61 protein-coding genes and 2 tRNA genes (1 of these 63 cut by a window edge) are annotated in these 55,369 nt (G+C 63.6%); 21 read left to right on the top strand and 42 right to left on the bottom strand.

Features of this window, described 5'->3' with window-relative positions:
• The 7 genes from ACOOGG_RS11590 to ACOOGG_RS11560 form a co-directional block, all read right to left on the bottom strand.
• On the bottom strand, window positions 1–1,100 hold the 5' portion of the coding sequence (locus ACOOGG_RS11590; RefSeq protein ID WP_420435257.1) for a hypothetical protein. 43 nt of this gene lie to the left of the window's left edge; 1,100 of the gene's 1,143 nt are visible here — the first part of the coding sequence; the start codon lies at window positions 1,098–1,100; the stop codon falls past the left edge of the window.
• Window positions 1,097–2,431: a c-type cytochrome gene (locus ACOOGG_RS11585; protein ID WP_420435256.1), complete on the bottom strand. Its 1,335-nt coding sequence runs from the start codon at window positions 2,429–2,431 to the stop codon at window positions 1,097–1,099. Before ACOOGG_RS11585 ends, ACOOGG_RS11590 begins: the two co-directional genes overlap by 4 nt.
• Window positions 2,431–3,294 (bottom strand): ubiquinol-cytochrome c reductase iron-sulfur subunit, encoded by an 864-nt coding sequence (locus tag ACOOGG_RS11580; protein ID WP_420435255.1) that lies wholly within the window; start codon window positions 3,292–3,294, stop codon window positions 2,431–2,433. The genes ACOOGG_RS11585 and ACOOGG_RS11580 overlap by 1 nt, the downstream gene beginning before the upstream one ends.
• Window positions 3,295–3,303: 9 nt before the next feature.
• Window positions 3,304–4,089, bottom strand: coding sequence for a menaquinol-cytochrome c reductase cytochrome b subunit (locus tag ACOOGG_RS11575; protein ID WP_420435254.1), 786 nt, complete (start codon window positions 4,087–4,089; stop codon window positions 3,304–3,306).
• Window positions 4,090–4,131: 42 nt separating this feature from the next.
• Window positions 4,132–4,860 carry a selenite/tellurite reduction operon b-type cytochrome ExtP gene (extP, locus tag ACOOGG_RS11570; protein ID WP_420437591.1) on the bottom strand — a complete coding sequence of 243 codons (729 nt, stop codon included), beginning with the start codon at window positions 4,858–4,860 and terminating at the stop codon, window positions 4,132–4,134.
• 98 nt (window positions 4,861–4,958) lie between these two features.
• Window positions 4,959–5,375 carry an NADH-quinone oxidoreductase subunit I gene (locus ACOOGG_RS11565; protein WP_420435253.1) on the bottom strand — a complete coding sequence of 139 codons (417 nt, stop codon included), beginning with the start codon at window positions 5,373–5,375 and terminating at the stop codon, window positions 4,959–4,961.
• Window positions 5,375–5,959 carry a hypothetical protein gene (locus ACOOGG_RS11560; protein ID WP_420435252.1) on the bottom strand — a complete coding sequence of 195 codons (585 nt, stop codon included), beginning with the start codon at window positions 5,957–5,959 and terminating at the stop codon, window positions 5,375–5,377. Before ACOOGG_RS11560 ends, ACOOGG_RS11565 begins: the two co-directional genes overlap by 1 nt.
• A gap of 156 nt (window positions 5,960–6,115) precedes the next feature.
• Between ACOOGG_RS11560 and ACOOGG_RS11555 the strand changes: the two genes are divergently transcribed.
• Together ACOOGG_RS11555 and ACOOGG_RS11550 are read left to right on the top strand one after the other, a co-directional pair.
• On the top strand, window positions 6,116–6,955 hold the full coding sequence (locus tag ACOOGG_RS11555; protein WP_420435251.1) for a c-type cytochrome: 840 nt from the start codon (window positions 6,116–6,118) through the stop codon (window positions 6,953–6,955).
• On the top strand, window positions 6,889–8,196 hold the full coding sequence (locus ACOOGG_RS11550; RefSeq protein WP_420437589.1) for a geranylgeranyl reductase family protein: 1,308 nt from the start codon (window positions 6,889–6,891) through the stop codon (window positions 8,194–8,196). Before ACOOGG_RS11555 ends, ACOOGG_RS11550 begins: the two co-directional genes overlap by 67 nt.
• 16 nt (window positions 8,197–8,212) lie before the next feature.
• On the opposite strand, the gene hemL is transcribed toward ACOOGG_RS11550, so the two are convergent.
• The 11 genes from hemL to ACOOGG_RS11495 form a co-directional block, all read right to left on the bottom strand.
• Window positions 8,213–9,466, bottom strand: coding sequence for a glutamate-1-semialdehyde 2,1-aminomutase (gene hemL / locus ACOOGG_RS11545; protein WP_420435250.1), 1,254 nt, complete (start codon window positions 9,464–9,466; stop codon window positions 8,213–8,215).
• Between the two features lie 39 nt (window positions 9,467–9,505).
• Window positions 9,506–10,969: a uroporphyrinogen-III C-methyltransferase gene (gene cobA, locus ACOOGG_RS11540; protein ID WP_420435249.1), complete on the bottom strand. Its 1,464-nt coding sequence runs from the start codon at window positions 10,967–10,969 to the stop codon at window positions 9,506–9,508.
• Complete coding sequence (hemC, locus tag ACOOGG_RS11535; protein WP_420435248.1) at window positions 10,966–11,826, bottom strand: hydroxymethylbilane synthase; 861 nt, start codon at window positions 11,824–11,826, stop codon at window positions 10,966–10,968. The genes cobA and hemC overlap by 4 nt, the downstream gene beginning before the upstream one ends.
• A gap of 10 nt (window positions 11,827–11,836) precedes the next feature.
• A complete protein-coding gene (gene hemA / locus ACOOGG_RS11530) occupies window positions 11,837–13,087 on the bottom strand; it encodes a glutamyl-tRNA reductase (protein ID WP_420435247.1) in 1,251 nt (416 codons plus the stop codon).
• 7 nt (window positions 13,088–13,094) lie between these two features.
• On the bottom strand, window positions 13,095–13,724 hold the full coding sequence (locus tag ACOOGG_RS11525; RefSeq protein WP_420435246.1) for a precorrin-2 dehydrogenase/sirohydrochlorin ferrochelatase family protein: 630 nt from the start codon (window positions 13,722–13,724) through the stop codon (window positions 13,095–13,097).
• A 99-nt stretch (window positions 13,725–13,823) separates the two neighbouring features.
• The gene (locus ACOOGG_RS11520; RefSeq protein WP_420435245.1) at window positions 13,824–14,687 is read right to left on the bottom strand and encodes an SAM hydrolase/SAM-dependent halogenase family protein; all 864 of its coding nucleotides are present in this window, start codon (window positions 14,685–14,687) and stop codon (window positions 13,824–13,826) included.
• Between the two features lie 37 nt (window positions 14,688–14,724).
• Window positions 14,725–14,889: a helix-turn-helix domain-containing protein gene (locus ACOOGG_RS11515; RefSeq protein ID WP_420435244.1), complete on the bottom strand. Its 165-nt coding sequence runs from the start codon at window positions 14,887–14,889 to the stop codon at window positions 14,725–14,727.
• A gap of 119 nt (window positions 14,890–15,008) precedes the next feature.
• Window positions 15,009–15,803 (bottom strand): pyrroline-5-carboxylate reductase, encoded by a 795-nt coding sequence (proC, locus tag ACOOGG_RS11510; RefSeq protein WP_420435243.1) that lies wholly within the window; start codon window positions 15,801–15,803, stop codon window positions 15,009–15,011.
• 165 nt (window positions 15,804–15,968) lie between these two features.
• Complete coding sequence (locus ACOOGG_RS11505; protein ID WP_420435242.1) at window positions 15,969–16,424, bottom strand: YbjN domain-containing protein; 456 nt, start codon at window positions 16,422–16,424, stop codon at window positions 15,969–15,971.
• A complete protein-coding gene (locus ACOOGG_RS11500) occupies window positions 16,421–17,635 on the bottom strand; it encodes a glycosyltransferase (protein WP_420435241.1) in 1,215 nt (404 codons plus the stop codon). The genes ACOOGG_RS11505 and ACOOGG_RS11500 overlap by 4 nt, the downstream gene beginning before the upstream one ends.
• Before the next feature lie 65 nt (window positions 17,636–17,700).
• Window positions 17,701–17,937 (bottom strand): MoaD/ThiS family protein, encoded by a 237-nt coding sequence (locus ACOOGG_RS11495; protein WP_420435240.1) that lies wholly within the window; start codon window positions 17,935–17,937, stop codon window positions 17,701–17,703.
• Window positions 17,938–18,007: 70 nt separating this feature from the next.
• On the opposite strand from ACOOGG_RS11495, the gene ACOOGG_RS11490 reads away from it, so the two are divergent.
• Window positions 18,008–18,604, top strand: a complete 597-nt coding sequence (locus ACOOGG_RS11490; RefSeq protein ID WP_420435239.1) for a histidine phosphatase family protein — start codon at window positions 18,008–18,010, stop codon at window positions 18,602–18,604.
• Window positions 18,605–18,609: 5 nt separating this feature from the next.
• Here the strand turns inward: ACOOGG_RS11490 and ACOOGG_RS11485 are convergent, their stop codons facing one another.
• A complete protein-coding gene (locus ACOOGG_RS11485) occupies window positions 18,610–18,789 on the bottom strand; it encodes a hypothetical protein (protein ID WP_420435238.1) in 180 nt (59 codons plus the stop codon).
• Between the two features lie 52 nt (window positions 18,790–18,841).
• On the opposite strand from ACOOGG_RS11485, the gene ACOOGG_RS11480 reads away from it, so the two are divergent.
• Together ACOOGG_RS11480 and ACOOGG_RS11475 are read left to right on the top strand one after the other, a co-directional pair.
• Window positions 18,842–18,917: transfer RNA gene (locus ACOOGG_RS11480), tRNA-Lys, on the top strand.
• A gap of 32 nt (window positions 18,918–18,949) precedes the next feature.
• Window positions 18,950–19,711, top strand: coding sequence for a hypothetical protein (locus tag ACOOGG_RS11475; RefSeq protein ID WP_420435237.1), 762 nt, complete (start codon window positions 18,950–18,952; stop codon window positions 19,709–19,711).
• Between the two features lies 1 nt (window position 19,712).
• Here the strand turns inward: ACOOGG_RS11475 and ACOOGG_RS11470 are convergent, their stop codons facing one another.
• Both ACOOGG_RS11470 and ACOOGG_RS11465 read right to left on the bottom strand, forming a co-directional pair.
• Window positions 19,713–20,987, bottom strand: coding sequence for an ammonium transporter (locus ACOOGG_RS11470; RefSeq protein WP_420435236.1), 1,275 nt, complete (start codon window positions 20,985–20,987; stop codon window positions 19,713–19,715).
• A 100-nt stretch (window positions 20,988–21,087) separates the two neighbouring features.
• Complete coding sequence (locus ACOOGG_RS11465) at window positions 21,088–21,867, bottom strand: aspartate dehydrogenase domain-containing protein (protein WP_420435235.1); 780 nt, start codon at window positions 21,865–21,867, stop codon at window positions 21,088–21,090.
• A gap of 114 nt (window positions 21,868–21,981) precedes the next feature.
• On the opposite strand from ACOOGG_RS11465, the gene ACOOGG_RS11460 reads away from it, so the two are divergent.
• On the top strand, window positions 21,982–22,344 hold the full coding sequence (locus ACOOGG_RS11460; protein WP_420435234.1) for a hypothetical protein: 363 nt from the start codon (window positions 21,982–21,984) through the stop codon (window positions 22,342–22,344).
• Between the two features lie 23 nt (window positions 22,345–22,367).
• Here ACOOGG_RS11460 and dut read toward each other — a convergent pair whose 3' ends face one another.
• A complete protein-coding gene (gene dut, locus ACOOGG_RS11455) occupies window positions 22,368–22,805 on the bottom strand; it encodes a dUTP diphosphatase (protein WP_420435233.1) in 438 nt (145 codons plus the stop codon).
• 100 nt (window positions 22,806–22,905) lie between these two features.
• On the opposite strand from dut, the gene orn reads away from it, so the two are divergent.
• The 7 genes from orn to ACOOGG_RS11420 all read left to right on the top strand — a co-directional run bounded on the left by orn (window position 22,906) and on the right by ACOOGG_RS11420 (window position 27,597).
• Window positions 22,906–23,457: an oligoribonuclease gene (gene orn, locus ACOOGG_RS11450; RefSeq protein WP_420435232.1), complete on the top strand. Its 552-nt coding sequence runs from the start codon at window positions 22,906–22,908 to the stop codon at window positions 23,455–23,457.
• Window positions 23,454–24,530: an MBL fold metallo-hydrolase gene (locus ACOOGG_RS11445; RefSeq protein ID WP_420435231.1), complete on the top strand. Its 1,077-nt coding sequence runs from the start codon at window positions 23,454–23,456 to the stop codon at window positions 24,528–24,530. Before orn ends, ACOOGG_RS11445 begins: the two co-directional genes overlap by 4 nt.
• 362 nt (window positions 24,531–24,892) lie before the next feature.
• The gene (locus ACOOGG_RS11440) at window positions 24,893–25,231 is read left to right on the top strand and encodes a WhiB family transcriptional regulator (protein WP_420435230.1); all 339 of its coding nucleotides are present in this window, start codon (window positions 24,893–24,895) and stop codon (window positions 25,229–25,231) included.
• 16 nt (window positions 25,232–25,247) lie between these two features.
• A complete protein-coding gene (locus tag ACOOGG_RS11435; RefSeq protein ID WP_420435229.1) occupies window positions 25,248–25,745 on the top strand; it encodes a TlpA family protein disulfide reductase in 498 nt (165 codons plus the stop codon).
• 10 nt (window positions 25,746–25,755) lie between these two features.
• On the top strand, window positions 25,756–26,883 hold the full coding sequence (locus ACOOGG_RS11430; RefSeq protein ID WP_420435228.1) for a cytochrome c biogenesis CcdA family protein: 1,128 nt from the start codon (window positions 25,756–25,758) through the stop codon (window positions 26,881–26,883).
• A 1-nt stretch (window position 26,884) separates the two neighbouring features.
• Window positions 26,885–27,277 (top strand): fluoride efflux transporter FluC, encoded by a 393-nt coding sequence (locus tag ACOOGG_RS11425; protein WP_420435227.1) that lies wholly within the window; start codon window positions 26,885–26,887, stop codon window positions 27,275–27,277.
• A complete protein-coding gene (locus ACOOGG_RS11420) occupies window positions 27,274–27,597 on the top strand; it encodes a fluoride efflux transporter FluC (protein WP_420435226.1) in 324 nt (107 codons plus the stop codon). The genes ACOOGG_RS11425 and ACOOGG_RS11420 overlap by 4 nt, the downstream gene beginning before the upstream one ends.
• A 10-nt stretch (window positions 27,598–27,607) precedes the next feature.
• Here the strand turns inward: ACOOGG_RS11420 and serS are convergent, their stop codons facing one another.
• From serS to ACOOGG_RS11370, 10 genes are all read right to left on the bottom strand, one after another.
• Complete coding sequence (serS, locus tag ACOOGG_RS11415) at window positions 27,608–28,882, bottom strand: serine--tRNA ligase (RefSeq protein ID WP_420435225.1); 1,275 nt, start codon at window positions 28,880–28,882, stop codon at window positions 27,608–27,610.
• Window positions 28,879–29,790 (bottom strand): cytochrome c oxidase assembly protein, encoded by a 912-nt coding sequence (locus ACOOGG_RS11410; RefSeq protein WP_420435224.1) that lies wholly within the window; start codon window positions 29,788–29,790, stop codon window positions 28,879–28,881. Before ACOOGG_RS11410 ends, serS begins: the two co-directional genes overlap by 4 nt.
• A 14-nt stretch (window positions 29,791–29,804) precedes the next feature.
• Entirely contained in the window at window positions 29,805–30,137 is a 333-nt protein-coding gene (locus ACOOGG_RS11405; protein WP_420435223.1) for a cytochrome C oxidase subunit IV family protein, read from the bottom strand.
• Window positions 30,138–30,145: 8 nt separating this feature from the next.
• The gene (locus tag ACOOGG_RS11400) at window positions 30,146–30,775 is read right to left on the bottom strand and encodes a cytochrome c oxidase subunit 3 (RefSeq protein WP_420435222.1); all 630 of its coding nucleotides are present in this window, start codon (window positions 30,773–30,775) and stop codon (window positions 30,146–30,148) included.
• Window positions 30,768–32,843 (bottom strand): cytochrome c oxidase subunit I, encoded by a 2,076-nt coding sequence (ctaD, locus tag ACOOGG_RS11395; protein WP_420435221.1) that lies wholly within the window; start codon window positions 32,841–32,843, stop codon window positions 30,768–30,770. The genes ACOOGG_RS11400 and ctaD overlap by 8 nt, the downstream gene beginning before the upstream one ends.
• A 10-nt stretch (window positions 32,844–32,853) precedes the next feature.
• Window positions 32,854–34,119, bottom strand: a complete 1,266-nt coding sequence (coxB, locus tag ACOOGG_RS11390; RefSeq protein WP_420435220.1) for a cytochrome c oxidase subunit II — start codon at window positions 34,117–34,119, stop codon at window positions 32,854–32,856.
• A 31-nt stretch (window positions 34,120–34,150) separates the two neighbouring features.
• On the bottom strand, window positions 34,151–34,987 hold the full coding sequence (locus ACOOGG_RS11385; protein ID WP_420435219.1) for a hypothetical protein: 837 nt from the start codon (window positions 34,985–34,987) through the stop codon (window positions 34,151–34,153).
• A gap of 57 nt (window positions 34,988–35,044) precedes the next feature.
• Window positions 35,045–35,641, bottom strand: coding sequence for a cytochrome c oxidase subunit 3 (locus ACOOGG_RS11380; RefSeq protein WP_420435218.1), 597 nt, complete (start codon window positions 35,639–35,641; stop codon window positions 35,045–35,047).
• A complete protein-coding gene (locus ACOOGG_RS11375; RefSeq protein WP_420435217.1) occupies window positions 35,641–37,284 on the bottom strand; it encodes a cbb3-type cytochrome c oxidase subunit I in 1,644 nt (547 codons plus the stop codon). The genes ACOOGG_RS11380 and ACOOGG_RS11375 overlap by 1 nt, the downstream gene beginning before the upstream one ends.
• A gap of 105 nt (window positions 37,285–37,389) precedes the next feature.
• Complete coding sequence (locus tag ACOOGG_RS11370) at window positions 37,390–38,292, bottom strand: heme o synthase (protein WP_420435216.1); 903 nt, start codon at window positions 38,290–38,292, stop codon at window positions 37,390–37,392.
• Window positions 38,293–38,423: 131 nt separating this feature from the next.
• Here ACOOGG_RS11370 and ACOOGG_RS11365 point away from each other — a divergent pair, with 131 nt between their 5' ends.
• The 3 genes from ACOOGG_RS11365 (at window position 38,424) to ACOOGG_RS11355 (ending at window position 40,184) form a co-directional block, all read left to right on the top strand.
• The gene (locus tag ACOOGG_RS11365) at window positions 38,424–39,335 is read left to right on the top strand and encodes a COX15/CtaA family protein (RefSeq protein WP_420435215.1); all 912 of its coding nucleotides are present in this window, start codon (window positions 38,424–38,426) and stop codon (window positions 39,333–39,335) included.
• Window positions 39,332–39,640 carry an ATP-dependent Clp protease adapter ClpS gene (gene clpS / locus ACOOGG_RS11360; RefSeq protein WP_420435214.1) on the top strand — a complete coding sequence of 103 codons (309 nt, stop codon included), beginning with the start codon at window positions 39,332–39,334 and terminating at the stop codon, window positions 39,638–39,640. The genes ACOOGG_RS11365 and clpS overlap by 4 nt, the downstream gene beginning before the upstream one ends.
• A 61-nt stretch (window positions 39,641–39,701) precedes the next feature.
• Window positions 39,702–40,184 carry a DUF2017 family protein gene (locus ACOOGG_RS11355; protein ID WP_420435213.1) on the top strand — a complete coding sequence of 161 codons (483 nt, stop codon included), beginning with the start codon at window positions 39,702–39,704 and terminating at the stop codon, window positions 40,182–40,184.
• On the opposite strand, the gene ACOOGG_RS11350 is transcribed toward ACOOGG_RS11355, so the two are convergent.
• Both ACOOGG_RS11350 and ACOOGG_RS11345 read right to left on the bottom strand, forming a co-directional pair.
• A complete protein-coding gene (locus ACOOGG_RS11350) occupies window positions 40,185–41,129 on the bottom strand; it encodes an SPFH domain-containing protein (protein WP_420435212.1) in 945 nt (314 codons plus the stop codon).
• A 9-nt stretch (window positions 41,130–41,138) separates the two neighbouring features.
• On the bottom strand, window positions 41,139–41,603 hold the full coding sequence (locus ACOOGG_RS11345) for an NfeD family protein (protein WP_420435211.1): 465 nt from the start codon (window positions 41,601–41,603) through the stop codon (window positions 41,139–41,141).
• Between the two features lie 97 nt (window positions 41,604–41,700).
• Here ACOOGG_RS11345 and ACOOGG_RS11340 point away from each other — a divergent pair.
• Window positions 41,701–41,773 (top strand) — tRNA-Glu (locus ACOOGG_RS11340).
• Window positions 41,774–41,947: 174 nt separating this feature from the next.
• Window positions 41,948–43,099, top strand: a complete 1,152-nt coding sequence (locus tag ACOOGG_RS11335) for a tyrosine-type recombinase/integrase (RefSeq protein ID WP_420435210.1) — start codon at window positions 41,948–41,950, stop codon at window positions 43,097–43,099.
• 426 nt (window positions 43,100–43,525) lie between these two features.
• Here the strand turns inward: ACOOGG_RS11335 and ACOOGG_RS11330 are convergent, their stop codons facing one another.
• From ACOOGG_RS11330 to ACOOGG_RS11320, 3 genes are read right to left on the bottom strand one after another with little or no spacing between them, the layout of a single operon-like run.
• Window positions 43,526–45,391: a S8 family peptidase gene (locus ACOOGG_RS11330; protein ID WP_420435209.1), complete on the bottom strand. Its 1,866-nt coding sequence runs from the start codon at window positions 45,389–45,391 to the stop codon at window positions 43,526–43,528.
• 10 nt (window positions 45,392–45,401) lie between these two features.
• Complete coding sequence (locus tag ACOOGG_RS11325; protein WP_420435208.1) at window positions 45,402–46,043, bottom strand: hypothetical protein; 642 nt, start codon at window positions 46,041–46,043, stop codon at window positions 45,402–45,404.
• The gene (locus ACOOGG_RS11320) at window positions 46,036–47,004 is read right to left on the bottom strand and encodes an AAA family ATPase (protein WP_420435207.1); all 969 of its coding nucleotides are present in this window, start codon (window positions 47,002–47,004) and stop codon (window positions 46,036–46,038) included. The genes ACOOGG_RS11325 and ACOOGG_RS11320 overlap by 8 nt, the downstream gene beginning before the upstream one ends.
• Window positions 47,005–47,940: 936 nt before the next feature.
• Between ACOOGG_RS11320 and ACOOGG_RS11315 the strand changes: the two genes are divergently transcribed.
• On the top strand, window positions 47,941–49,209 hold the full coding sequence (locus ACOOGG_RS11315) for an IS256 family transposase (RefSeq protein WP_420437587.1): 1,269 nt from the start codon (window positions 47,941–47,943) through the stop codon (window positions 49,207–49,209).
• Between the two features lie 267 nt (window positions 49,210–49,476).
• Here the strand turns inward: ACOOGG_RS11315 and ACOOGG_RS11310 are convergent, their stop codons facing one another.
• Both ACOOGG_RS11310 and ACOOGG_RS11305 read right to left on the bottom strand, forming a co-directional pair.
• Window positions 49,477–50,157 carry a hypothetical protein gene (locus tag ACOOGG_RS11310; protein ID WP_420435206.1) on the bottom strand — a complete coding sequence of 227 codons (681 nt, stop codon included), beginning with the start codon at window positions 50,155–50,157 and terminating at the stop codon, window positions 49,477–49,479.
• 185 nt (window positions 50,158–50,342) lie between these two features.
• On the bottom strand, window positions 50,343–51,365 hold the full coding sequence (locus ACOOGG_RS11305) for a phospholipase A2 (protein WP_420435205.1): 1,023 nt from the start codon (window positions 51,363–51,365) through the stop codon (window positions 50,343–50,345).
• 567 nt (window positions 51,366–51,932) lie between these two features.
• On the opposite strand from ACOOGG_RS11305, the gene ACOOGG_RS11300 reads away from it, so the two are divergent.
• Both ACOOGG_RS11300 and ACOOGG_RS11295 read left to right on the top strand, forming a co-directional pair.
• Window positions 51,933–52,511 (top strand): hypothetical protein, encoded by a 579-nt coding sequence (locus ACOOGG_RS11300; protein ID WP_420435204.1) that lies wholly within the window; start codon window positions 51,933–51,935, stop codon window positions 52,509–52,511.
• A gap of 17 nt (window positions 52,512–52,528) precedes the next feature.
• Window positions 52,529–53,227 (top strand): hypothetical protein, encoded by a 699-nt coding sequence (locus ACOOGG_RS11295; protein ID WP_420435203.1) that lies wholly within the window; start codon window positions 52,529–52,531, stop codon window positions 53,225–53,227.
• Between the two features lie 35 nt (window positions 53,228–53,262).
• On the opposite strand, the gene ACOOGG_RS11290 is transcribed toward ACOOGG_RS11295, so the two are convergent.
• From ACOOGG_RS11290 to ACOOGG_RS11280, 3 genes are all read right to left on the bottom strand, one after another.
• A complete protein-coding gene (locus ACOOGG_RS11290; RefSeq protein ID WP_420435202.1) occupies window positions 53,263–53,883 on the bottom strand; it encodes a hypothetical protein in 621 nt (206 codons plus the stop codon).
• Window positions 53,884–54,369: 486 nt separating this feature from the next.
• The gene (locus tag ACOOGG_RS11285; protein WP_420435201.1) at window positions 54,370–54,828 is read right to left on the bottom strand and encodes a hypothetical protein; all 459 of its coding nucleotides are present in this window, start codon (window positions 54,826–54,828) and stop codon (window positions 54,370–54,372) included.
• Window positions 54,829–54,950: 122 nt separating this feature from the next.
• Window positions 54,951–55,369, bottom strand: a 419-nt coding sequence (locus tag ACOOGG_RS11280; RefSeq protein WP_420435200.1) for a hypothetical protein, incomplete at its 5' end; no start/stop codon positions are given.

The following is a 55,369-nucleotide window of genomic DNA, read 5'->3' as shown; positions in this document are numbered from 1 at the left end:
AGGTCGCGGGTGTGGAGCATCAGCAAAGACACCAAGAACAACAGTCCGGAGCCGATGGCCACCAGAATACCGGGCAGGCGGAACCGGCCCAGGTTGCGGCGCAAGAGCACCGAAATGACCGGCTCTTCGGGGTCGACCTCGGCCGGAGGTGGGGCCCGGCCAGCTACCGGCTCCTTGTAGACCGACCGCTGCACCTGTACCACCGTGTAGTTGGTGGGATGGCGGGGCATGGTGCTGGTGATGACCTTGTTGCTGACCCGCTCCCAAACACCGTTGTTGAGCCGTTCCGGCTTGCCCCCCTGCTGGAAGGCGTCCAGCACGACAAAGGTGTTGCTCTGCTCATCGGTCGCGCCGAAGCCCAGGTCGGCTTGGACGAGATAGTCGCTGGCCGCGGTGATGGCCTCACCGGCAGCTTGGGTGGTCTCCAGATTCCAGTCGCCCAACTCCAGCCAGCCTCGCCGCTCAGCCTCATCGGTGAGGTTGGGGGCGATGCCCTTCAGCTCGCTCAGGGTCAGATTCTCGTTGCGGATGCTCTCCTCGTCGGCCAGACGCTGCACTTCAGCCTCGATTTCATCGCCGGTGAGTTTGCGAGGGTCTCCGTCAGCCAGGGCGTCGTGGAAGGCGTTCACCTCGTTGCGGATGGCAATGGCGTCTATGGAGTTGAATTCGGCCCGCTGACTGCTGTCGCCCAGCACGCGGACTACTTGGATGGCCTTGGGAAGACAGTCTTGGTTGCCCAACGTGGGGCAAGTCACCGGGTTGGGCAGATCGTCGAGTATCCCTGGAGGTGGATTGGCCTCGTTATCCGACACCGAGGGGTTGCCGATATGGATGGCCTGGACCTCCCAGGTAGGGCGGGCCCCTTGGAGTCCGATGCCGTACAGGGCCCACAGCAGCGCCATCATCGCCGTCCAGCCGAAGATGGCTGAAATGGCGATAAGACTTCCCAGGCGGAAGCCGGTGTTGGTGGAAATGATGAGCCACACCGATCCCATGAGGATGGCCGAGCCCAGCAGCACCGTCAGCAGGCCGCGGACCTCGTTGTCGAACGAGATGGCAGCCAGCGCGCTCACTGCGGAGATAACCGAGCCCATGCTCACAACCCCCGCTCGTAGGCCACGATGTCGGCAATCTGGTCGGCGGTCAGCATGCCCGGTCGGACGCTGCCGTCTTCCAGCGAGCAGAACCCGTGGATTGGACTGCGATCACCGGAGTCCCGATCGCCCACGCACACACCGAAGGCCGGCATCTGGCCGCCGCCGTCGCCCTGGCCGAAGTTGCCGTAGCCCATTCCCTCCTCGGAGCCGATGGTGACGAATCCAGCGTGGCCCTCGGCGGTGTCGAATTGCCGCAGGGTGGCCCCATTGGTGAGGTTGGGACCGAACGCCCCGCCTCCTGGTATGTACGCAGGAATCAAGCTCCCGAGCTGGGCGACCACATCGGCCTCTTCTGCGGAGCCCCGGGCCAAGACCACCGGACCTGCCCCCGGCTGCTCCTCAGGTCCGGTGAACCGCCACGAATCCCGCGGAGTGTGGCAGCGCGCGCAGCCGTATACCCCGTTGTTGAACAACAGCTCACCCCGATCTGGCGAGTCCAGATTTCGTATGTGCTGCTCGCTGGTCTCGCGAATCAACTCCTCCACCCTGGCCAATTCACGAGCGGCGTTCTCCGCAGCAATCTCGTCAGCACCCGCAGCATTCACTGCCTCATGGGCTTCAGCAAGCTGGTCGGCAATATCACCGTCATTTGCAGCCAATACGTCATCGCGCACTTGAAGGACGAGTCCGTCCAGCACCTCACCCTGCAACTCATCGGGGGAGAGCTGAATGCTCTGGATGTACTGAATAAGCTCGTCTACCTGCTGGGTGGTGAGGGGGCCGCCGCCGGGTGCACCCCACGCCTGCATGGGGGTGGGAGGCCGGCCGTAGTTGAGGATGTGGCGCACCTCGTCTTCCGAGAAACGGTAGAGCGCGGTGGTGAGCGCGGGAACCTCCCACTCGATAGCGGCGATGAAGTTGCCGGCATCGTCGGTTACCGACGTCGAGGTTGTCCCGCCAAGGCCGCCGCCGCCGTGGCAGCTAGCGCACCGTTCTTCGTACTGCTCAAAGCCCCGACTGGTGAACTGCCTCCGGGAGTCATCGACATAGCCTTGCTGGCGACCGGGCTCGCCCAGCCAGTAAAGAGGCAAGGCCACACCGATGATGACCAAGGTGACCAGGCCGCTCACCAAGGCGAGGTCCAGCTTGGAGGTCTCCAACTCCTCATCGCTCAAATAGGGCTTGCGGTTGGGGGCCAGCTCCAGCTCTGAGCCCTTCTCCCCGCGCCCAGCCCACATCACGTTGTAGATCAGGTAGATGGCGAAGCCCACGATGGCGACGACCGCGATGGCCATGCCCAGGTTGCGCTGGGTTGAGGCGGCAAGCAGGTGCATCAGTGCGATGCCCCCCCAAGACAGCTCGGCCCTTCAGGCTCCTGGCCGGTGGTGTTCACCCCGATGGGTGGTCCTTGGATGACGGTGCCCGTACGGATAATGAACTCCCCCTTGGCATTCACCGTCATGGCGAATCGGTCCATACCCCGAGGCGCAGGCCCGCCCCGCTTCTCGCCCACCTGGTTGTACCGAGACCCGTGGCAAGGGCACTCGAACCACTGCGAAGTCAGACAGTTCGGCACCCGACACCCCAGGTGAGGGCACTTCTGGAACAGGGCAACGAGTCCGGCTTCCATACCGGTCAACTCCGGGGCGCTGTAGGTGGCTTGTGCCTTTTGCAAGGCCGCCGCCGGGTACTCGGTCACCCAGGCCCGGCCCTCGGGAAGGTACAGAAAACCGTTCTCGTCTCTGATTCGGGACTTCACTTCGTCCACCAGACCAGCATTCACATCTGCGCCGAACCCGGTAACAAACGGCGGCCATAGGAACGCCACGCAGGCGGCGCCGAAGCCGCTGAGGCCCAAACCCATCATGGCTACGGTGCTGCGGTTCAGGAACTGGCGGCGGTTTACCCCGACGGCATCGGGATCCGGTGGAGTCCACTCCTCCAACGACGCGTCGGCCGCTTCCACCAGCTCAGTTCCGGCGCTCCGGCGAGCCAGCACCGCGGCCCGCTCCACCTCTCGGCCAGAGGGTGCGTCGGAGGAATCTTCGATGTCCACCAGTCCCCGGTCCCGTCGGCGGGTCTCCCGAGTCAGGCGACCTTCGGCCGCCATGGACTCCCGACGCCGGGCCGCGCCTACCAACACGATCGCCGCGGCAACCACGATTATCGGTATGGCAATGGAGAGTGCGACGCCCATAGTCAGTCCCTACAGATCGAAGAAGAGTCCGACTTCCCAGGGGAAGACGAAATTGAAGCCGGGGCCTCGGAAGAACGAGCCGATAAGAACCAGGATCGCCCAGAACATCAGGTGGATGGTCATGAGCGAAATAGCGAACTTGCGATCCTCAGGCTTCTTGCTGGGGTTGCGGTCCACGTATGGCGCCAGGATCAGCAGGAACAGCGCAATGCCGGGGATGGTCACTCCGGCCACCATCGGGTGGAACATGGTGAGCAGCTCTTGGAGGCCGAGGAAGTACCAGGGTGCTTTCGACGGGTTGGGCGTTTCGTTGAAATTGGCCAACTCCAATAGCGGAGCGTTCACGAAGATCGAGAAGATCAGGGTGAAGGCGGTGAAGATCAGGGCGGCCACGAACTCCACCACCAGCAAATGGGGCCAGACATGGACCTTGTCGGTGGGGGTGGCCTTGACATCCTGGATGGAGCCCGACTTGACCACGGTGAGCAGCCGCTGGGTTCCCCCACCCGGACCGGTGGGCTCCGGCTGGGCCGGACCAGCAGGCATCGGAGCAGTGGCTACCGCGGCGGCCGCCGGGGCGGCTCCACCGGAGACGGCCTGGTCGCGGGCCGACTTGGATCGGTCCAGCAAGTGGTCGGGGATCTTTGGACCTCCCGCAGCCTCTTGGGCAGAGGCGTCGGAGGATTCTGCTCCTGAGGATGCGGGCGCGGCCGCGCCGCCGCCGCCCTGCTGGGCTTCGGCGCGCTCGCGGGCCTCTTGGGCTCGCTTCAGGAGGTGTTCGGGGACTTCAGCCATGGGCTTGCAGATCGGGCCAGAAGCGTCTATGCGACGTCTCTTCTATAGCGGCCCGGAGATACCTCCATCCTTTCTAACTCGCCAGAAGTGGACAGCAAGGAATATGACGAGCACAAAGGGCAGCATAAGCACGTGCAGCACATACCATCGCAGCAGCGTGTCGGTGCCGATCTCCACCCCGCCGAGCAGCACGAAGCGCACTTGATCGCCGAATACCGGGGTGAAGCCCATCATGTTGGTGCCTACCGTCACCGCCCACAGGGCCAGCTGATCCCAGGGGAGCAGATACCCGGTGAAAGACAGCAGCAAGGTGAGGGTCAACAGGATGACGCCGATGACCCAATTGAACTCGCGGGGCGGCTTATAGGCGCCGTGGTAGAAGACCCGGGCCATGTGCAAGAACACGGTGATCACCATGAGGTGGGCGGCCCATCGGTGCATGTTGCGCACCAGCAGCCCGAAGGCGACCGACGTCTGGAGGATATAGATGTCGTCCCAGGCCTGGGCCGCGGTGGGCCGGTAGAAGAACATCAAGAAGATGCCGGTCACGGTTAGCAAGATGAACAAGAAGAAGCTGAGGCCGCCCAAACACAGGGTGTAGCTGACCTTCACCGCGTGGCGCTTCACCTTCACCGGGTGGAGGTGGTAAAGCACGCTGTTCATGATCACGTAGCTGCGATTCCGGGGGCTGTCGCTGTAGCCCTTGCGGAAAATGGACCCCGGACGGAAGATGGACGACCAGGCCTGCGACCCCTGAACATCGCTCATCATGCCGCTCATTGCCTGTTTGGCCCGCTCGCTGGCCGGTGGTCTGGGCTGCTTTGCCACTTTTCTCCTGAGTCCTTTTCAGTCCGTTCCGGGCACTAGTTCTAGGTCAACCGCATGCCGTAGCCGTAGCCGTAGCTGGTCATTCGCTGATGCGGGTCGCCATCGCCTCCAGGATCGCCCAGTCGGCCCAAAGTGATCACACCTGTTGGGCACCGGTCCACGCACAAGGCACATCGGGTGCAGGCGTCCTCGTCGATGGTGAAGATCACATGGTCGCTAGGGTCGACGCCGGGCTGCTCGGCGCCCACCGCCAAGTCGACTGCGTCGGGAGCCACCATGTGGATGCACTTCCACGGGCAGATGTCCACGCAGCCCTCGCACATGATGCACTCAGACTGATCGATGTGGATGAACTGCTTGGGCTTGACTTTGCTCTGGAGGTAGTCGTTGTCCACCTCAACCAGCACGTAGTCGTCGCGGAACTCCGGCATGGGGGGATTGGCATCGGCACTGGCCATCAGGTTGTCGCCCCTTCTCTCACGATCGGTCGTCCATACTCAGACTTCTCCACTTCGACCGGAGCGGTCTTGCCCCGGTTCTGCCACACGAACCAGGCGGCCACGTTCCCGGCCAAGGCCAAACCGTAGATCAACACTGCGACAACATCGCGCAATACCAAGTAGGGAAGGTCAAACGGCAGGGCCCAGGCAATAATGCCCTGGTTGCCCACGTAGTAGCCCTCGATAAGGCGGTCTTTGCGCCAGCCGAGCTCGCTGTCGGCGTACACCAACCACTGGTGGGGCACCACGCCATAGATCCAGAACAGCAAAAAGAAGACCGCCGCCGCCGCGAACATAGCCTCGCCCCATGTGTGGTAGGTGCCCACCGGACGGCGGCGGGCGTACTCCAAGAAGGCAACGATACCCAACACGGAGACCACCAAGGAGGCGGTGAGGGCCACGTTGAAGTACGGCGCACCCAATCCCTCGTCGTACTGGTGGACGGCGATGAAAGCCCACAGCGCGAGATAGAGGACGAAGCATCCTCCGAGGGCCATGTAGAACTTGGTGACGGCGATGTCTATGGGCCTCTGAGCGGCCACGTTCCTCCCCTCGTGGGTGCGGTACGCGACCGATAGTAGTAGCCCCACCCCGTATTCCTGCACATCAAACTGGCCGCTACTCATGCCCCGTCGCATCTCCTCAAAGTCACTGTTCGCGCTGGTTAGGCCGTTAGCGTTGGGCGGGCCTAATGTGGCATGGGGCCGGACGTGGTGCCGGCCGGGAATCATACCGGAGGAGCGTTGGTAGAAGTACCCGAGCATCTGCTGCAACGATCGCTGGATCGTCGCAAGGACCTCGGCGCGGCCACCGGCGAAGAACCTGCGGCAGAGGTTCCGCCATCGGAAACCGGCGCCGCTCCTGCGGTGGCCCAGACCCAGGCCCCGGCGGCCGCGGCGGGACCCTCTTTGCCCGAACTTCCCGATTTGGAGCCGGAGCCGGAGCCCGAGCCCCAGCCGGAGCCAGTAAAGCCCTGGGTTCAGGCCGCGTTGAACCGCAAGAAGATTCCGGTTTGGGCCGTGCCAGTCCTGATTTTCTTACCCTTCTGGGCCATAATCTTCGCCGGCACTCTGGAGTCACCCGAGCGGGACACCGAGATCATCGCCCTGGGCCGTGAGGTATATGAGGGCAGCGGTGGATGCGCCGGATGCCACGGTGCCGAAGGCGGCGGCGGAGTCGGGCCCGCACTGGTGGACGGCGAAGTTATGGCCACGTTCAACAACTGGGAAGACCACGTGATCTGGATCATCAACGGTTCGCCGGCCGAACCCGGGACCATCTACGGAGACAATGGAGACGAGTCTCTGGGAGCGGCCAACGGCATGCCCGCCTTCGGCGATGACCTGAGCGCCCGAGAAATCCTCGCCGTGACCTACTTTGAGCGAATCGAGCTTGGCGGCGCCGCCGAGGCCGACCTGCACGACCTTGAGGAGTTGTTCGAAGCCGAAGGAGTGGTGCCACAACAGTTCCAATTGGGGCAGACCTTCCCCAGCACGCTGCGCGGCCTGTTGGCCGAAGCCGGGATCGGAGCGAGCTGACACCTCGCCGCGACCTGCTGGTCGTAGGCGGCGGTCCTGCCGGAGCAGCCACCGCCTACTGGGCTGCCCGACACGGCCTCGACGTGGTGGTGGTGGAGCGCAAGCAGTTCCCCCGCGACAAGACCTGTGGCGACGGGCTGACCCCCCGGGCGGTCAAATCGCTCGATGACATGGGACTAGGCGAAGAGCTGAGCCATTATCACCGCTACGGGGGCCTGCGGGCGGTGGCCCACCGGCGAACGATGGAGTTGGCCTGGCCCCAGCACCCGGTGTTCCCCGACTACGGCTATGTGGTGCGGCGGCGGGAGCTCGACCAACTTGTGGCCGACCACGCGGTGGCCGCCGGGGCTGAACTGCTCCTCGGCACCGAAGCCATTCGTCCGATTCTGGTCAACGGGCTATTAGACGGTGCCCAGGTGGCCGATAAGGCCACTGGCACCACTAATCAGATTCGGGCCCGCTATGTGGCGGTGGCCGACGGAGCCAATTCCCGGTTCGGTCGGGCTCTGGGTACAGCCCGCGACCGGGCCTACCCCCAGGGCATGGCCATCCGCACCTATTTCGAGAGTCCGCTGCACGACACCCCATGGATCGAGAGCGCTCTGGACATGCGGGACCGCAACGGCAACTCGCTACCCGGATACGGCTGGATCTTCCCGCTGGGCGATGGGTGCGTGAACGTCGGCGTCGGACTGTTGTCCACTTTCCGGGACTACACCTCGGTGAATACCTCGCATTTGATGCGGGAATTCGCGGCCACCCTTCCCGCCTATTGGGAGATCGACCCCGATCGGCCGCTCATCGACCCGGTAGGCGGTCGTCTGCCCATGGCCGGGTCGGTAAGCCCCAAGGTGGGACCGAACTACCTGGTGGTGGGGGACGCGGCCGGATCGGTGAACCCGTTCAATGGCGAGGGAATCGACTACGCCTACGAGACTGGGAAGATGGCCGCCGATTTGGTGGCCGAGGCGATAAACAGCGGCGACGGGGGGGCGATTTGGCGGTACCCGGCGCTGCTGGAGGAAAACTACGGGACTTACTTCCGGGTGGCCCGGCTGTTCGCCCGGCTGATCGGCAAACCGGCGCTGCTGCGAGAACTCACCCGGATCGGGATGCAGTCGCGCCCGGCCATGGAGTGGGCTCTGCGGATAATGGCCAATCTCATGGACTCCGACGACCCTGGCCCAGCCGAATACATCTACAAGGCCGCGGCGAGGGCCTCAATGGCGGTATCGCCCTGACGAGCGGGCGGTCCTCTTACTGCTTGAGGGCGGCGGTGAAGGCCTCCACCGTGGTGTCGATGAGGTCGTCAGTGTGGGCCAAGCTGGGAAACAGGGCTTCGTAAGGTCCGGGAGCGAACGCCACTCCGGCCTCGAGGAGGGAGTGAAACACCTGGGAATAGACACCGTTTTCCGCGGCGGCTTTGGCCTGGTCGAAATCGGTTGGTGCCTGATCGCAGAAGAACACCCCCAGTAGTGACCCCACTCGGGGCACGGTGACGGCAGCACCAGATGCCGCGGCCACTGCGGTCATGCCGTCGGCCAAACGGGCTGCGGTATCGGTGAGCTTGCAGTAGGCGTCCGGGGTGAGCTGATTCAAGGTGGCCAAGCCGGCTGCGGTGGCCAACGGGTTCCCCGACAGCGTTCCAGCCTGGTAGACGCCGCCCAGTGGAGCGAGGTGCTCCTTCAGATGGCCTCGGCCTCCGAACACGCCGATGGGCAGTCCACCACCCACTACCTTGCCAAAGCACCACAGGTCGGGGGTGACGCCGAACCATTCGGTAGCCCCCCCGGGAGCCAAGCGGAAGCCGGTGATGACCTCGTCGAACACCAGCAGGGCACCGACCTCATCGCAGGCAGATCGCAGCCCCTCTAGAAACCCAGTTGCCGGGGCAACTACCCCCATGTTGGCCGCCACCGGCTCCACCACCACCGCTGCTACCTCGTGGTCCACCGCGGGGACCTGGTTGTAAGGAGCTACAACGGTGTCGGCCACCGCTCCGGGGGTCACACCGGCCGAGTCGGCCAAACCCTGATTGGCCACGCCGCTGCCTCCGGCGGCCAGCAACCCGTCGCTGTGGCCGTGATAGCAGCCGGCGAACTTGATGACCTTGTTGCGGCCGGTGGCACCTCGAGCCAGGCGGATGGCGGCCATGGCCGCCTCGGTACCGCTGGAAGTGAGCCGAGTCCAGTCCATTCCTGGCACACGGTCGCAAAGCAGTTCGGCCAGCAGCACCTCGCGTTCGGTGGGGGCCCCGTAGCTGGTGCCATCGGAGGCGGCTTTGGCCACCGCCTCGGTCACCGCCGGATGGGCATGGCCCAAGATGCCGGGGCCGTAGCTCTGCACGTAGTCGATGTAGCGGCGTCCCTCAACGTCCCACACATACGGCCCTTCAGCCCGGTCCACGAAGTACGGCGTCCCCCCCACCGACCGGAACGACCGCACTGGCGAGTTCACCCCACCAGGAATCACCCGTTGCGCCCGCTCAAACAACCCCCAGTTGGTGACCATGCCTGCGATCCTAAGGTCAACGAAGTAGTTGGGAAGACCTCAGCAGGTGAAGAAGTCTTCGAGGGCGGCGATCAGGCCGTCGACGGTGTGCTCGGCGGCTTCCACCGTTACCTCTAGGCCCAGGCTGCGGACGGTGGCGGAGGTGATGGGGCCAATCGTGGCGACTACCTCGGGCACAGCGTCGGTGCCGTAGGTGTCTGTGAAGTTGATGGCGGTGGACGACGAAGTGAAGGTGATGACCTCGGCGTCAGCCAGCAGGGCCGTCGCATCGGGGGCGGGGTCCGGGGCCACGGTGCGGTAGGCGGGAACCAAGTCGACGTCCCAGCCCGCGGCGGCTAGTCCGTCGGGCAGCACGTCGCGGGCTGATTCGGCACGGGGGATGAGTACCCGACCCGGCCCGTCGGGCCCAACCTCATCGGACAGTGCTTCCAACAGGGATTCGGCTACGTACTGCTTCGGGACCAGGTCGGCGACCACGTTGCGGTCCGCTAGCGCCGCGGCGGTGCCCGGCCCGATGGCGGCCACCCGCACTCCCCCCAAGCTGCGGGCGTCGTGCAAGTGCTCGAAGAACCGGGCCACACCGGTGGGCGAGGTGAGCGCCACCCAGTCGTAGCGGCCAACGTTAGCTGCGGCGTGGGCCAGGCGGTCGGGGTTTTCGGGGGGCTCGAAGGCAATGGCCGGCAGCTCCATGGCCTCTGCGCCTCGACGCCGGAGCTCGGCGGCCATCGCCGCGGCTTGGGGTTGGGCCCGGGTCACCACGATTCGGCGACCGAACAGGGGCCGTTTCTCAAACCAGGCCAGATCAGCGGCCGCCACTTCGCCGATCACAATTGTGGCGGGCGGCTGAGGATCCAAGTCGGCCAAAGTGGCCAGGGTGGCCCGCAGGGTGCGCTGATTGGGGCGGGTGCCCCACTGCACCGCTGCCGCTGGGGTTTCGGGAGCCATGCCCCCTGCGACGATCCGATCGCAGATGGAGCGGCAGCGGGCCGCGCCCATAAGCACCACCACCGTGCCGCCCAAGGCGGCAACCGCATCCCAGTTGACCGACCCCTCGCCTTTGGCCGGGTCTTCGTGACCGGTGACCACGGTGAACGACGTGGAGGAATACCGCATGGTCACCGGAATTCCCGCGTAGGCGGGCACCGCCACTGCGGATGTAATGCCGGGGACCACCTCAAAGGCGACGCCGGCAGCAGCCAACGCGGCCGCCTCCTCGCCACCCCGGGCGAACACGAAGGGGTCGCCGCCTTTGAGTCGGATTACCTGCTGTCCGGCCCGGCCTCGGTCTACTAATAGGGAATTGATGTCTTCTTGGGAGGTGCGGGGTTCGCCGGGCTGCTTGCCCACCGAGATGCGCTCGACATCGGCTGGAGCCAAGTCGAGCAGCGACATCACCGACAACCGGTCGTAGATCACCACATCGGCATTGGCCAGTACCTCTGCCCCTCTCAAGGTCAACAGGGCCGGATCACCCGGACCGGCACCGACCAGATAGACGGTCATCGGGCCACCGCTTCCAACAACTGGCGGGCCAAGTCCTGCCCCAGGGCCTCCCCGTCGTCGCCTTCGCCGGCCGCGGTGTGGCAGGCGCCATTCGGACCGTCGGCCAGCACGGCCCGCATGGCCACCTTTGTGTCCCGGATATGGGCGTGGGCTCCGGCGGGAAGAGTGCAGTCACCACCCAGGGTAGCCAAGAAGACCCGCTCGGCATCCACTACCCGGCGGGTCGACGGGTCTTGGATGGCAGCCAGCACTGAGCGGACCCGATCGTCGTCTTCACGGCACTCCACCGCAAGTGCGCCTTGGCCCACTTGGGGGATCATGACCTCACAGCCCAGCACATCGACCACAGGCGGGTGCTCGCCCAAGCGGTCCAGCGCGGCCTTGGCCATTACCACTGCGTCAAAGTCCCCGGCCTTGGCCAACCGAGTGCCGATGTTGCCCCGAAGCTCGGCGAAGCAAAGATCCGAACGAAGCTCCCGCAGCTGAACCCGACGCCGGGCCGACCCGGTGGCCACCAAAGCGCCCTGGGGAAGGTCTGACAAACGGCAGCCCACCAGCACGTCTCGTGGATCGGCCCGAGTTGGCACCGCGGCCAGCACCAGGCCCTCGGGAGTGGCCGCGGGCAAATCCTTGGCCGAATGCACCGCCAGATCCGCTCGACCGTCGAGCACCGCGGCCTGCACCTCCTTGACGAACACCCCTTTGCCGCCGATGGCCGAGATCGGCTGTTCGGCCAAACGGTCGCCTGAGGTGGTGACCAGCAGAGGTTGGACGTCGGTGACGCGACCCAGCAGTTCGGCGATGTGGGCGGTTTGCCACTGGGCCAAGGCGCTGCCTCGGGTGGCGGCGCGCAGCATGGGGTTGATTCTAGAGATCGAACAGATCCCGGAGTGCTTCGGCCAGACGGTCACCCCGCGGCGATCCGGCTGCGTCCTTTAGCCTCACAGTGGGCTCGTGCAAGAGCTTGCCCACCAGCCCTCGAGTGGCAGCCTCCACCGCCTGCTGCTCGGCTGGGGACAGACCGGCAGCATGGCGATCGAGTTCCTCTTTGCGCAGAATCTCGGCCCTGGTCCGGAATGCTGCGATCAGCGGGGCCGCCTCTCGAGCCGAGCTGTAGTCCAAGTAGCGGTTCAACTCGTCGTTGATGATGGTGCGCACCCGGTCTAGCTCGGCGCGGCGCTCGCGCAGACCCCGATCGGCGAAGGCTCGCAAATCGTCCATGTCCAGCAGCGTCACCCCATCCAACTCGCCAGCTGCGGGATCCACGTCGCGAGGCACCGCGACGTCCACGATCAGCAGCGGACGGTTGGCCCGCTGGGTCATGATTTCGGCCACGTCACAATGCTCCAGAATGAGCGAAGAAGCTCCCGTGGAAGTCAAGAGGACATCCACGACAGCCAAATCGGCCGACATCTCGTTGAGGCTCACGGCCCGGCCACCCATGCGCTGGGCCAATTCCTCGGCTCGGCCGGTGGTGCGATTGGCCACAACAACTTCTGCCGTCTCGCTCTTGGCCAAGCTGGCAGCCATGCCTTCTCCCATATCGCCTGCCCCGAGCACCATCAAGCGGCGGCCGTTCAACCCGCCCAACCGCTCGGCGGCCAGGGCCACTGCGGCGTGGGATACCGAAGTGATGTGCTGGGATATCCCGGTCTCGGTGCGAGCCCGCTTGCCAACTTCTGCCGCGTGGCGGAAGAGGGCATTAAGCGTGGTGCCGCACGTGCCCTCCAGTCGAGCCGTCTCCCACGCGCTCTTCACCTGGCCTTGAATCTCGTGCTCGCCAAGCACGGCGGAGTCAAGGCCACAAGCCACCGAGAAGAGGTGCGACACGGCATCGGCTTCGTAGTGGGCGTACAGCGCGTCGCTGAATTCTTCAGGGGAAACATGGGCGGTCTCAGCCAGAAAATCCCGCACATTCTGGAAGGCGCCGTGGAAGGTCTCCGCAAATACGTAGATCTCGATGCGGTTGCAGGTAGACAGCACCACGGCCTCCGAGACGTGCTCGCGGCCGATGAGGTCGCCCAGCACTTTGGCCAGGCTGGACTCGTCGATGGTCATCCGCTCTAGGAGACCAAGCGGTGCCGTTCGGTGGTTGAGGCCTATAGCGAGTACTGACACTGGTCCTTCAAGGGTTGTCGACCAAGCGGTCGATCATCTCTTTTGCCCGACCGGTTTCGCCGGAGCGGATCAACTCCAGCATTCCCGAATCCAGTACATCTTGCCAAGCCCGGTCCTCGGTGTGCACCCCCGTGGCTTGAATCCGCTTCCGCGCCTCGCTGAGCAGGCATAACAAGGTCTCGTATTCGGGGCCGATCTCGTCTTCCAGACGCTGGCGGAGCCAGCGTGACAATGCCGGGCTATGACCGCCAGTAGAGCAAGTCACCATCAGCGGTCCCCGGCGCAGTCTGCTGGGCAAGGTGAAGGAGCAATGATCGGGATCGTCGGCGCTGTTCACCCACACCCCAGCCGTCTCGCCATCGCGGTATATCTCGGCATTTACCTCTCCACGGCCGGTGGCCGCGACAACCAGCCGATAACCGGCGACATCGCCGGAGCGATAGGCGCGGCGATGCACAGTGACGCCGGGCCGGGCGTCGAGTTCGGCAACCACATCGGAGGCGATCACATCGACCACCGCGCCGGCTTCCAACAGGCCTTCAGCCTTGGCCAAGGCTACTTGTCCTCCCCCCACCACCAGACAGCGGTGGCCGGCAACCCGCAGGTTCACCGGGTAGAGGGTTTCCTCGATGGGCATAGCCAACGGCAGGTCAGCGAGCCAGCACGAACAACTGGACTACCGCGGCGATGAGGATCGCCGCCAACAAGATGGAGATTGCGATGGTGGTTCCTGGTCTCATTCCAGTGCCTCTGGTGGTCTGGGTTGAAGTTGGACCGGGGTGGCCGAAGCAGATCCGCCGGTCTCGACGGTAATGGCGTCTCCCTCCACACAGTTCAACTCCATTGCGGCTGAACCCCGGTTGGCGGCAACGGCTACTAAGCCGTAGGAGTCTACCAGCACCCCGAGATCACCACCGCCTAAATCGCTGAAACAGCTAATCCGGCGGGCGTTGCGTCCCAAATCGCCCGCAGTGAGCCGCAATTCATCACCCAGCCGTTCGATGTCAGCGGGATCGAGATTGAGCTGCAAGTTGCCATACCGGTCAATCCACAACACTTCGGCAAACACCCGTTCGCCGTCGACTCGGCTGACCGGCACAACCCCCGGTGTGAGGGAATGCACCGGGATCGGCGTCCCCACATCAGCGAGGTCAGCACCCATGCACAGATGGGCAGCTACCGGACCGAACACATCGCGGCCGGCGAACGTCGGTCCAAGGGAAGCAAGGTGGTAGTGCTCGGCGGTGAGCTCGACAGCTCGAGACGCCCCGCCGACCATGGCCACGGCCGGGGCCAGCAAGCCGTTGTCGGGACCTACCAACACCGAGGTGCCGTCGCCCACCTCTACTGCCACCGCCCGTCGACTGCTGCCCACGCCCGGGTCGACCACGGCCAGCGCAACGCCGGGCATCAGGTACTGGGCGCTGCGAGCCAAGGCCAGGCCTCCGGCTCGGACATCGTGGGGCGAGATGTCGTGGGTGATGTCCACCACTACAACGTCGGGAGCCACCGAACGGATGACCGACTTCACGACCCCTACGAACTCATCAGCCAGCCCGTAGTCAGAAAGGAAAGAGATGGTGTCGTAGCGCAGCGTCATTGCATGCCAAGTGCTGCGGGAAAACCCCTAGGCAGTGTCAGCCTGCCTGGGTGTAGCGACTGGCCAAGTAGCGGTCGACGTCGCCTTCGCGCAATCGGTACGACTTGCCGATCCTCACAGCCGGCAAATCTCGGGCTTTGATCAGTCGATAGACCGTCATCGTTGAGACTCTCATGAGGGCAGCAACTTCTGCCACGGTCATGAGTCTTTCCCGCCCTTCTGGCTTCACCATGCCAACACACCCCTCACTCCGCTGTGCGTGGCTCACCTTACGCGGCCTTGCCAGTCGAGTGCCACCCCGCTCGGCAAGTAGGGAAGAGATCAGGGTTTCCCCAGTTCACGACTCCGTTCGGTGGCGACTCGTACCGCAGCGATGAATGCGTCCGCCGCCCCGCGGGCTTCCAACTCGGCGATGCCCCGGGCGGTGGTCCCGCCCGGGGAGGTCACTGCGGCTCTCAAATCGGCGGGTAGCTCGCCTGACTCAACCAGCAGTCGGGCCGCCCCCAAAATGGTCTGGCGGGTAAGGGCATCGGCCATATCGGAGGATAGGCCCACCTCAACCCCGGCGGCCATCAAGCTCTCCGCCAACCAGAACACATAGGCCGGTCCCGAGCCTGATAGCCCAGTGACCGCGTCCAGCATCGTCTCATCGCATACCTCCACCGTGCCTACTGCTTCGAGAATGCCGGAGGCCCAAACCAGATCCTCATCAGTGGCGTGACTGCCCGCCGCAATTGCTGCCGCTCCCGCCCCCACGAGCGCCGGGGTATTGGGCATGGCCCTGATTACGCGAGCACCATCATCCAGAACAGCTTGCAGAGCCGCGGTGGTGATGCCGGCCGCGATGCTGAGGACGCGGGCAACTCCGGCCGCACGGAGGCGGGTACCAGCAGCCGCGGCGTCGTTGGGTTTGACCGCGAGCACGGCATCAGCCCGTTCGACGGGGTGCTGGGCCACCACGACGTCGGGGAAGCGGTTGGTCAGCTCGGCTCGCCGATCTGAGATAGTTTCCACCACGGCCAGCTCGCCGGGCTGGGCCCATCCACCGGTCAGCAGACCGCCGAGCAGGGCCTCACCCATGCGGCCCCCACCTATCAGTTGCAGTCGAATTGCCACCTCACTGCTATAGCAGACTGTTAGCACAGGCAGGTGGCTTCTTTAGATGAGGAAGATGCTGGCCGGTGGGAGGACTTCCCCGATCCTGCCCACCGGCCAAGTGCATCACGCAGGAAATCATATGTCCTTTTTGAATGTAAAACAACTGAAAGATACTGAAATATCCTAATATCCAAATCGTGTTTCGTGCCCGATTCGCATGCACGGACGGAACCACCGCTCTGAGTAAGCGTAAAACGAGCCGAGGAGCCGGTCGATCTCCGTTTCCGTCACCGTGTGGGCGGGCAGCTCAGCTACCAAGAACACGGCGTCCTCCACGCCGATTGCGAAACGCAAGCCGCTCAGCTCTCGGTTGCGGCGTAGCAAGTACTCATACAACCTACCCTCGTTTTCCTCGGGTGCGGGCATGAAGTGGCATTCGCATTGCAACTGTCTTTGGCCGAGCGTGAACCAAACGGTCGAAACCGTCTTCTCCTCCCCCACCATCCGAACATACCAACGGCGTTGGCCGGGTTCGCCCCGGTCAACAGTGAGCACGGTCGGGTTCGTCTGGAGCTGATCGTCCAACCAGGCATCGATGTTCGACTCCAGGGCAGCCAATTCGTCGGCCCGCAGAATCATGTGCAATCGACGAGTACTCGGGACTGGGCCTTCCGATAGGTGGCTCGGAGCGAACGGGCCATGGCGGCCCAAGAGAATGATCGGGCTCGTTCGGCCGCGTCCAAGGCCATCTCGGCAGCGAGGAGCGGATTGTCAATCAGCGCGGCCACCTGAGCGGCGAACGCCTCCGGGGTGGCATCGTCCACCAGGAAACCGGTGCGGCCGTGGTCGACCACTGAGCGCAGGCCACCCACGGGGGCAGCCACCACGGGGGTACCGCTGGCCGCAGCCTCAAGGGCAACCAAGCCAAAGGACTCGCTTCGGCTGGGCACCAAGACGACATCGGCGGCCCGGTAGTAGGTAGAAAGCCAATGGTGGGGACGGGGGGGAACCAGCGTCACCCGATCTGCTAGTCCCTCGTCCTGGATGCGGTCTTGCAGGCGCTGGTACTCAACCTCACCTTCGGCGCCGCTGGGTCCGCCGACCACCAGCAAACGCACATCGGGGCGAGCAAGACAGGCCAAAGTCTCTACCGCAACGAGGGGCCGTTTCAGAGGTTGTATCCGGCCCACAAAAAGCAGGACCGGGCCACGACCCAAACCCAGAGCGGCACGGGCACCGTCCTGGTTGCCCGGGGAGAACAGCGCATGCTCCACTCCTGGCGGGGCCAACTCAATCCGCTGAGAAGGGGCGTCGTAGAAGTCTTGCAGTTGCTGGGCCTCCGGCTCGCAGGAGGCAATTACCACATCAGCGCAGCCGATGACATCGGTCTCGGCCTGGGCCCGATGCTCTGACTCGGGATCGCCGGTGGCTGCCTTTACGCGAGCCAGCGTATGGAAGGTCACGGCCAACGGCACCCCTACCGCGTGCTTGACTCGGTGACCGGCAACCCCTGACAGCCAGTAATTGGCGTGAATTATGTCGGGGCGCCCTTGCCGTCGCATGTCGGCCATGACGCCGTCGGCGAATTCGTCCACTACATCGACAAGGTCTTCTTTACCCAATTCAGCCGGCCCCGCGTCGACGTGGACCACGGTCACGCCCGGTTCAATGGCTACCTCGCTGGGAAAACCCATCTGCCCACGGCGTACATACACCCGGCATTGGCTGCCGGAGTGAGCCAGCGCCGCAGCCATCTCTCGGACGTAGACGTTCATGCCGCCGCTATCGCCAATGCCAGGCTGAGACAGCGGCGAGGTGTGCAGTGACAAGATCGCCACGTTCTGGGTCATAGCCCCACGCTTTGATCGGTGGCGCAACTGCACAGCAGACAAAGAACTGGCATGACCAACAAAGGCTATCCCCCGGAGACAGGGGGCAACACCGCCACCTCGTCACCGTCAACCACCGGCTCAGAACCGGTTACCGGCTCACCGTTTAGCCACACGCGGCAAATCTGAAGCTGATCGGCGAACGTGGCCCCGTAGCGGTCGACCGCGGCAGCGAGAACTTGGTCTACCGTGGCACCGGGTACCTCATCCCGCCCGGTGCCAGCCGCCTCCCTGACATGGGCAAAGAGACGCAGCGTGGCCATGGACGAAATTGTACGGGAATCCTTCGCCACTACCACGGTCCGAAATGTCGCGGCCATTAACGTTTGAGCCGTGTCTCGTCTACTGCTGATACGCCACGCGCAATCGGAATGGAATGCGTTGCGGCGTTGGCAGGGTCAGGCCGATCCACCGTTGTCGGAGCTAGGGCGACAGCAGGCGGCTGCCGCGGCGGCCCGGCTCGAGCCAGTTGATGTGGTGGCCACCTCCACCCTGCAACGATCACGAACCAGCGCGGAGATCATTGCCCAGGCAATGGGCTGCGATCCGCCGATACCGGTTCCCGAGCTGATTGAGCGGGACGTACGGGAATTCTCCGGATTGACCCGAGTTCAGATTGAAGAGCGGTATCCCGGCTTCTTGGAAGACGGCCGACGACCGCCGGGATGGGAACAAGACGACGCTTTGCTGGCCCGAGTCTTGGCCGGCATAAACCGACTGGCCGGCGTGGTCGGCGACCGAACGGCGGTGGTGGTCACCCATGGCGGGGTGATCTACTCGTTGGAAGCCCATCTGGGCTGTCAGCCCGGCAGGGTCACCAACATGAGCGGCCGATGGGTGACGGCGGCCAACGGCCGATTGGTGGCCGGAGAGCGAGTCCACCCCCTCGAAGGCGTGGAAATCCAAACCCCAGTATCTGATCTGCTCTAGCTAGTTCAGGACTGCATCTGCTCTGCGCAGCGCTGGAGCACCGGGCGGCGGTCGATGCTTCCATCGTCTTTCGCAGCTTGGACGCGCAGACGAAGGGCATCGAGATCGTCGAGGTCGACAAGCACCCCTTCCACGTCGATCAGACCGCTCTCCACATCGCCGAGCAATGACTCCCATGTTTCCACCGCAGGGCATATTACCGGCCACTCCGCCGGTTCTGGGCGATACAGTTGCGCCGGGCCGCTAGCTCATCAGGTAGAGCAGGAGACTTTTAATCTCAAGGTGCTGGGTTCGAGTCCCAGGCGGCCTACCACCTTATGCCGCTCGTGGTACTACGCTGATGGCATGCATCGACTGATTGCTCTGCTCGCCATCTTCGCACTGTTGCTCGCAGCCTGCGGCAACGATGACGCCGAACCGGCCGATGAGACCGATCCAACTGCCACCGTTGCCGCAGAGGAACCTGCGCCACCGACCACACCCGCACCGGTAGACGACACTCCTTCCGACGATGAGCCCGTTGATGATGAGCCCGCCCCAGAGCCCGTCGATGAGCCCACACCGGAGCCCGTCGATGAGCCCACACCAGCCCCCGAACCCACGGGTGAACCGATAGAGCGCCCCGAGCCCATCGACTTCAGCAATCCGGCGTTCAGCAGCGCCGACAAGCTCACCACCGCGGGACTCGGTTCGATGTTCTTCGGCATGACCCCCGACGGGGCAAGCGAGGCGCTCCCCACCCTGTGGACCGGCGGCCCAGAAGACGGCACTCCACGCTGCTATCTGCTCGCCCCGGCCAACGGGCCCTCGGGCGTGGTGGTCACGATCTACAACAGCTCCATCGAGCGGGTGGACATCACCAACCCGAACATCACCACCCGGTCGGGCGCCAGCGTGGGCAGCACCGAGGCCCAACTCCACGAGCTGTTCGGGGCCCGTCTGGTGGTCACCCCCTATGCCGACGGCAGCGGCAACTCGATTCAATACGTCCCGGTTGACGAAACCGATGTCGACTACCGGGTGATCTTTGAGACCGACGGTGCCACGGTTACCTCCATGCGGGCCGGCCGGCTTCCCGCCGTGGCACCGGCCGAGCCCTGCACCTGATCTAGTCCAAGTCGTTTGGCTCGGGCATAAGCACGAACTCGGGGTAGGCCTCGAGTCCGAGTTCGGCGGTGTCTTGGCCCATGCGCTCGGCTTCTGATGAAACCCGCAGACCCATCACCACGTCAAGCAGCTTCCACACCAGCAGCGACGAGATGAACACGAAGGCGCCGATGGACACTATGCCCAGAAGCTGAATGTGGAATCGGCCGCCGGCGGCGATGGTGACTGCCAGCGTCCCCCAAATGCCAGCAATGAGGTGGGCGGGAATGGCGCCGACCACATCGTCGATCTTGAGCATCTCCAGCACCCTGATGCCGATGGTGCAGAACAGGGCGCCAATGGCGCCAATGACCATCGCCCACCAGTGATCCACCATAGTGGGACCGGCGGTGATGGCCACCAACCCGGCGATGGCGCCGTTCAGGCCAGCGAACAGGTCGATCCTGCCCAATACCGAGCGGGAGACGGCCAGGGCGGCTAGTACGCCGGCCGCGGCGGCCAGATTGGTGTTGACCAGCACGATGGTCATGGCCACGGCATCGGCCGGGGTGCCCAGGGCGAGCTGAGAGCCGCCGTTGAAGCCAAACCAGCCGAGCCACAAAATGAACACGCCCAGCGTCACCACCAACACGTTGGAGGGCGGGGTCGACCTCACGCTGCCGTCTTTTTTGAACTTGCCCAGGCGGGGGCCCACTACCAACACTCCGGCCAGCGCGGCCCAGCCGCCGGTTCCGTGGACGATGGTGGAGCCGGCGAAGTCTTGGAAGCCCTCTTGGGCGAGCCAGCCGCCTCCCCAGGTCCAAGAGCCGACGACGGGATAGATGAATGCAGTCAGTACCAGGGTGAAGGCGAAGAACGACCACAGCTTGATGCGCTCGGCGATGGCCCCTGAAACGATGGAGGCCGCAGTAGCCACGAAGACCATCTGGAAGAACCAGTCGGACATCACGGCGTATCCGTTGTCCACCACGGCACCGACCGCACCCAGGTCCCCGTCAAGGAGAGCTTTCTCAGCGCCCGACGGCCCATAGAGGAATTCGAAGGAACCCCAAAGATCCCCGACCCCGGTGTACATGAGGTTGTAGCCGACGATGAAATAGGCCAGTCCGGCGATCGAGTAGATGCCGATGTTCTTGAGGCAGATCATGGAGGCGTTCTTGGTGCGGACCGCGCCGGACTCCAGCATCGTGAAGCCCGCGCACATCCACATCACCAAGGCACCCCAGACCAAAAAGGCAAAGGTGTTGAAAATAAACTGGTCTGGCAACTCGACCATGACATCCCCCTGTCGCTCCGACTGCCTCTTTGATGGCAGACGGTCTATGTCAGACCACGCTACAAAGGGGCTGCGAACCTGACAAGGATCATTGCGGAACTCAAAGAAAAGACACTGGCGGTCGTTGAATGTCGGTGAGAGATCGAATTACCGAATAGGCGGTGACTGCGCTGGTACGGGGGTTGTCGGGAGAGGCGGCATTCTCGAACGAAAGCTCATATGTGCCCGCCTCCCCCGAGGCGCTCACTACGTGTCGCACCCGAGTGGCCTCTGGATCACCCACCATCTGCACCCGCACCCGATCGAACCCGACAGTGGCCAGCGACAAGGTGGCGGTGACGTTGGCCGACTCCGGGAAGCGTTCACAGGCCTGTCGGGCGGGCCCGTCGAACACCGTCACCGACTCGGAGCCATTCTCTAAGGCATCGAGCACCGCCTCATCCATCCAAGGTCGACTCAGCACCCCCGTGGGCTTGGTGCTGGTAATGGCCACCTCGTCCAGCGGTCCGAACAGCATGGCGGCCCGCAGGATGTCGAACCCGCCAATGGCCCCCGTACACAAGAACAGGCGACCGCCCCCAGCCCCTCGCAGCGCGGCCTCCAGTTCATCATCGGCCAAAGCGCCGATGCTCACCACCAACAGGTCGGTGCCCGATTCCCTCACCGCCACTCCGTGCTCACGAAGCGCCCCATGGCCGGCCGCTTCTACTACCACATCTGATGCGCATAGCAGCGATTCCCGATCACCCACTCTGAGCGGATGATCAACGAAGAGGTCAAGAACCGCGGTCAGCTCGGCCCCCTGCACTGCCCCCCCTGAGAGCTCACGGGCCACCACCGAACCAATGGCCCCACACCCGATCAGGCCCACTCGAAGCATCGAGTCAGAATACCTGTTGAGACTGTGGACACTCGTACCACCTTGTTCACCCTCCGGTTGGTACTCTGAGGGCATGGGGCGCGTGGCACCCAGAAACCCGGCAAGCAGGCAAGCATGAACGGTGACGTTCGAGTCAGGTTGCCAGCGGCCCCTGAGTACAGCCGCATGGCCGACATTGCCGTCGTCCACGCCGCCACCCACCTGGGCTTCTCATCCGGCGACATCGACCAACTCAGCCAGGCCATCAAGGAGGCAGTGCTGCTGCTACTCGACCCCGAGCATCCCGGCGGCTCATTGGCTCTCGACCTTCAGAGCAAGGCCGGAATCGTGACCGTCGAAGCCCAGATCGAACAGCGGGACATCAAGCCGATCCCCCACGACAGGATCGACCGGTTCGAGTCAACCGCCGGATCGCTGGTTGACTCGTGGAAACTAGACCCCGACGAGCATCGCATCTGGTTGCAGAAATCGGCCTGAATCAGTGTCGGATCGAGCCGCCTTTATCGACCAGTGGAGCCGAAGCCGCCTGATCCCCGGGAGGACGGGGGGAGTTCCTCAACCTCGACGAAGTCGGCTTGCTCCACCTTTTGCAGCACAAGCTGGGCGATCCGCTCGCCCCGGCGGACAAGGAACGGCTCAACCGGATCGGTGTTAACCAGCAGCACCTTCAGCTCCCCGCGATAACCGGAGTCGATCAGCCCCGGCGTGTTCAGACAGGTGACACCGTGGCGCAGGGCCAGACCGCTGCGGGGCTGGACGAACCCCGCATAACCCTCGGGGATGGCGATGTATGTGCCGGTGGGTACCAGCCCTCGGCCGCCGCCTGGCGCCAACTCCACGTCTTCGCTGGCCACCAGATCGGCACCGGCATCACCCTCGGTGGCATAGCGGGGAAACGGCAGGTCAGGACGGCTTCGGACAATGGGGATCTCCAACACGGCGGTGACACTACCTGGCCGGAAAGGCCGTTGATTCGATTCGTCAGAAAAGCCTGCTGACTCAGGTTTTCCGCCAGTCAGCATCTAGGGTCAACCCAGCATGCTGGCTTGGATGGACTTGGAGATGACGGGCCTCAACCCGGCCCGCGATGTGATCGTGGAAATCGCCACTCTAGTCACCGACGACAACCTGGAATTGGTAGCAGAAGGGCCTGACCTGGTGGTTTCGGCCTCCCCAGAAGCCCTAGCCTCGATGCAGGGCATAGTGGTGGAGATGCACACAAAAAGCGGGCTGTTAGACGAGATCAGGGCATCCACGCTCAGCTTGGAGGCCGCCGGCGAGATAACCCTGGCCTTCCTCAGGAAACACATCGACAAGCCCCGCACCGTGCCATTGTGCGGCAATTCCATCGGAGTGGACCGCCGATTCTTGGCCGCGCAGCTCCCCGAGTTGGAGAACTTTCTGCACTATCGCTCCATCGACGTCTCCACCGTCAAAGAGCTGGCTCGACGGTGGCATCCCCCCGCCTATCAGGGAGCCCCCAAGAAGGCCAAAGGCCATCGGGCCCTCGACGACATCCGCGAGAGCCTCAGCGAGCTGCGCCACTACCGAGACAACTTCTTCAGCCTCCCAACCAAAGGTGGGACGTGACCGAGGGACCCCGCAAGCAGGAACAGGAGGAGGCCACCACCGAGATCACAGAGGTCATGCCCGGAGTACTGCGCACCATGTTGCCGGTGAACCTGCCGGGGCTGGGCCACGTGAACTGCTACGTGATGGAAGACGAGCGAGGAGTGGCGGTGGTGGATCCGGGCCTGCCCGGCCCTGATTCGTGGAACGCCCTGGTCGACCGGCTAGGCCGGGCCGGCTACAAGATCGGCGACGTCCACACCGCCATCATCACCCACTCTCATTTCGACCACTTCGGCGGCGCTGAGCGGCTGCGGGAGGAGGCCGGGGCCGACATCTTGACCCATGAGAGCTTTCGCCCCATTTGGGAGCGCGGCGAAGCCAAAGAATCCCACGACGCCGAGGGCAATGCCCCCGAAGAGGAGGTGCTGGAGAGGATTGAACAGAGCTTCCGGCAACTCACCCCGTGGGGCACCGAGCGCACGCCGCCCAGCCGGGAGTACATCCAGCGGTTCCGGGCCCGCGACAACTTTCACGCCCGCTGGTTCCAGACTCCCAAGCCAACAGTGAAGGTGGTGGACAGCCAGGTCGTGACCTTCGCTCGGCGGGAGTGGGTGGCGCTTCACACGCCCGGCCACACCGGAGACCACCTGTGCCTCTACGACCCCGAGCACGGCGCGGTGTTCTCCGGCGATCACGTGTTGCCCACCATCACTCCCCACATCGCCGGCCGCAGTGACTCTGATGACTCGCTGGCTGAGTTCTTCGACTCATTGGATCGAATGAAGACCCTGGAGGGTGCCACGGTGGCCCTGCCGGCCCACGGGCATCCGTTCTCTGATATCGGGGCCCGAGCCGACGACATCGGCGACCACCACCACGAGCGCCTGAATGTGCTACGTCATGCCAGCGACAAGCTGGGCCAAGCCACGGTGGAGGAGTACATGCGGGTGCTATTCAGCGAGCGGGCCTGGGGCGACATGGCGGCCAGCGAGACGTTCGCCCACCTCGTTCATCTCAAGGTGATCGGCGAAGCCCGCCAAGACGCCACTTCCGACGGGCTGGTGACATTCGAGATCAAGCCCGGGCTGTAGTAGTCGGCCGTCAACCCAAATTGATCGGGAAATAAATTGACATCGCGCTCAATACACTGTTGAGTAGTGGTCATGTTTAGCAGGAGCTACCTCGCAGTCGGCTGCCAAAGCCGCGCCGCGCGTGTAGCGATGGCTGACATAGGCCGAATTCACCCCGGCTATTGGACGACCCATCACACACCATGCGTGTTTGGTCAGAAGACTGCCAACACCAGGCCTCGGGGAGGATCCACGTAGAGCACCTACAAGGATCAAATATCCACCGAGGCCGCCGGAAAAATCCGGCGGCCTTTTCAGTTTCTACCCACCATCAAACCATCGATTGGAAAATCCCAACCGAAGACCCCCGAAAGGAGAAAAACATGGAGGCGCTGCTCTTTGAAAACGCACCGTGGCGTGTGGACGCCGCGTGCCGAACCGACGACGCCTCGCTCGGGGAGATCTTCTTCTCCGACGAGCTCCAGCACATCTCCCGGGCCAAGGCCATCTGCGCCGAGTGCCCAGTGATGGCCCAGTGCTTGGAGGGCGCCATCGCCCGCCGTGAGCCGTGGGGAGTGTGGGGTGGCCAGCTGTTCCGCAACGGCAAGGTACTGACCAGCAAGCGCCGCCGGGGTCGTCCGGCCAAGGTGCCCCGGCCCGAGGACGAGTTCGTCCAGGTGCCGGTGCCCGAGCATCTGCGCGAGCGGCTCCGCTCGGCCTGATGGCCTGGTTGGCCTGATGGCCGGGCAGCACCGCCTGGCGGCGCTAGTCGTCGCCGTGTCGCTGTTCGCCGTCGTCGCCGGCTCCTGTGGATCGGGAGCCGGCGACGATGTCCAAGCCACCGACATAGAATTCGAACTACTGGACGGTGGCACTGGCACGATTGACGCTTTTCTCGACCGCCCTGTCGTACTCAACTTCTTCGCTTCATGGTGTACGCCCTGCGTTGCCGAGATGCCAGCGTTCGAGGCGGCCCAGCAAGAGCGTCCCGATGTGACCTTCGTTGGCCTAGCCTTCAACGACACCATGACGAAAGCCCGGGAGATCGTGGCTGATACTGGAGTTACCTACGCCACCGGCTTGGACCCGGATTCCGCCATCGGTAACTCCTTAGGGATTCTGGGCATGCCGACCACATTTTTCATCACCGCCGACGGCGAGGTCGTCTACCAGCACACCGGCGGCCTGACCTCCGAACAGATCACCGACCACCTGGATACGCACTTCACCTCGTAACCTTCCAGTTGTGTTCGACTTTGATCTGGCGGTCCCGTTTGGAGCCGGTTTGGTCGCCGCCGTCAATCCGTGCGGATTCGCCATGCTGCCGGCCTATCTGGCCTACTTCTTGGGAATCGGGAGCGCGGACCAGGCGGGTGACACCGGGCGAAACGTCCTCCGGGGATTGCTGGTCGGGCTCACCCTTACTGCTGGATTCGTGGCCTTCTTCGGCATCATCGGCGCACTTACCTCGTCGCTCATATCCACCTCCACCATTGCCGACCGAGGTCCGTGGATCACACTTGTGATCAGCGGACTCATGGTGGTGCTGGGAATCGCCATGCTGGCTGGCTTCGAGCCCAAGATCTCTGTGCCCCGACTGTCCAAGGGAGGCGACAGCCAAGGACTTATCTCCATGTTCTTGTTCGGGGTGTCTTATGCGGTGGTGTCGCTGGGATGCGCCAGCCCAGTGTTCTTCGGCAGCGTGAGCGGCTCGTTCAGCACCGATGGGGTGTGGGAGGGAACCCTGCGATTTCTGGCCTACGCCCTGGGCATGGGGCTGGTCATCACCATCTTGACGCTGGCAGTGGCCATGGGACGATCGGGGGTCACCGCCAACATGCGCCGCCTATTGCCCCACATAAACAAGATTTCAGGCGGTTTCTTGGTTGTGGCCGGTGTGGTGCTCGGGTTCTACGGCTGGTGGGAGGTCCAAGTGCTGTTGCGCGACGACTTCGAAGCCACCAATCCATTCGTCGAAGCCTCCTACATGGTTTCCAACCGACTGGAGAACTGGATCATCGACGTGGGCGGCAACCGCTTCGGCCTGGCCACCGCGATCGTGGTGCTGACCCTGCTGCTATGGGCGCTCCGCCGCAATATTCCCCGGCCTTGGCTTCTTTCGGCCAGTGCAGTGGTGGCCACAGGGTATGGGGTGGCGGAGGCCGTCAATTACCAGGGCGATCTGTTGATACTGCCCATCGTGCGAACCATTGCGGCCATCCCCGAGCGAGTGGGCAATTGGTTCACCGATCCCGGCCGGTGGCCGGTTTTCTGGGAGGTGCTGCTGGCGGTGATCGTGGGCATCGTGTTGTGGATTCGCCTTCGGCCCCGGAGCGACCCCGGCCCGCCCATGGTCGGAAGCGGTAGCGCATAGCTTGTCTCTTGCACCACGGGCCGCGATTGCCGTCGGGCTAGGAGGGCTGGCCGGGGCCGGCGGGCGCTGGGGGCTGGTCGAGGTGCTGCCCGCCTCCGACACTTGGCCCTGGGGAGTGCTGGCCGTCAATCTGGCTGGTTGCCTGCTGCTCGGCTATGTGGCTGCGGCCGCGTGGTCGGCCCGGGCCCAGCTTCCGGTGAGCCTCGGACTGAGCACCGGCTTCTGCGGCAGCCTGACCACGTTCTCGGCGCTGACCGTGGACGTGGCTGAGATGGCCCGCAACGGCGACTGGGGCTTTGCCGCCAGTTATCTGGCCGTCTCGGTTGCGGGCGGGGTGGCTCTGGCGTTGGTTGGCGCCGCTCTGCGGACGGCCTGGAGGCGGGCGGCACCATGACGGCGCTCGGTTTCGTGGTACTGGCGGTGGCCGGAGCGCTGGTTCGGGCTGAAGCTGCTCAGAGGTTCAATGCGCCAACCTGGCCCTGGGGGACCCTGGGAGTGAATGTGGCCGGCAGCTTCGCTTTGGGCCTGCTGGCCGGCAGCGGTAATCCGGTGATGACCGCAGTGGGCGTGGGCGCACTGGGATCGCTGACCACGTTGTCGGCGTTTGCGGTGGAGCTGACCACCTTGGGCCGCAGGCGGGCCGCCGCCTACCTCGCCGTCAGCCTCGCCCTCGGCCTCGCCGCAGCCGCTGGCGGTCTGGCAGTCTCGGACTAGCGGCCCTGAATCAGAGCGTGGCTCGGCCTAGATAGGGGCGTAGCACCTCGGGGACGACCACGGAGCCGTCGGGTTGACGGTAGGTCTCGACTATTGCGGCCCATACTCGGGGGACGGCGAGGGCGGAGCCGTTGAGGGTGTGGAGGATGCGGGTGCCCTTTTCGCCGGTGGGCCGGTATCGGAGGTTGGCTCGGCGGGCCTGGTAGTCGGAGTACCAGGAGCACGACGACACCTCCAGCCACTGGTCGGCGCCGGGGGCGTAAACCTCCACGTCCCACGATCGGTGGTGGGACTGGCCCAAATCGCCGGTGCAGATGTCCACGATGCGGTAGGCCAAACCCAACTCGGCCACTGCGGCCTCGGCCCGCTCCAGGATCTCAGCGTGAACCGCGGGCGCTTGGTCGGGGGTGGCGTAGGCCAATATCTCCACCTTGTCGAACTCGTGTACGCGCAGGAGTCCTCGGGTATCGCGACCGGCGGCGCCGGCCTCGCGGCGATAGCAGGAAGTGTGGGCCATCATCCTCATGGGCAGGTCGGCCTCGTCGAGGATTTCGCCGGAAGCCAGCGAGGTAAGCGGCACCTCGGCGGTGGGGATGGCCCACAAGTCGTCTCGCTCCAACCAGTAGGCGTCGTCGGCGAACTTGGGGAGCTGGCCGGTGCTCACCATGATCTCGCTGTGGACCAAGGTGGGCGGGCGGATCTCCTCGTAGCGGTCAGCGTTGCGGTCGAGCCCGAACTGGACCATGGCCCGGGCCAGCGACGCCCCAGCCCCCCGGAGCATGGCGAACATGGACCCCGACAGCTTGGCGGCCCGCTCCATGTCCAGCCAGCCAGCTTCTACGGCAAACTCCCAGTGAGGAACTCGCTGGTGGTCTCCGTAGGAATCGGGATCGAAGTTCTCCACCCGCAGAACAGGATTGTCGGTTTCGTCCGCGCCGTCGGGGGTGTCGGCGGCAGGCAGGTTGGGGATGTGCAACAGCAACTGGTGGATTTCGTCGGCAACTGCGTCGGCCTCGGCGGCTAGGGCCTTCTCCTGCTCGCCACGCTGGCGGCTCTCGCCAGCCGCGGCATCCGCCTCGGCATCGCGGCCGTCGCGCTTGAGCTGGCCGACCTGCTGAGATAGCTCCTTAACCTCATGGCGCAGGGCATCTCGCTGGGTAATGAGATTGCGGTGGCGTTCATCCAGGGCGGCCACATGCTCCAGTTCCGACAGGTCGATCCCCCGGCGGGCCAGCGCAGCCCGTGCCGCGTCGTAGTCGGAGCGCACCAGGCGCAGATCGATCATCGAGAGCCGTTGGTGGTGTGGGAGCCGTTGGAACCCGACGTGGCGGGAACCCGAGTATCGGCAGCGATGGGCCCCGATGGGACCGTGGTGACCACCCTCATCTGGGTGTTGGCCCGCTGCTGGACGCCGGCCCAGCGAAAGAACAACACTCCGATCCATGCCCACAGGTACATGCCGCCCACCAGCTTCATGATGAGCCCGGCCGCTTGCTGGTCAGCCCGGATGCCTATGCCCCACATGCGGACGTCGTGGTCGTAGACGCTGTAGACCGCGCCCTGGGCAAAGGTTAAGAACGCACCGGGAACGGTGGGCACGACCGACATCAAGAACAGGTAGATCATCTTGCCGGGAGCGCCCATGCGCAGCTCGGGGATCGGACCGCACACCGGCAGCCACATCACCATCGCAGAGCCGAACAGCAGCAGGTGCACGAAGTAGTGCAGGGCGCCGCTTTCTACCGAGGTGTTGACCACCCAGGGGATGTGGCTCACCGCCACCATGAAGTTGAACAAAACCCCGGCTAATACCGGACGGGCCAGCCGCCGCACCCACACCCCGACGCTGCCGTCGCCGCTGAGCACAAGCCGGGCCAGCCACTCGGGCATGGCCGCCCACAGCAGCGGGGGCACCACAAAGGTGATGAGCAGATGCTGGATCATGTGCACCGAGTACAGGTACTCCTCAGAGATGTCGTGCATTGGCCAGTCGCTGGCCACCCACAGCAACACCATGGCCCCGACGAAGGCCAGCTTGTGGTAGCGGGCAAACGGGGCTTCGCCGGCCGGAGCGGCTTTGGGGGCGATGATCCGGGCCGCGTACCAGGCCATGGCGATGGCGGCCAGCAGGATTAGCCAGACCTCGGCGTGGGGCTGGAACCGCCAGATATCGGTATCGGCCGCGAAGACCACGACGGCCAGTCCGTCTACCAGAAGCGGAACGCGGTCAACATGACCATGTACACCGCCATGGCCAAAATCAGCCCGAACACGAACAAGCGCCAGAAGATCGGGGCGTCGAACTTCAGGTGCATGAAGAAGGCCACCACCAAGAAGAACTTCACCAGCATCATCAAAACCAGCATGATGATTATGGCGGTGTCACCCCACCCGTGAACCGTTTCAAAATAGGTGAAGACCTCGAACGCGGTGAGCAGCGCGAGGGCTATGGCCACCTTGACATAGAGCCAGTCGGTGGGATGGGCGTGCTGCTCGGGAGCGTGTGCCGTGTCAGGAGACTCAGGAGTGACGGTGGCCATGGCTGATCCTATTGCGGGAAGAGGTACACGATCGTGAAGATCACGATCCAGACGACATCGACGAAGTGCCAGTACAAACCGATGATCTCTACGGTCTCGGCCCGCTCCGGCCCCAGGTTGCCCCGCATCGACATCACGAACAAAGACATCAGCATGATGATGCCGATGGTGACGTGAGCGCCGTGGAAGCCGGTCAGGGCATAGAAGGCGGAGCCGAACAGGTTGGTGGTAAAGCCCAGGCCCTCGCTGTAGAACGCGGTGAACTCGTACACCTGCCCGGCCACAAAGGTGGCCCCCAGCGCGGCGGTGGTGGCCAGCCAGATGCGGTTGCCTCGAATATCGCCCCGGGCGACGGCCGACACCGCGAACACCATGGTCAGCGAGCTCATCAGCAGCACGAACGAGCTGACCGACGTGAACGGGATGTCGAACAAGTCGCTGGGGCCGATGTCGTTAGGGCCGATGCGGCCCTTGTTGAACATATAGGTGGAGATAAGCCCGCCGAACAGCAGGCACTCCGAACCAAGGAACACCCACATGGCCAGCTTCTCATTGGAGATGCCGGTGCTGGTGTGGTGCTCCTCAGCGTGGGAAGCAGCCTCGGTGGCCGGTGTCTCGGCAGTCAATGTGTCATCCAACGGTCGCCGCCTCCTCGGTATCAGCCGGCGCTGCGGCTGAGGCGGACTCTCCGTCCGGTCCGCCGTTGCCAGCGGGATCGCCGTGGTCATCGCCGTCGTCGTGATGATCGTCGTGGTGGCCAGCGTCGTCGGGGTCGTCGGCCGGTTCCAGAACCCAGCCGTAGATGGCCCCCACCAAGAGCACCAGCCCGGCAGCGGCCAGCCACAGGTTGTAAATGAGGCCGTAGCCCACCAGCAGGATCCCTCCGCTCAAAACGATGGGCCAGTACGACGGGGACGGCAGGTGCACTTTGGTGTTGCTGCCGTCGTGGGCAATTTCTTCGGCGGTGGCCGTTCTCACCACCCGGTGGTTCTCGTCGACGCCGTACTTGCGGTGCCAGAAGTCGTCGAGGCGCTCCACCTCTATCTCCGAGTCGAAGTTGTGCTCGGGCACCGGGGAGGCGGTCATCCACTCAAGGCCGCGGGCGTCCCACGGGTCGGGGCCCACGTCGGGGCGGCCGGCCCGCTGCCATTTCCGGGTGCTGGCGTAGATGTTCCACAAGAACATGGCCACCCCGAGGGCGATGACGAACGCTGCGATGGTGGCCACCATGTTCCACAGCGCAAAGCCCTCGTCGGCTCGGTAGGTGGCAATGCGCCGGGACATGCCCTGCAAGCCCAATATGTGCATGGGTCCGAAGGTGAAGTTGAAGCCGATGAGCAATATCCAGAAGGCGGCCTTGCCCCACGCCTCATTCAGCTTGTAGCCGAACGCTTTGGGCCACCAGAAGTGGAAGCCGCCGAACAGGCCGAGCAGCGCCCCGCCGAAGATCACGTAGTGGAAGTGGGCCACGATGTAATAGGTGTCGGTCTGCTGGGTGTCGGACGGGGCGATGGCGTGGGTCACCCCCGAAAGCCCGCCGATGGTGAACATCGACACCACTCCCACGGCATACAGCATGGGGGTGGTAAATCGCAGTCGACCTCGGTACATGGTGGCCAGCCAGTTGAGGATCTTCACCCCGGTGGGCACGGCGATGAACATGGTGGAAACCGAGAACGCGGCCACCGCCAGCGGCCCGATGCCCGAGGTGAACATGTGGTGGGCCCACACCCCCCAGCCCATGAACCCGATGGCGATACCGGAGGCGACCATGAAGTGGTAGCCGAACAGGGGCTTGCGAGAGAACGTGGGGATGATCTCCGAAACGATCCCGAAGGCGGGCAGAATCAGGATGTACACCTCGGGATGGCCGAATATCCAGAACAGGTGCTGCCATAGAAGCGGGTCAGCCCCGGCCTCCACGTTGAAGAAGTTGGCGTCCCACAGCCGGTCGAACATCAACAAGAACAGGGCCACGGTGATGACCGGGATGGCGAACAGCAACAGGAACTGGGTGATGAGCAGCATCCAGGTGAGCACGGGCATTCGGAAGAAGCTCATGCCCTTGGTACGCATGTTCAACACGGTGACGATCAGGTTGATAGAGCTGACCAACGACGCGATACCGGTTATCTGCAAGCCGACGGCGTAGAAGTCAATCCCCTTGGACGGTGAGAAGGGTAGCCCGCTGTTGGGGGCGTAGTTGAACCAGCCGCCGTCGGGAGCGTTCTGGAACCAGCCGCCGATGAAGATCGAGGAGACGAGGAGTAGGCCGCCGGCCAAGAAACACCAGAAGCTGAAGGCGTTGAGACGGGGGAAGGCCACGTCTCGGGCCCCCACTTGCAGGGGAAGCAGATAGTTGGCGAAGGCCGCGGCCATGGGCATGATCACCAAGAACACCATGGTCACGCCGTGCATAGTGAACACGCCGTTGTAGGTGCCAGCGCCGATTACGGAGCCGTTGGGAGTGGCCAACTGGAGGCGGATGAACAGGGCTTCGGCCCCGCCCACCAAGAAGAAGAACATGGCCGCCGCGCCGTACATGATGCCTATGCGCTTGTGGTCGACGGTGAACAGCCAGCTCGTCCAGCCCTCGCTGCCTTGGGGCCGGGTGAACACGCCCAGGGGACGGTGGGCAACGGCAGGGCCCGCCGGCAGCGCCAAGGTCTCCTCTGGGGCGGTGATCGTGCGGTCAGTGACGGTCATGCAATTACAATCAGTCGAGGGTGGACAGGAAGGCAACGACATTGTCGATGTCGGTGGTGCTCAGACCGGTACGGGCAGGCATTCCTCGGAGGCCGTCGGCATCGGCGGGCTTGCGCTCAGGGGCGTTGTAGATCCAGGCCTCCAGGTCGCCCCGGTTGAGGGTGCCCTGGTTGGCCAGTTCCAGGTACGGGATATGGTCGCCGGCGCCCAAATAGAGATCGAAAATAGATCCGGCGAACGTGCCTCGGGTCATCAAGTGGGTCAGGTTGGGGGCGGCGCCGGCGATTAGCTCATCGGTGATGACAGGACCGGCGTAGCCGCCGTTGAACTCGCCGTAGATGTCCCAATCGTCGGGAGGCGACTCAGCGGCGCCGCCTCTGTTGGCCGCGGAGGTGAGCCCATTGACTGCGTGGCAGCTGGCGCACTGCTGGCTGAAGACTTCCCAGCCCGCGGCTGCGGCCGTGCCCTCGGCGGGAGCCTCGGCCGGGGTCATCTGGTTGTCTCTCCACTGGGCGAATTCTGAGGGGGTGAGGGCCACGGCCACCATCTTCATGTAGCCATGGGAGAGACCGCAGAACTCGGTGCACTGCCCCCGATAGCGGCCGGGGTTGTCGGCTTGGATCACCCAGTCGTGGCTGCGGCCGGGAACGGCGTCGCGCTTGCCGTTCAACTTAGGTATCCAGAAGGAGTGGATCACGTCGCGTGATTTGATGTCGAGGGCCACGTCGACCCCGGCGGGGATGACCAATTCGTTGGCGGTCACGAAGTCGGGCGCAGTCGTGGTGTCGCCGTCCAGGTGGTACTGGTACTCCCACCACCACTGCTGGCCGATCACGGTGACCACCATGTCCTCTTCGGAGGCCTCCACATCGTCGAGGGCGAACAGGGCCACCAGGGTGAACACCGAGATCACGGCCAATAGCACCGTCGGGATGATGGTCCAGGCGATTTCGAGGCGGTCGTTGCCGTGGATCTGGTCGGGGAACTCGTCGTCTTCGTAGAAGCCGTGCTCGCCGTCACCGGTATCGGAGCCGCCCACCCGGTAGCGCCACCAAAGCGCCAGCACCGCCCCCTGCACCAGGAAGAACACCACACCGGCCACGATGAAGATGGGGTTGATGAGCCGGGCGATGTCGCGTCCCTGGCGGCCGACCGGAGACAGGGTGGACAGCGGGTGATCGTCGGTGACCACGATGCCGACCACGATCAGCGCGATGGTGCCGGCGATCACCAGCAGGCTCGATAGCCAGACCAGAGCCTTGAGCCGACTGCTCATCGGACACCGCCCCTCGATGACATCGCAGCCATCACTCGGGCTCTCCGTGATCGCTAGCGGGTTCTCCGTGCTCGGACGCCGGCGCCTCATGGTGGAAGTCGCGTGATCCCATCGCCGCGGTGATAACCCCAGCCACCAAAACGCCAACGCAGATCAGCGCCACCGTGCCGGCGATTATCGACCGGCTGATCTTGGGAACGACAGCGAACACCACCGCAATGAAGAAGATCACAGTGGCCACCACCCCGGCTACGATCACCGCGCTGAACTCGGAGACCGTCAGCAGCACTCGTGACAGGGCCAGCACCAGAACCGCCACACCGAGCGCCGCGGTCACCGGGTACTCGATGGGGCGCATGATGCGGTTGCGGAGGTTACGGTTGACTACCGGGTCGGCGGTGGCCCGATCGGCCCATGAGGTGAGCATCCACTCAAATGTCGCTGCCCCCACGATGACCAACCCGATCACGAAGATGGTGGCGTGGGTGACCAGTCCCACGATCATCGCGCCCCCTCCGAAGGCGGCCACGGCCGGCCAATAGTTGGCCTCCAGGTCGGATTGGGTCTCGGGAGTCTGGCCGTCGTCCATCAGCTCGCCCACCGACTCGGCATCGGCGTCGCGGAAGGCCACCAAGAACACGGCCACCAACGCCGAAAGCAACGCGAATCCCATCAGCACCACATAGCCGACGTGGTCGCCGATTCCTCCCTTGTAGCCCAGGCTGAGCACGCCAACCCAGGTCTCCACATTGAGCACCGCGAAGTATTCGGTGTCCCCCCCGCTGCCGCTGGCCACGCCGTAGACGGCGGCCGCGGCCACTGCGGCACCAAAAAAGCCGAAGAACAATTTGAAGCCGGGGGTGAACACTATTGCCCTCCCTGGCATGGGTGATGCGGTGCGAATCCGACGACGAACACGAGCGGCCTACTTCAGCACGAAGATCGCCGTCCAGATGACGACATAGACGAATACAACGGCGTACCAGAAGATGGACGCAGCCACGAACCCGTCGGTCTGACGGCTGCTGTACTGGCCGCCCAGCGCCCGAAAGGCCATGAGGAGCAGGAACACCAGGCCGATCGCGATCATGGCCAGGTGCGACCCCGAGATGGTGTAGATCAACGCAGCAGCGATTGACTCGTCGGCTACCAATCCCATCTGGGTGTACTGGAAAGAGGTGGTGATGACTACGGAGAACCCGAACAGCGTGGTCAGCGTGGTGGCCAATATGGCGTGGGTACGGTCGTCCCGGGCGATGGAGTACACCGCCCACTGCATGGTGACCACGGACATCAACATGGTCCACGCCGCCACCGTGGGCTGGGCCAGTTGAATGTCGGCACCGGACGGGATCCACTCGCCGCCGCCGGCGAGGGCGTCGGACCGCTGGCGGAGGTACACCCCGAACAAGGCGGCGAAGTACATGAGCGCGGCGGCGGTACCGAACACGGTGCCCACCAGCAGGGTGCGCTGACGAGACTGCGGAGCGGCCAGGGGTGTCCCGACGGCGATATCGGCCATCAGGCCTCGCCTCCTTCGTTAGCTTCAGCCTCAGGAACCGAGGTGAGACTGCGGGCCACGTTCAGCGCCACCAACGCCAAGCCACCCAACACTGCGATGGCGCCGATCAGCCCGATCACGTTGAGGGCCTCCACGAAGCCCAAGGAGTCGATATCGGCGATTCGGCTGGTTTGGTAGGGCCGGGCTGGCTGGTCGAAAAAGCCGCTCAGCACATCGGTGAGCCCGACCAAGATCGCTCCACCGGCCAGCGGCAGCACCGACAAATAGCTCAGCGGCACATTGAGGGGACGACCGAGCACTCGCGGCGCCCAGTGGTAGAGGCCGGCTACTGCGGCCAGCAATCCGCCCAGCACCGCGAAGTTCATCATCCCGGTGACCAGGCTGGAGCCCTCGAGATCGTCCATGGCGTCGAAGAACCCCCGCCACACGTCGTCGTCGAACTCCCGCAGTACTCCCAATGCGGGCTCGGCCACCCGAAGCACCCCGGCGACGACCGCCGCGGTCAGAAGAACTCCGGAGATGGTGACCAGCGCGAACTGCGGGGTGATCTGCGGGCGCTGGCCCGCCGACACGGCGTTGAAGGCCAGCCAGCCTCCGTAGGCCAGCACCACTAGGGCGATGGCCAAGCCGAATGCCGTGAACACCACCTCGTTGGTGACGACGTGGGCGTCGTTGGCCGTTGGGTCGGCGCTGTCGAAGAAGCTCTGCGCCCAGGCACCGAAGGCGAAGAACCCGAAGGCGCCCACGATGACGGCCATGGGCTCGAACATCTTGGGGCGGCTGCGGTGGGCGGCGGTGAACACCTCGGCGGTAATGCCGAGCATTGGGATCACCCAGGCGTACACCTGGGGGGCGTCGAATGCCCAGGCAATCTGCTCGAAGGGCGCATCTCCCCCACCGAAGCCCACGGCGTCGGCCCCCCGCATGTCCACCCAGGAGATAACCAGGCTTGCCAGCAGCACCGGCAGTGAAAACAGCCACACTCCGGTGGCCACCAGCATCGACCAGGAGAAGGCGGGCACCTGGAGCAGGTCCATGCCTGCCGGGCGCTGGGTGACGATAGTGGTGAAGATCACTCCAGCCCCGGCCAGCAGGCCTAGCCCGATCATGCCCAGCGACAGCACGGTGAGCTCCACCGACTGCCCGCGGGAGGCATCGGCTTGGACCGAGCCCAGCCCTCCGTAGGAGAACGTGGCCGCGATGTGGGTTATGGCGCCCACCAGCCAGGTCCAGAAGGCGGCCGCCGCGGCCCGCGGAAAGGCCACCGAGGACGCGCCGAGCTGGCGGGGGATCACCGCAGTGGCCAGGCCCAAGAACAGCGGCACCAGCCCGCACAAAATCAATGTGGTCCGGTACAGGCCGAAGACCTGGAAGAGCTCGTTGGAGTTCGTGAAGATTCCGAAGCCACCGTCGATGTCGGCCTGCTCGATGCCGATCAATATGCCGAGGGCGAGGGCCAGCCCGGAAAGGAGCAGGGCGAAGACCACATACATTTGGCCGATGGTCTGGTGATCGCCGGTGCTCAGGAATCGGGCCAAACCAGTGGGCGGGGTCCATTGGTCGGGCGACGACTGGACCGCAGGTCCGGAGTCGCCGCCTGCCGCGACCGCGTCTGGTTCTGGCCTCGTCTCAGTGAGGGTCATCGTGCTCCACGAAGGCGGGTGTGGGTCGGAACTTTACACATCGCCCGTGCCGTTTCTCGCATCAAACAGCATTGCCGAAACACCCGCTGGGATCGGGTCTTTCCGTCAGACACCGGTGCGAACCACCTGGTCGATCACCATTGCTCCGAACAGCAGGGTGATGTAGGTAATGGAATAGGAGAACAGTCGCATGGCCGAAGCAGTGGCCTCAGTGCGCAGCACCTGCACGGCGAAGTACAAGAAGACGGCGCCCAGCACCACCGCGCTGATCAAATACACCAATCCCATCTCGCCCACCGCGCTGAACAGAACAGACAGCCCCCACAGCACCACGGTGTAGCCGATGATTCGCACCGCAGTGGTGCGGGTGCTGGCAACCGCCGGAAGCATGGGCACGTTGGCCGCTTGATAGTCGTCTCGATAGCGGATGGCCAGGGCCCAGAAGTGGGGCGGGGTCCAATAGAAGATGAGTCCGAACAGCACTAGCGGCGCCCAGCCGAGGCTGTTGGTCACCGCAGACCAGCCCACCAGCACCGGCACTGCCCCGGCGGCCCCGCCGATGATGATGTTGCGGGTGGAGGTGCGCTTGAGCCACAGCGTGTACACGAACACGTAGAACGCGGTGGCCGACACGGCCAGCACAGCGCTGAGCAGGTTCACGAATCCCCACAGCCACGCGAAGGCCAGCACCTCCAGAGCAATGGCGAACACCAGCGCTCGGCCCGGGGCGACTTCGCCGGTGACCAGTGGGCGGTTCTTGGTGCGCTCCATGAGGCGGTCGATGTCGCGGTCGACGAACATGTTAATGGCGTTGGCCCCGCCAGCGGCCAGCGTGCCGCCCACAACAGTGGCCACCATGAGCCACACCGAGGGGATGCCCCGGTCGGCCACCACCATGGTGGGCACCGTGGTAACCAGCAGCAACTCGATAATGCGGGGCTTGGTCAGTGCGATGTATGCCCGCACTGGGCGCGTGTGGCTGCGAGGAGACAATTGGGCAAGACCCATGACGTGTCCAGAGTACGGTTTCAGCGCTGAGCAGGCCAAGGTATCGAGAGCAGGCCGACGCCTCGACAATGATCCCGCAAAACACCTGCTTGGGATGACCGACTGTCATAGGCGACCCGTACAATTCAGGCGTGATCCAACCCCGGGTTTCCCCCGCTACCTATCGCAAGATCACCGTTGGGGCGCTGGCCCTTCTGACATTGATCATTGTGAGCGGAGGCGCGGTTCGGCTCACCGGCTCGGGGCTGGGCTGCTCGGACTGGCCCGCTTGCGAGAACGACCAGTTGGTGGCACCGCTGGAAACCCACGCCATGATCGAGTTCATCAACCGGCTCATCACCGGCCTCGTGTCGGCCATCGTGATCGCCGCCGTGCTGGGATCCCACTGGCGGGTACCGCGGCGGGCTGATCTGGTGTGGCTGTCGTGGGGATTGGTGGCCGGCGTGCTGGCCCAGATCGTGCTGGGCGGGTTAGTGGTGCTGTACGAGCTGCCCCCGGCGCTAGTGATCGGCCACTTTCTGTTGTCCATGGTGCTGCTATGGAATGCGGTGGTGCTGCTATGGCGGGCCTCCGACGAAGGGGAGCACCGAGGCGAGCCGACGGTCCGCCCCCATTGGGCGGGGAACGCGGTGGTGGCGCTCACCTCGGTGGTGATCGTAACCGGCACCATCGTAACCGGCGCCGGACCCCATGGCGGCGACGAGGATGCCGAGCGCATCGACGTGGCCGTTAGGGACGTGGCCCAGATCCACGGTTCCACGGTGGTGGCTCTCTTGGTGGTATTGGCCGGCCTGGTGTGGTGGCTGTGGCATCGCCGCGCCCCCGACCGGGTCCAAATGTGGGGGCGGATTGTACTGGGGGTAGCCCTGGCCCAGGGGCTTGTCGGTTATGTCCAGTACTTCACCGGCGTGCCGGTTCTGCTGGTGGGCGCCCATATCGCCGGCGCCGCCCTACTGTGGATTGTCATTGTGTTCTTCTGGCTAAACGTGAGAGGCCCGCTCGTGCCTGCCGAGGCCAACGTCTCCCAGGCAGTGTCGACATGACTCCCCCTGCCCCCGTCGAGGTCGCCCCGGCCGAGGTGAAACAGCCCGACGACGACATCGACGTCAGGCCCGACCGGCCATGGAAGGTGATCGTATGGAACGATCCCATCAACTTGATGTCGTATGTGACCTTCGTCTTCCAGAAACTGTTTGGCTACAGCAAGGAGAAGGCCACCCAGCTGATGCTGGACGTCCACTACAAGGGGCGAGCTGTGGTGTCAGATGGTCCCCTAGAAAAGGCGGAGATGGACGTGTTCCGCCTCCATGAGCACGGACTGTGGGCCACCATGGAGCACGACGACTGATGGCGTTTCGGGTCAACAGGATGCGGCTGATGTCTGGCCGCGACCAGGGAGAGAGAAGCTGATGGCGCCTCTACGGCCGGTGGAGCCCAGCGGGGACGGGACGTACAGCCTGAATCTGCGGGAGGACGAGCGGGCGTTGATCGCCACCATCGTTCCCGATCTGCGGTCGGTGCTAGCCGACAATCCGGGTGACGAGATGCTGACCCGCCTTTTCCCCACTGCTCGGCCCGACGATCCCGATGCCGAGGCCGAGTACCAGGAGATGGTACGAGACGAGCTGGTGTCGAAGCGGTTGGACCGTCTCGACATGGTGGCTGAGCTAGCCGAGGCAACCGTCCTTGATCAAGAGCAGTTGGCCGCCTGGATGGGGGCGGTCAACGACATCCGATTGGTGCTCGGCACACGTCTGGCAGTCAGCGAGGAAGACGACTTCGAATCTGATGAAGATGAGGCGGACACCCCTGAATCAGTGGCTCGATCGGCCTACTGGTACCTGGGCTGGCTGCTAGAGCACATGGTGGAGGCGTCAGCCTCCGAGCTCTGACTATTCGCCATCCTCAATTTGCCTGGAGGCCGGCTCTCCCTGGCCGGCCCGGGCGATCTCCGACAGCGAGGCCACCGCGTTGGTGAAGCCACTGGTGTCAAGGGGCAAGAAGATCTTGGTAGCCTGACCGTCGGCCACCCCTTGGAGGGCTTCTAGATAGCGGATGGCGATGAGGTCGGGGGTGGGATCGCCGGCGTGAATGGCGTTGAACACCAACTCGATGGCATTGGCTTCACCCTGGGCTACGGTCTCCTTCTGATAGCGCTCACCGTCAGCCACTCGCATAAGGGCCTCGGCCTCGCCTTCTGCCTCGAGAACCTGGCTCTGCTTTAGGCCCTCTGAGCGCAAGATGGCCGACCGCTTATCGCCCTCGGCCTCGGTGACGATGGCCCGGCGGTCGCGCTCTGCCTTCATCTGGCGGTGCATGGCCTCGGTCACATCGGGTGGCGGCTCTATGCGCTGGATCTCTACTCGCACCACTCGGGTCCCCCACTTGTCGGTGGCGTCGTCGAGAATCTGGCGCAGCTTGCCGTTGATCAGCTCCCGGGAGGTGAGGGCGGAGTCGAGGTCGAGGTCGCCCACCACGTTGCGGAGGTTGGTCTGGGCCAGCTTGGTGACGGCCAGCTGGAAGTTGCCCACGTTGTACTTGAGCTTCACCGGGTCGGTGGCCTCGAAGAAGATCACCGCGTCCACCGTGACCACCACGTTGTCCTTGGTGATTACCTCTTGTGGGGGGACGTCGATGACCCGCTCCCGCATGTCCACCTTGCTGATGCGCTGCACGAACGGGAGTATCCAGCGCAAACCGGAGTCCACCGTACGCTGGTAGCGGCCCAGCATTTCGATAAGACCTCGCTCATAGGGGCGGATGATCCGGATTCCCAGCGCGGCGATGAGGATGAGCGCCAGCGCGATGATGATGAATAGGGCTACTACTGCTTCCATGGCAGCTACCTAGCTTTCTGTGTTCTCCGTTGCCTGCTCTTGTGGAACAGGGACGACCACCAGGCGGGTGCCGTCGATTTCGGTGACCATGACCCGGGCGTCCACTTCGATGGGTTCGGTGGCAGAGGCTCGCCACTCCTCGCCCCCGATGCGCACCATGCCGGTCTGGGCGTCGTCGTCCACTCGCTCGATGATCTTGCCGTGCGCGTCGATGAGCCGGTTGGCCCCCACCCGGGGCTGCTCATCGTCGTCCAGACGGCGGACGAACCGGCGCAAATAGACGAAACTGACGGCGCTGCCCACAAAAAAGACCAACCACTGCAACAGGATGTGGGCGTCCACCCAGGCCAAAACCGCTGCCGCAGCGGCCCCGATAGCAAAGGGGAGCAGGAAGAACCCGGCAGTGAACACCTCGGCCAGGGAGAAAACCACCGCGGAACACGTCCAAAGCCACCGCCAGACTTCGTTCTCCACCTCGTGCTCCTTTCGGGGTTGGAATCATGGTATCGGTTTTTCGATGCGGTTCCGTCCCCGAGGGCTGCTATCGTAAATCGGCCTTCGCGGGTCAAGAGCCCCCATCGTCCAGCGGCCTAGGACGCCGCCCTTTCAAGGCGGTAACACGGGTTCGAATCCCGTTGGGGGTACTAATCACGGTTCTTCGCCCTTGTAGGGTGTTCCCAAATATGCCCTAAATCCCCAGCGTAACGAGAGTTTCTGTCACTTCAGGCTGTTATACTGTGCCTAGTTCTTGCCGCACGGTCCCACAAAAAGTGTGGGACAGATTGTGGGACAGATTGTGGGACAGACTGGAGGACACGATGGGACTTCTCACCGCCGCGAGAGTCAAAACAGCCGGGCCGGGGAAATATCACGACGGGCAGGGTCTTCACCTGCGCGTCACCAACGGCGGGTCCAAGTCTTGGTTCCTGCGCCTCACCGTGGACGGACGCCGCCGAGACATGGGATTGGGCGGCTGGCCGGAGGTGAGCCTCGTTGATGCCCGCAGAAAAGCTTTGGAGCACCGCACAGCCGTAGTCGACGGCCGCGACCCTGTTGCCGACAATCGCCGGCGCGAAGCTCCTGTTCTCAGAGAGGCAGCCCAAGCGGTGTTTGACGCGAACCGGCCGCGGTGGCGAAGCGAGCGGCACGCCACTAACTGGTGGGCGTCGCTGGAGAACCACGTCTTCAAGGAGATCGGAGACATGAGGGTGGACCGCATCACACAGTCCGACGTTCTCCGCGTCCTGACCCCGATCTGGACCACCCGCCCCGAGGTGGCAAGAAAGACCCGCCAGCGAATCCGCGCCATCTTTCGCTGGGCGATGGCCCACGGCTACGTACAGTTCAACGTCGCCGGAGAGGTCATCGACGGGGCTCTGCCCCCGATGCCCAAGGTGCAGTCGCATTTCCGGTCACTGCCCTATGCCGAGGTCGCCGACGCGCTCGCCGTCGTGGACCAGACCAAGGCGTCGCCTTCGGCCAAACTGTGCTTGCGGTTTTTGGTGTTGACCGCGGCCCGCTCCGGCGAGGCCCGCAACGCAACTTGGGACGAGATCGAGTTCGGGGCCTGCGAGTGGCGGATACCGGCAGAGAGGATGAAGGCCGCGAGCGAGCACCGGGTGCCGCTGTCGGAGGCCGCAATGGCCGTGCTGGATGAGGCCAAAGGCCACCATGACGGCTCCGATCTGGTCTTCCCGTCCCCGCTCAAACCGGGACATCCGCTCAGCGACATGACCCTGACGAAGATCCTTCGCGATGTCGGGCTCGCCGACCGGGCCACCGTTCACGGGTTTCGGGCCAGTTTTAGGACGTGGGCGCTGGAGGAGACCGACACCCCCTGGGCGGTATGCGAGGCCGCTTTGGCCCACAGCCTGGGCGACTCAGTCCAACAGGCATACATCCGAGGCGACGCCTACCAAAAACGCCGCACACTCATGAACCAATGGGCGGCCTATCTAAAAAAGTCGTAAGCGGGTGTTGGCGGGCTGAACCTCACCGGAAATCGCGCAGGCTGCATCAAACCCAGGGATCTTCACCCAGAGTCACGCGTGGGAAACGATGTGGGGCCTGCTCAACACCAACCAACTGAAACCCCCCTTTACCAGGCAATCCAATTCAGCCATTGTTTCCTGTAGAGGACTAGAACTGAGCTCCCAGTGCTATTCCCCGGTAAACCACTCCAAAATCTCTACGTCTTCATTGCATAGGCCAGTTGGAGGGAGCGACAAACAAATTGCCCTCCAACAAAGCTCCACCGGATTGCCGCCGAACTCAACGGCCGACCTCGACGGGTTCTCGAATGGATGACCCCATTCAACCGAATAAGTGCAACGACTGCACGAGAGCGCCGCGCCCTCAATTTATCTGACAGTCCCTCCTCCGGGCGTCGCCGGGAGTTAGATATCTATGGCAACGGCTGCGGTCGGAATCCCAAGTTCAACAGCGATCGGCTCGTAGAGATCGACGCCCTGGGCCGCAGTGCGAAGCGACACCAGGAGTGCGTAACGGACAGGGAGGTCCACGCGGTCCTTCCGGTTGTTGTTTTTCCACCAGCCTCCAACTGCGTTCACCGCCAAGCCGCCACCGGTTGTTGCCAACTCGGCGCCGTACCCCGTCCAGATGTCTTGGTGGAACGAACCACGATCGCGTTGCGTTGGGCCGACCAACCACTTTGCGTTCCCAACCGCGGATGGGCTACCACCCTCTTCTTCGGACTTGGCCGCTCGGTTCACACGTGTGACGAAGCCTGCCGTTGACTCATTAGGCCGCTGGAGATCGAAGCGGAGGCCGTGCGATGCGTAGGCGTATCTGCGGCGCCAGCCGCGTCGCGAGGCTGACGGCTCGATGAAGTACGAGAGCGTCACCCGCAGTTCCACATCGTGCTCTCCGATCTGTTGCAGGACCTCGGAAGGCCACGGAAGCTGATGAAGTCGGAACTCTCGCATCTTGTGGTCCGGGCCGGTGAACGGTACGAAGGTGTCTTGCACGACCATGGTGACCGCGTTCGCTGAGGAGTTCTCGACGGCGTCTTGAGTCGGGATGCCCCATCCGTATCGTCGGACCAGTAGTTCGCGCTTCTTCTTTTCTGTCTCGGCCATGACACGGCTTCTCATAGTGGATGTCCACTCGGCGGCGTGAGTGATCAGCCCCCTGATTGTCTCGGGCCAGTACGACGGATATGCGGCGGAGGCTCTCGCCGCGAGGCGTGCCGCTTGAGCAGCAGCTGCACTTGTGGCGTTGGCGACTCCGAGCGCGGCGTCGTTCCCCCGATCTGTGGTCTCTACCGAGACGGTTGGATGCGATGCGTTGAAGTCGCCGGCGCCGTCGGTGAGGACGTTGCCGCCTTCCATGCAGATGTCGGGTTTGATAGGCCATTGCTTTCCACCCGCAATGACACCGGTTCGGCTGTGAGGCGAGATGTCGCCCGCCTCAGCCAGTGCTGTCCATCCGTGGAACGAGGGATCGGTTGGGATGTCGGTCAGATCGGTGTGGGCGCCGACCACGAGAGCGTTCCATGACTGTGCCGGGTCCTCGATGGCTGACAAATCACAGACACCGAGATAGTCCTCACTGAATCCGCTACGGATGTTGCCGGCCGAGACGACGAACAGCCGCTTCGCGTCATCTTCGGGTTGGCCGATGAGTTCGATTCCCTTTTCGTTGCGCCCGACTGCGGTGCCAGCTGACAGTGCGTCGACTGCTGACGACCACAATGACGGTTCTCCTGCTCGGTCGGGTTTGCTGGTGATGGGGAGGCAGAACACTCGGGGGCGTCGTGATGTGATCTCTGGTTCCGCGGTGGCCTCCGCCGTGACCACTCCGTAGGAATCAGGGTCGTGTTCGTCCTCGTCACGGTCGGGGAAGAGCTTCACCGACTCCAGACGGTGCGTTAGCTCGATCGGATCGGAGCTTGTCAGCAGAGGACCCAGGGGCCCGAGCAGGGCGAGGCCAGCCATCTTTGTGCCGTGCCCCCGGCGATCGCCGGTGCCGCCGTCGAACACGGTGTGCATATCGGTCTCGCTCAGCGAGGAGGCAAGCAGTGTGTGGGATCGGCGCACCCCGGAATCAAGGAGGCAGACCGCTGGGGTGCCGTTCGGCGCGGCGACGACCCGATCGGCAAGGTCGCCAACATATTCATCCTGCTGGTCGAGAGGGAGGTCGAGCACCGTGTCGACCAGCTGGGGAAGGCGGATCTCCGCGACCGGAACGGAGCTGTTAGGGAGGACGAGGAGATCGTTCCAGCTTGCCTCGATCCAGACCACGTGACGGTCTTCAAGGCGAAGGGATTTTGGTGCGAGCCGACCATTGATCGCCCCGGCGAGCTTGCCAGCGAGGTCGATGGCGTTCTCTTCTGGCTGGAGCCACAGCTCCCACCACTGACGCCCTTGCGGGGGGGTCGCCGTCGGATTGCCAGAGATCGAGGAGCATCGCCGAGCGAATCTTGGCCATGTTGGCGATCAGCGGCTGGTTCTTCGGCAGCCCTGTCTTGGTCAGTTCTTCTTGGTATTGCTCGAACAGCTTGACGAAGTCCGTCCGGTACTGGTCGCTGACCCAGATCTGTGCGACCTCCGGTGTCGATGCTGTGGCGGTCTTGACGCTCAACAGGATCCACTTGGGTCTGGGGTTCGCGTGTTGGGTGCGCCGGTTCAGAGACTCCAGTTTCAGGGAGAACCCATCTGCTCCCTCGATTGACAGGATGACCCCGAGTGATTCGAGCTCTTCGATGTCGAACGCGACTCGCCGGCTGTCTTGTTCTTCGAGCGCTGAGCTCAGCTCGGCGGACCTGTCCCGGCCGTGTGCCCGGTGTTCGACGTCACGGACCCTCGGGTTGCCGCCGCCTTGGCGCGCGAACTCGCGGCCTTCGACATAGCCGCGGACGAGCAGGTGAGGTAGTGGTTCGCCTCCGTTAGCCACTGGTGGTACTGCTTCGCTCCCTCAGAGCCTCGATCAGCTTGTCAGTAGCTACCCGGTCGGCACCGGCGAGCAGTGATCGTTTGGCGGCGGTTTCTGCGGCTTTGACGAGCTCGGCGTGGCTCAACCCTTCGGTGTGCTTGCTGATTGACTTCCACCCCATCCGACCCGCGAGGGTTCCAAGCCGGGCTCTGAGTACAGCGATAGCCTCATCAGGTGTCGGGAATGCGTACGTGATCACGAGGTCGAATCTGCGAAACAGAGCGCGGTCGAGAATAGAACGATGGTTGGTGGCCGCAACGATGATGCTCTCGGGTCCGACGCTCTCGATGAACAGCAGGAAAGAGTTGAGAATCCTGCGCGCCTCTCCCACATCGTTGCCGGCTCGGTCCGCTCCAAGCGCATCGAACTCATCGAACAGGTAGACGGCGCGCTGAGACTCAACGGCATCAAAGAGCACTCGCAGCTTGGAGGCCGTTTCGCCCAGATACTTCGAGAGCAGCCCGTCGAGCCGAATCGTCAACAGTGGCAGGTCCAGCTCGTGAGCAAGAACGCCTGCCGTCATCGTCTTGCCGGTACCAGGCGGGCCCTCGAGGAGGAGCCGGTGCACCGGGTTGAAACTCTGATCCATCAACGAGTGGCGCTGCCGCTGCTCGGCAACGACACCCTCCAGGGACTCGATCAGCGCCGACGGGGCGACGAGATCCCGAAGGCTGGTCTCGGGATAGGAAGCGACGACAAGGTCGGCGAGGTCACCACGAGGTTGTGCGATCGCCGTGACAGGGCTCGGCTTCGTTTCGGCCTTGCCGGCCTCGACGAGAGACTTCACGTCGGCGGCGAACCGGTGGTGCCCCTGTCGTGCCGCCTTTGCGGCGACTTGGAGCGCGACGGAGTAGAACGCTTGGTCGTCGCCCGAACTGTGGCTCTTGACGAGTGCCTTGACGTGGTCCGCAGACGCCGACATTCGCTCCTCCTCGCAACCAATCCTAGGACCATTCCCGACACCCGACCGAGTTCCTGCGAGATTGAACCGCCCTGGTATGGCCGGAGGGTCTGGCAGTACCTGGGTCTAGTGAATGGCAGACGTTGGGATTGCGAAGGGCGCAAAGGACCCCAATACGTCGCGCCTTCTGTATCGCGTCTCCGTGATCCGCGCTAACCAAACGAATACCCGTGGGAACATCGGCCAACCACATCCGATCCGGCTTGCGCTGTGGGGCAGCCCCGCAGTCGTCTGGCGGAGAGCCCTTCGAGCTTCTGCCACCGGCAAGGGAGCTGCGCCGACAGTATTGACAACTCAACCTAAAGGACGTCGATCTGAGCTACGCCGGTCGAATACCCACCCCATCGAATGCACGATGCCATCGCAGCCCTGTCGACCAACGATTCGAACAGAGTTCGATAGCGACCAGGCAGATGCGAACTGCTTAACCATTCGGGACTAGTAGTAGGAAGGCTGGCCCGAAGTCCCGAGCCCCCGAAGAGATGGCCTGCACCTATGCAAGCGTCCAGGCCATAACAACCTTGAGCCGCCACTATTCAGACCCCGAATACCAAGAGTATCTCAAGTGCAAGAGATGGAGAGTCGTCGTACCCGAACCCATCTTTGAACCATCCTGAGCCTCCCGGGGATTCCCGAAGGCTCATTCGCAAGTCAACCTCTGAGTTGCCATTTGTTCCCATTCAATATGTGGGAATGAATGTGGGAAGACTCGACGAATCGAAACTGTGACTATGGCTGACCAGGGATTTTAGAATGGACACGATTCCTCCCAGCGATCACGGATTCGGGAGTCCGGTTGTTCGGGTCTGTCAGGAATTTTGTGTATCGGGCGTGATCTGAGGGTCCGCGGTTTGGTGCTGCGGGCCGGGAAGGATCATGTCTGTGGGTGATCAGGATATGCCGGCGGTGTCGGCGGACGAGGCCGCCGGTGAGGCGGCGATGCAGGACTGGGCCGAGCTGTTGGTCGAGCGGGCCCGCGCCGATGGCGTGGATCTGACCGGCGACGGGGGGCTGTTGACGGGGCTTGTCCGCCAGGTCCTCCAGACGGGCTTGGAGGTCGAGTTGGCCGACCATTTGGGCTATGAGCGCCACGCCCCGGAGGGCCGGGGGTCGGGGAACTCGCGCAACGGCTCTTCGCCCAAGCGGGTCACCACCGAGATCGGCGAGATCGACCTTCGGGTGCCGCGCGACCGGGCGGGGACGTTCGAGCCCGTCACGGTGCCCAAGCACCGGCGCCGCTTGGACGGTTTGTCGGGCAACGTGATCAGTCTCTATGCGAAGGGGCTCACCACCGGCGAGATCCAGGCGCACCTGGCCGAGATCTACGACACCTCGGTGAGCAGGGAGACGATTTCGAAGATCACCGACGAGATCGTCTCCGACATGGCCGTGTGGCAGAACCGCCCCCTCGACGCGGTCTATGCGGTTCTGCTGATCGACGCGATAGTGGTCAAGGTCCGCGACTCGCAGGTCGCCAACCGGCCCGTCTATGTCGCCATCGGCGTCGATCTCCAAGGCGAGCGCGACGTCTTGGGCCTGTGGCTGGGCCCATCGGGCGGCGAGGGCGCCAAGCAGTGGGCGGCCATGCTGGGCGAGCTCCGCAACCGGGGCCTGGCCGACGCGTTGATCGTGTGCTGCGACGGGCTCAAAGGCCTGCCCGACTCGATCCGCGCCACCTGGCCCGACGCGGTGGTGCAGACCTGCGTGGTGCACATGGTCCGCAACAGCCTCAGGTACGCGTCCAAGACGCACTGGGGGCCGATCACCCGATCAATGCGGGAGATCTACACCGCCCCCACCGTCGGGGCCGCCGAGGCACTCTTCGAGGCCTTCGCCGAAGACTGGGAGGACACCTACCCGGCCATGATCCGAGCCTGGCGCAACAGCTGGACCGAGTTCACACCGTTCCTGGAGTTCCCCGCCGAGCTGCGCCGCGTCGTCTACACCACCAACGCCGTCGAGAGCCTCAACGCCCGGTTCCGACGAGCGGTCCGGCACAGAGGGCACTTCCCCAACGAGCAGGCCGCGATGAAGATCCTCTACCTTGTCGCCACCGCCAAACGAAAGAACCGCAGCAACCTCACCGGCAAGACCAACGGCTGGAAGGCCATACTGAACACGCTGACCGTCCACTACGGCGACCGGATCGCCGACCACATCAAATGAAAACCATCACGCCCGCATACACAAAAAATCCGAGTGTCAAAACATGACAAGTTTTCGTCATGTTTTGACACTTGACAACGCTGAGACGGGCGTGTATAAGGCAGTTCTCTTGCCGGTGTGGATTGAGAGCAGAGTGAACCTCACCGGGTATTGCGCAAGCTCTACCAAACCCGGCGTGATTCATCACCAAACGAGATGCCATCCGAGCCTCAAACGCAAAATCTCAGACCGCATCCACACCACCCCAAGATTGACATAGGAACTCACCTAGTAAGAGTCTGATGAGGATGAAAGTTTCTTTTGCAACTTAACCGAGACAAAAGCTGTAAGCATGCCTGTAACCCACAGGCTATAATATGCAAGTCTAAAATGTCCGTACCATGATTCGTACTGTCCATAGATTACACTGATACCCAGCACTAGAAGACCGACCATAATACTGCAAGAAATAGCCAGTGTCCTTGTCATTATCAGTTGTGACAGAATAACAATTATCGGTGTTGTGGTGAACCCAACTATAAGTATCAATAGAAGTGGTGTATCTGAAAGCGTGATCGTGTCATAGTCAAACGTAGACCTGTCATTCACAGAGCCATATATGAGACTTTGACCTATTATACCTCCTGATATTGCCCCAGCAAAAAGATATAGTATTTTTGTCTTTAGCGAAAGTAGTGGCGAACTTATCTCTTGAACGTTTGGTTCTGGGGGATTTGATAGTGGAGGAGGAGGCACGACTCGATCTTGGGAAAGAAAGGATAAGCTCCAAATTGCCACTGCACCAGCAGTTCCAGCCAACCATAATATAATGTGATGTACAGCCCAAGTAAGCGACCCCTCAGAGTGTGCAGACCTGATACCTAGCATTAGCAACCCGGCACCAACAATTATACTAACGATTGCAAGGCGCCTTCTGCTCATTGGAGTGAATACCAATATCAACAGCATGGGAGCAGCCCCACCTTGAACTATCCATGCTCCCCTAAGGGGTTCGCAGCCCCAAAGGCCAACTTGGCACACTCTGAATTCAGCAATCGAAGCACCGAGTAGCGCACTAAAGTATAGTACAATGAGCTTGGTCTCTACTGACCCATATGCTTCAAGAAATCGATAACCTCGAGGCAAAATAGACCCTAAAAGCTTCCCACAGTGCTAACAGTCGCAAATGCTCCTCCAGCGATGAACTTGCATAGAGGTCTGACATGAAACCGACGCTTAGTGCAGTCATATTTCATATCCTCGTGCATTATATTGTCGCAAGCAGACTTCCCCACATTGCTGTAATTGAGTCTATCGGAATGTCCGAGGTCATAGCAGTAGTCGTGGGCCTGACAGGCTTGGTGGAAGTCGTAGATGACTCCGAAGGCCAAGGGGTATGTCCGAGAGAGCCCCAAAATGATTAGGATGTCAATAATGTCTTGGGGATCCCAGGTATCCAAGCGTTCTGGAATCCCGGTGCAGTCGCCGTTGGCTTTGCCGACTCTCCAGCGGTCGAAGTGCTCTATCCATTCGGGGTAGTAGCCGCGGGCGATGATGTCGGCGTATCTGGGGCACTTTTGGCCGTTGAGGTATTGGCTGGCGGTGCCTGTGGTGGTGACTTGGTGCTGCAAGTGGCATCTGAAGGTGTGGTAGGCGGGGTCGGCGATGACGGGCCAGGCGGTCACGCTGCTGGTGTCCACTGTGATCGTGATTCCGGTTTTGGCGACTGTCTGGGTGATCGGCACTGCTTGCCCGTTGGCGTCGAGCGCCCAGGGGGCGAGTATTGAGCCGATCACGAGGTTGTTGTCGTTGACGAATACGGCACCGCCGTTGTCGAGGGCGACTACTGAGTTGTTCTGGTCGAGTTGCAGTTTCACGGTGTAGGTCTTCGAGGCTTGGGCGTTCTCTAGTACGGCCATCATCCTGTAGCCCCGGCCACCTTCGAGGCCTTGCACGAGCCAGCGGGAGTTTACGTCGATCTGGAGGCCTGTCATCCCGACGGCGCCGACTTGTTTGTGGGTGCCCTCGAGTATGAAGGCCACGCCACAGTCAGATTCCAGCCTGCCCTCAACGATGGCCGGAGCGTCGCTGTCTGACTGGTCCAGCAGCTCCGTGTGCTCGTCCAAGATCTCCAGGGCAGAGTCATAGTCGGCTGTGTTCCCTCCGACCTGTCCCACAGCTCCATTCGTTGGACCAGCGCTGTCGTCGAGCGGCCCAGTCGGGGCGGGACCGCCGCCAGCACTGCCGGTTGCGCTACCGACGCTGCCGCAGCTGGGAGCTTCGTCCAAAGCGGGATCCGCAAAAGCCGCGGGAGTCAGCATCGCGGCAATCAGGCAAACAGCGACAACGGCAACGGCTTTTGCCCTGGCTTGTCGAAAAGGTGGTGGATTCTCATATCTTCCTCCTGTGTTCTGGCCGTTCGGCGGAACCCTGCTGGCAGGATTCCGACCAAATGCGCCTTCCACTTGAAGTTACAGAGAACCGGGCTCACATGGGAGCATGAACAGTGTCAAAACATGACAAGTGTTTGTCACGTTTTGACACTTGACACGGTTGAGGCCAGGGTGTAATCGGGTTGTTATGGTGGGGTGGTGGCATTGGGCCGGGCGCAGTGGGGTTCGGTCGGCTCGTTTGCGGTGAGAATTGCCCATTTCGCGGGGTGCGTTGGGGAGGCTCACCGCTTGGGGCATGGGCCCGGGAGGTCTCGGAAGCCTTGGGGGACAGGGTTCCAACGGCGTGCCTGCTTGATCTACTCGCAGACGCTGCCCACCGAGTATTTGCGGGGTGTCGCCGATGCGAGCGCATATTGCGCAGGGTTGATGGATGGCGAAGTGCCCGAAGAGGGGGTAGCAGTCGATTGGGGGATTGTCGCTGAGTTCCTGCGCTCAACATCGGAGGCCATGCGGGAGATGCCGGATGTGGCGGAGGTTGCTCCTGAGACAGGGGTAGGTCAGATCAGGTCTGCGCCCCCGGCGGTGTTGCGGTATGAGCTCTTCGCCGAGTTGCTGAGTTCCAAGGGGGTTGAGCGGCTGGGTAATGCAGCCAATGCGGTCGCCCGCTGCTGCGAGTCGCATGTACAGGTGGTGCCCACAGCCCGAGAGTTGGAGTGGCTGCTCGCGGTGGCCGCCCAGGAGCCGATCGATGAGCTCGCCAGGCGCAACGAGACCTCGACGCGGGGTATGTACCGTCGTATCGAGAAGATGTGGGAACGCTTCGGTGTGGCCAACCAGGTCCAAGGAGTGGCCCTGGCGGTGCAGCAGGGCTGGATCGCGCCGCCACCGTGGGAAGACGAAGAAGACAGAGCAAGTGGTAGCAAGGTTTAGAAGCCTACGCTTGCGGCGTGGACATGGGCGACGATCAGCTCAAGGTGGTCCTGCGCCATGTCGTCCTGGTCGAGCAATATGCAATCCGGATAGCAGAGGCCCACGAATTGGGCTGCGGACCCGGTGAGCACACCGACATCTGGGGTGTGGAGTTCCAGCGCAAGGCTCAGAAGGTATGGAAGGAGACCCTGCCGACTCTATTCCAGCGGCAGGTGGCAGACTCCTATGGGCGCTGTGCCTGGTTGATGGGCTCTGTTTCGCCCGATGAATCGATCGCTGGCGATTGGGAGGATACTGCCAAGTACCTGGGCGCGGTAGCGGCCGCAATCAACGAAGACCCGGACTGCGCGGAGCAGGAGATGCCGTCCGATTCCCCCGGCATCGCACAAATGCCCGAAGCGATCCACTACGAGAGGCTCGCCGAGCTGATGCACCCCGACGCGGTAGAAGAGCTGCGTGCTGCGGCGGCGGCAGTTGCTCGGTTCTGCCGGTTCAACTCGTTGTCAGCGCCCAACGAGATGCAGCTCGCCTGCCTGCAAGGCCTCGCCAACGGCGAGAAACACGCCGACCTCGCCAAGCGCCTCGGCTACTCCAACCGCCACCTCCAGCGCATCCTCGCCGACCTGTGGCGCGAATTCGGCGTCGCCAGCACTATCGAAGGCGTGTCCCACGCCGTCGCCCAAGGCTGGATCACCGTGCCCAAGAACACACCTTAACAACACTGTCCCTATGAGCGAGCGCCGGCGGGGCCTTACTCAGCCAGTTCCCCGCTTGGGAAATGTCCGGCTGTGAACAGGAGAGCGTCGAGGGTCTCCCCGTCGGTGCGGTAGCGCCGTTTGGCAGCGGTGGCCAGGCTGATTTCGACGGTCTTTTGGCCGACGCGCTGCCAGGAGGCTGTGGGCGGCGCGTCGGCGCCGGGGGCGGGGGTTGTCGCGGCAGCGTGTTTTCTTGTCGGCTTGTCGGGCTGGCGGGGTGCGCTGTTGGCGATGAGCCCCAGCTCGACTATTTCGTGGTATGTCTGTTTGGCGCGCTCTCCTAGTTGGCCGGAGGCTGCGGCCATGGTGATCTCGGGGCGGTCGCGGACGTAGATGGGGTCGCCGGAGGCCGTGCTCAGCTCGATCCACCACCAGGGCTTGTCTACGCCTTTGGCTCCTAGCGCTCTGCGGAGTTGCGCTTCGGGGATGCAGTCGGTTCTCCAAGCTTCGGCGAGGAGGTCGTCGGGGTCCCAGTCGGTGTCGGGCAGGTCGAGCTCGGGGGGCGGGCCGAGTTCCTTGGAGGCATTGCGGACGTGTTCGATGACGCTGGTGCCGTCGGGGAGCCACTCGGGCCGCGGCTGGTCGGTGTCGGCGGGGTCTAGTGGGGGCGGTGTCATGGCGTGGTGCCGGTGCGGGGGTGGCGGTGTGGGGCGGTTTGGCCGGCGCCGGGCTTTGCGGCGGCCAGGCGGGTGATGTCCACCACGGCGATCCGGCTCGCGCTGTTGTGGGTGCTGAGGGCTTCGATCCTGTTGTCGGGGGTGGCGGTGATCGTCCACCGTCAGCCGCACACGGGGCAGTGCCAGCTTTGGCCGGCCATGTGCATTCTGCCCGCGCAGCTCTCGCAGTCTGCGCCCTGGGGCTGTCTGTGGAGCATCGAGCAGACCGCGGCGGCGTGTTCGCTTCGGGGCGGTTGTCGGCGGTTGATGCCGGTCATGGGCGCAGGGGGCAGAGCCCACAGAGGCCGATTTCTTGGCTGCGGGCCTGTTGGACGGCGTGGGCGATCTCGTCGGCCGACCGTGTGTTGGGCTCGATGGTGAACTCTCGGGCGTAGCCTTGCTGCGGCCAGCAGGGCGCCTGCCAGGGCCGCGGTGGCGGGGCGCGTCTCAGTTGGCACTGAAGTCTTCGCCGTTGTCGATGGGCAGGATCAGTTCGCAGGGCTCTTTGGGGTCGGCTTTGAGCCACCACGCGTATCGGTAGCCGGGCCGCAGCACCATATGGGTGCCGTCTTTGAGGCTCAGCACCGTCGGCGTCGAGGCTTCTGCGAACCCCCGGAGCGCTCCGGTGTCGATGCTCACCGACACCGAATGGTCCCCAGAGTCGTCCACAGCTGTGCGGGCGAGCACCCAGCGGGTCAGCCCGTCCCAGCCGAGCAGGATGAGCCCGCCGGTGAGCCCGGTCAGCACTGCCCACCAGTTTCCGGCCAGCGACTTCCAGAACAGCGCCCACACCAGCAGCAGCGACGCGTGCACGAGGTTGATTGCGGCGTATGCGGCCCGACGGCGGCGCGTCCTGTGGAGGGCGGCGTGCAGGATCGCGGTGCACCCCACAAGGATCGACCACATCGCCGGGTCGGCCTATGCGCCGGAGGCCGCCGCGAGCATGGCGGCCAGCAGGGGAAGGGCGATGGAGAGCCGTGTACAGCCGGCCGCGGGGCCCAAGAGCCCCGCGGGCCATGTGGTCCAGATCACCAGATCGTCACCCTCTCCTCGGTGAGGTCGATGGCGGTCTGGAACCACGAGACGTCGCTGTCGAGTTGCACGACGGCTGTGTCGCCCTGGTCGCTGGTGTAGGCGACGTTGAGCTGCCACTCCCAGATGCCCTTGCGGGGGACTTCCCAGCGGCACGCCGCCCGCCGGGCCTCCTCGGTCGGCTCGCGGCCGCCCAGCGGGCGCCACACCGGCAGGTCGTCGCCGTCGCACCACGCTGGCGCCACCCGGCGGGCGGGGGCGAACGCCGCGGCCCAATCGGCCTGCTCGCCGGCCGTCCAGCGGTCCCAGGTGGCCAGCGCGGTGGCCAGGGCTTGGGCCGCGCCGACGCCGGAGCGGGCGGCGAGCATCCTCATTTCCGCGTCGCCGCCGCGGGCCGGGATCAGCTCGCGCATCT

The sequence above is a fragment of the Candidatus Poriferisocius sp. genome (assembly GCF_965214065.1).
Taxonomy (GTDB): Bacteria; Actinomycetota; Acidimicrobiia; order Acidimicrobiales; family Bin134; genus Poriferisocius.
This window is presented reverse-complemented; position numbering and strand designations above follow the sequence as displayed.

Bases quoted from the DNA above. Each gene is read 5' to 3' on its own strand.
- ACOOGG_RS11585 (WP_420435256.1), bottom strand. From the start codon at position 2,431: ATGCACCTGCTTGCCGCCTCAACCCAGCGCAACCTGGGCATGGCCATC.
- ACOOGG_RS11580 (WP_420435255.1), bottom strand. From the start codon at position 3,294: ATGGGCGTCGCACTCTCCATTGCCATACCGATAATCGTGGTTGCCGCG.
- ACOOGG_RS11575 (WP_420435254.1), bottom strand. From the start codon at position 4,089: ATGGCTGAAGTCCCCGAACACCTCCTGAAGCGAGCCCAAGAGGCCCGC.
- extP (WP_420437591.1), bottom strand. From the start codon at position 4,860: ATGATGAGCGATGTTCAGGGGTCGCAGGCCTGGTCGTCCATCTTCCGT.
- ACOOGG_RS11565 (WP_420435253.1), bottom strand. From the start codon at position 5,375: ATGGCCAGTGCCGATGCCAATCCCCCCATGCCGGAGTTCCGCGACGAC.
- ACOOGG_RS11555 (WP_420435251.1), top strand. From the start codon at position 6,116: ATGGGGCCGGACGTGGTGCCGGCCGGGAATCATACCGGAGGAGCGTTG.
- hemL (WP_420435250.1), bottom strand. From the start codon at position 9,466: ATGGTCACCAACTGGGGGTTGTTTGAGCGGGCGCAACGGGTGATTCCT.
- cobA (WP_420435249.1), bottom strand. From the start codon at position 10,969: ATGACCGTCTATCTGGTCGGTGCCGGTCCGGGTGATCCGGCCCTGTTG.
- hemC (WP_420435248.1), bottom strand. From the start codon at position 11,826: ATGCTGCGCGCCGCCACCCGAGGCAGCGCCTTGGCCCAGTGGCAAACC.
- ACOOGG_RS11525 (WP_420435246.1), bottom strand. From the start codon at position 13,724: ATGCCCATCGAGGAAACCCTCTACCCGGTGAACCTGCGGGTTGCCGGC.
- ACOOGG_RS11520 (WP_420435245.1), bottom strand. From the start codon at position 14,687: ATGACGCTGCGCTACGACACCATCTCTTTCCTTTCTGACTACGGGCTG.
- ACOOGG_RS11515 (WP_420435244.1), bottom strand. From the start codon at position 14,889: ATGACCGTGGCAGAAGTTGCTGCCCTCATGAGAGTCTCAACGATGACG.
- ACOOGG_RS11505 (WP_420435242.1), bottom strand. From the start codon at position 16,424: ATGATTCTGCGGGCCGACGAATTGGCTGCCCTGGAGTCGAACATCGAT.
- ACOOGG_RS11500 (WP_420435241.1), bottom strand. From the start codon at position 17,635: ATGACCCAGAACGTGGCGATCTTGTCACTGCACACCTCGCCGCTGTCT.
- ACOOGG_RS11495 (WP_420435240.1), bottom strand. From the start codon at position 17,937: ATGGCCACGCTGCGTCTCTTTGCCCATGTCAGGGAGGCGGCTGGCACC.
- ACOOGG_RS11475 (WP_420435237.1), top strand. From the start codon at position 18,950: ATGCATCGACTGATTGCTCTGCTCGCCATCTTCGCACTGTTGCTCGCA.
- ACOOGG_RS11470 (WP_420435236.1), bottom strand. From the start codon at position 20,987: ATGGTCGAGTTGCCAGACCAGTTTATTTTCAACACCTTTGCCTTTTTG.
- ACOOGG_RS11465 (WP_420435235.1), bottom strand. From the start codon at position 21,867: ATGCTTCGAGTGGGCCTGATCGGGTGTGGGGCCATTGGTTCGGTGGTG.
- ACOOGG_RS11460 (WP_420435234.1), top strand. From the start codon at position 21,982: ATGAACGGTGACGTTCGAGTCAGGTTGCCAGCGGCCCCTGAGTACAGC.
- orn (WP_420435232.1), top strand. From the start codon at position 22,906: ATGCTGGCTTGGATGGACTTGGAGATGACGGGCCTCAACCCGGCCCGC.
- ACOOGG_RS11440 (WP_420435230.1), top strand. From the start codon at position 24,893: ATGGAGGCGCTGCTCTTTGAAAACGCACCGTGGCGTGTGGACGCCGCG.
- ACOOGG_RS11435 (WP_420435229.1), top strand. From the start codon at position 25,248: ATGGCCGGGCAGCACCGCCTGGCGGCGCTAGTCGTCGCCGTGTCGCTG.
- ACOOGG_RS11420 (WP_420435226.1), top strand. From the start codon at position 27,274: ATGACGGCGCTCGGTTTCGTGGTACTGGCGGTGGCCGGAGCGCTGGTT.
- serS (WP_420435225.1), bottom strand. From the start codon at position 28,882: ATGATCGATCTGCGCCTGGTGCGCTCCGACTACGACGCGGCACGGGCT.
- ACOOGG_RS11405 (WP_420435223.1), bottom strand. From the start codon at position 30,137: ATGGCCACCGTCACTCCTGAGTCTCCTGACACGGCACACGCTCCCGAG.
- ctaD (WP_420435221.1), bottom strand. From the start codon at position 32,843: ATGACCGTCACTGACCGCACGATCACCGCCCCAGAGGAGACCTTGGCG.
- coxB (WP_420435220.1), bottom strand. From the start codon at position 34,119: ATGAGCAGTCGGCTCAAGGCTCTGGTCTGGCTATCGAGCCTGCTGGTG.
- ACOOGG_RS11380 (WP_420435218.1), bottom strand. From the start codon at position 35,641: ATGGCCGATATCGCCGTCGGGACACCCCTGGCCGCTCCGCAGTCTCGT.
- ACOOGG_RS11375 (WP_420435217.1), bottom strand. From the start codon at position 37,284: ATGACCCTCACTGAGACGAGGCCAGAACCAGACGCGGTCGCGGCAGGC.
- ACOOGG_RS11370 (WP_420435216.1), bottom strand. From the start codon at position 38,292: ATGGGTCTTGCCCAATTGTCTCCTCGCAGCCACACGCGCCCAGTGCGG.
- clpS (WP_420435214.1), top strand. From the start codon at position 39,332: ATGACTCCCCCTGCCCCCGTCGAGGTCGCCCCGGCCGAGGTGAAACAG.
- ACOOGG_RS11355 (WP_420435213.1), top strand. From the start codon at position 39,702: ATGGCGCCTCTACGGCCGGTGGAGCCCAGCGGGGACGGGACGTACAGC.
- ACOOGG_RS11350 (WP_420435212.1), bottom strand. From the start codon at position 41,129: ATGGAAGCAGTAGTAGCCCTATTCATCATCATCGCGCTGGCGCTCATC.
- ACOOGG_RS11335 (WP_420435210.1), top strand. From the start codon at position 41,948: ATGGGACTTCTCACCGCCGCGAGAGTCAAAACAGCCGGGCCGGGGAAA.
- ACOOGG_RS11320 (WP_420435207.1), bottom strand. From the start codon at position 47,004: ATGTCGGCGTCTGCGGACCACGTCAAGGCACTCGTCAAGAGCCACAGT.
- ACOOGG_RS11315 (WP_420437587.1), top strand. From the start codon at position 47,941: ATGCCGGCGGTGTCGGCGGACGAGGCCGCCGGTGAGGCGGCGATGCAG.
- ACOOGG_RS11310 (WP_420435206.1), bottom strand. From the start codon at position 50,157: ATGCTGTTGATATTGGTATTCACTCCAATGAGCAGAAGGCGCCTTGCA.
- ACOOGG_RS11290 (WP_420435202.1), bottom strand. From the start codon at position 53,883: ATGACACCGCCCCCACTAGACCCCGCCGACACCGACCAGCCGCGGCCC.
- ACOOGG_RS11285 (WP_420435201.1), bottom strand. From the start codon at position 54,828: ATGTGGTCGATCCTTGTGGGGTGCACCGCGATCCTGCACGCCGCCCTC.